Genomic DNA, 56,425 nt, shown 5'->3' on the forward strand with positions numbered 1-56,425 from the left:
GAAGTGCCGCCCCTCGACCAGCACGTCGGTGGAGGCGGCCACGCGCCGGTCCGGCGCCGCCACCACCGCCGCGTCGTCCCCGGGGCCGAGCAGGCAGCTCTCCCCGTACGTCAGCCGGGCGGTGACCCGGTCGATCAGTCCGAACTCTCCGACACTCGCGACCGTCATGCCGTCCCCTCGTCGCGCTCTTCCGCTTCGCAGTCCCACCGACCACGCCCCGACGTGTGCTCGCTCACCGCGTCCCCGCCGGCGACCGATACGGATCAGGGCCGCTCCGTAGGGTAGTTTCACCCTTCGGGCCGCCCCAGGCGGCGACGGACGGAGGTCGAGTCGTGGTACAGGCGTACATCCTCATCCAGACCGAGGTCGGTCGGGCGCGTGACGTGGCCGGGCAGATCGCGGACCTTGCCGGCGTGGTACGGGTCGACGCCGTCACCGGGCCGTACGACGTGGTCGTCCTCACCGAGGCGAACACCGTGGACGAGCTCGGCAAACTCATCGTCAGCAAGGTGCAGCTGGTGCCCGGCATCACCCGCACCCTCACGTGTTCGGTGGTGCGCCTGTAAGTGGACGAGATCACTTCCTCCCCCGATCCCGACCAGACGCCTCCGGCCGAGGCGCCGCGCCGCGACCGGTCGACCCGCAGCGCCGCGCTGTGGGCGACGCTGGTCGCGGTGCCGATCACCGTGGCGGTGGCCGGCTTCACCTTCGCCAAGCTCGCCCCGGACGAGCCGGCCGCCGCGCCGAGCGCCTCGGCGACCGCCGTCCGGCCGCAGTCGACCGCCCCGGTCGAGATGCCCGCGCCGACCCTCGCGGAGCGCCCCGCGACCGTGTGCCGCGCCCTGGTGTCCCAGCTCCCGCCGACCGTGCGGGACCTGACCCAGCGGCCGGTCACCGCCGGCGCCGAGCAGAACGCCGCGTACGGCGACCCGGCGCTGACCGTGGCCTGCGGCGGCACCCCGCCGGTCGTGCAGCCCACCGACGAGGTGTGGTCGGTCAACAAGGTCTGCTGGCACGCCGTGCAGGAGGCCGACGCGACGGTGCTGACCACCGTCGACCGGGAGACGCCCGTCCGGGTCCGGGTCCCCACGGAGTACGCGCAGCCCCTCCAGTGGGTCTCGCCGATCTCCGACGCGGTCGTCGCCGCGGTCCCGTCCGCGAAGACCGCCCCCGCCGGCTGCTCCGCCTGAGCTGTTCCGCCCGCCCCGGGGCCGCGCGGCCCCGGGGCGCCGCCGGGCCGGGTCAGCGGCCAGCGCGGCGCAGGGCGGTCCGGATGAGGCGGTTGACCAGCTTCGGATACTCCAGCCCGCTGGCCGCCCACATCCGGGGGAACATCGAGGTCGGGGTGAAGCCCGGCATGGTGTTGATCTCGTTGAGGTAGACGTCCAGCTCGGGGGTGACGAAGAAGTCGGCCCGGGCCAGGCCGGAGCAGTCCAGCGCGGTGAACGCCCGGGTGGCGTACTCCCGCACCTGGCGGGTGACCTGCTCGGGCAGGTTCGCCGGGATGTCGTACTCGCACGCGTCGTCGATGTACTTGGCCTCGAAGTCGTACCAGTCGTGGCCGGAGATCACCCGCACCTCGGCCAGCACCGACGCCTCGGGCGCGCCGCCGGCCTCGCCCTCCAGCACGCCGCACTCGATCTCGCGACCGACGATCGCGCCCTCGACCAGCACCTTGGTGTCGATCTCCCGCGCGGTGGCCACCGCCGCGTCGAGCTGGGACCAGTCGTCGACCTTGGTGATGCCGAAGGAGGAACCGGCCCGGGACGGCTTGACGAAGACCGGCAGGCCGAGGCGTTCCTTGTCCGCCTCGGTCAGGGTCATCCCGTGGCGCAGCACCACGTACGGGCCGACCGGGATGCCCTCGGCGGCGCAGAGCTTCTTGGTGAACTCCTTGTCCATGGCGGCCGCCGAGGCGAAGACGTTCGCCCCGACGTACGGGATGTCGGCCATCTCCAGCATGCCCTGGATGGTGCCGTCCTCCCCGTACGCGCCGTGCAGCACCGGGAAGACCACGTCCACGTCGGCCAGCGCGCGGGGGCCCTCCGCCGGGTCGAGCACCATCAGGCCGCCCACCGCCGGGTCAGCGCGGAGCACCAGCTCGACGCCCGAACCGGAGGTGATCTCCGGCAGCTTGCGGTCCTGGATCGCCAGCTGGCCCGGGTCGCCGCTGGCCAGCACCCACTGCCCCTGGCGGGTGATGCCGACCGGCACCACCTCGAACTCGTCCGGGTCGAGGGCGCCCAGCACGCTACCGGCGCTGACGCACGAGATGCCGTGCTCGGGGCTGCGGCCGCCGAAGACGATCGCCACACGGGTCTTGCCTGGGGTGGTCACTGAAGTCACCTCATCGTTCGCGACTGCGGCTGGCCGTGCTCGCCGGTGGCGCTCACCCGGTTGACCTTACTGTGCGTGGCGAGCATGGGCAGCCGATACCCGCGACACGCCACATCACCCCGCAACCGGTCAGCAAGACATATACGGACAGTAATCGGGATTACCGTCGAGCATGCCGGTCACTAGGGTGTTGCCCCAGACGACGGAGGTGCGCCACGGACAGCGCAGGAAGCAGCGTCGCCCGGGCCCAGGCCCTGCTCGAGGTGGGCCGCTGGGCCGACGCGGCGGTCCAGTTGACCGCCGCGCTCCGCTCCCGCCCGGATGACGTCAACGCGCTCTGCCTGCTGGCCCGCTGCCAGGACCTGGGCGGCGACGGGCGCCGGATGCTCGACGCCGCGGACCGGGCCCTGGCGGTCGCTGCGGACCACGAGTGGGCGCTGCGGTTGCGCGCCCGAGCGCTGCTCAAGCTGAAGCGCCCTCGGGAGGCCACCGCCGCCGCCCGGACCGCGGTCGCCGTGGCACCCGAAGAGTGGCGAACCCACGCCACGCTGGCCGAGGTGCTGGTCCAGCGGATGGGCGTGTGGTCCTCGGTGCGGGCCCGGATCAGCACGGACACGGTCCTGCGGCTGGCGCCCGAGGAGGCGGGGGCGCACGTGGTCGACGCCCAGGTCCGCCTGCGGGCCGGCGAGTTCGACGCGGCCCGACGCGCCTGCCACCGGGCGCTCGCGCTGGAGCCCGGAAATCAAGCCGCGCTGCACAACCTGGCCGTTGCGGACCTGGCCACCGAGCGGGTGGGCAGCGCGGTCCGGGGCTTCACCGCGGCGCTGGCGGTCGCTCCCGACGACCACCTCACCGGTACGGCGCACGGTCGCGGCGCCCGAGCCGTCCTGTGGCGTCTCTTCGACGTGCTCGCGGTGGCGACCCTGGTCCACACGGTTCTCTTCGAAGCGGCCGGGGATGCCCTGGGACGGTGGCGGCGGGTGGTCGCCCTCGGCACGGCGGCCCTGATCCTGGCCGGCTTCGGCTGGCTCTGCCGGCAGCAGTGGCGCGCCCAACCGGCGGCGGTCCGGTGGCGGTTGCGGGCGGACCGGCGGCAGGCCGCGGTGGTGCTGTGGCCGGTACTGGTCCTCGCGGCCGCGCTCGGGCTCACCATCCGGGCGTACCGCCCGACCCCGGACTCCTTCGGCGACCAGTTCGGGGCGCTCGCGCTCGCGGTCGCCCTCGGCTCGTTCGCGGTCCGCTGCCGCAACCTGCTGGCCCGAGGGGCCCGCAACACCCTGGTGCGGCTGACCCACCGGAGCGCGCTTACCGTCCACCGCGCCTGGCTGCGGGTCCGTGGCCGGCTGCCGGCGGCGGAACCGGCGCCGACCGGGTGTGAGGGTGAGCGCGGCCGGCCGACGGCGCAGTAGGCTGCTCGTCCTATGAGCTCAGATCCCGTCATCGACAGCCTGCGGGCCGCCCTCGACGGCCGCCCGGACGACCTGCCGCTGCGGCTGCACCTGGCCGGGCTGCTGCTCGACGGCGGCCGGGGCGCCGAGGCCATCGCGCACGTCGGGCAGGCGCTCGCCCGGGATCCCGGTAACGCGCAGGCCCAGGCCCTGATGCAGCGGGCGCTCGGGGCACCCCTACCGGAGCCGTCGCCGCCCCCGGCGCAGCGGCCGGCGCCGGCGGGGGGCGATCCGCTGGCCGCGTACGAGCAGGAGCTGGCCGACGTCGTGCCGCCGCGCTTCGCGCGGGCCGGCGACGAGCCGGAGCCGGTCCTCGGCGAAGCCGACCGGGTGTACGACGTGGAGTCCTCGTCGGTACGGCTGGCCGACGTGGGCGGCATGGCGGCCGTGAAGGAGCGCCTCGAGCTGGCCTTCCTCGGCCCGCTGCGCAACCCGGAGCTGCGCCGGATGTACGGCAAGAGCCTGCGCGGCGGCCTGATGCTCTACGGCCCACCCGGCTGCGGCAAGACCTTCCTGGCCCGGGCGGTGGCCGGCGAGATGGGCGCGAAGTTCCTCTCCCTGTCCATCGTGGACGTGCTGGACATGTGGGTGGGCAACTCCGAGCGGAACCTGCACGAGCTCTTCGAGGCGGCCCGGCGCAACGCCCCCTGCGTGCTCTTCCTCGACGAGATCGACGCCCTGGGGCACAAGCGGTCGCAGGTCTCGTCGAGCTCGATGCGGACGCTGGGCAACCAGCTCCTGGCCGAGCTGGACGGGATGGAGGGCAACAACGAGGGGGTCTTCGTGCTGGCCGCGACGAACACCCCGTGGGACGTCGACCCGGCGTTGCGCCGGCCGGGGCGGCTGGACCGGGTGGTGCTGGTGCTGCCGCCGGACGCCGAGGCCCGCGCCGCGATCCTCGAGTACCACCTGCGCGAGCGGCCGATCGCCAACATCGACCTGCGCCGGGTGGTCGCGGCGACCGAGGACTTCTCCGGCGCCGACCTGGCCCACCTCTGCGAGACCGCGGCCGAGTTCGCGATGGCCGACTCGGTACGCACCGGCGAGGTCCGGATGATCGAGCAGCGGGACCTGGAGCGGGCGTTGAAAGAGGTGCGCCCATCGACCCGCCCGTGGCTGTCGACGGCGCGCAACGTCGCCATGTTCGCCAACGAGGGCGGCGTCTACGACGACCTGGTGGCGTACCTGAAGCGGCGCAAGCTGCTGTGAGGCCCGGGCGGCCGGCGGCGGGCGGGTTCAGTCCAGCTGTTCGGCCGCCCGGGAGCGGCGCCCGACGGCGATGACCTTCACGCGCTGCCGCCCCGCGCGGACCATGCCCAGCGCCATGAAGGCGCCGGCGATCCGGTCCGCCGCCTCCCGGCTGCTCGCGCCGACCACCTGGCGGCGACGCTCGGGGCTGGTCCGCTCGTTGCGCGCCAGCCCCTCCGGCGACCGGACGTCGGTGAGGACCACGAGGAAGCGCGTCATCCCCGTCCACCTCCGCCGGGCGGCCGGCGACCGGTCACCGTCATGCGACTCCTCCCCGTCTGCTGGCCGGTGAGTGGCACGCGGCGATCGGGCCGTGGGGGAGCGAAAACCCGATCACCGCGCGCCCCATCCCCTCCGGTCACTCACCACCACCGTCGCCACGACCACCGGCGGTGAGGACGCCGCCACAGATTGACAGGTGGACACGCGTGAATGCAACTCTCATCAAAGTTCTCTCATGCGAATCCTCCTATAAATGTGCGACCATCGATGCATGGCGCCGAAGACCGCCCGGGCCCGACGGCTCGGCATCGCCCTGCGTACCCACCGGGAGGCCGCCGGCCTGACCCTCGAGGCCGCGGCCGACGAGATCAACAGCACCCGGAGCACCCTGTCCCGCTACGAGAACGCGCAGACCCTGGTCAGCCCGGCGACCGTGCGCGCCCTGCTCACCCTCTACGGGGTGAGCCCCGACGAGATCGCCCCGGCGGTGCAGCTCGCCAAGGACGCCCGCAAGCCCGGCTGGTGGGTCTCCTACTCGTACCTGCTCGACCGGCGGACCATCGACTTCATCGCGCTGGAGGCGGAGGCGACGGGCATCGCCAACTTCGAGCCCTCGGTGCTGCCCGGCCTGCTGCAGACCGCCGACTACATCCGCGGCGTCATGCGCGGCGGTCCGCACACCCTCGGCGACGAGCAGGTCGAGCAGCGCGTCCACCTGCGCCTCGACCGGCAGCAGCGACTCACGGGTGACGATCCGCCGATCTTCGACGCCATCATCGACGAGGGCGCCCTGCTGCGCCCGGTCGGCGACCGGTCGGTGATGGAGGCCCAGCTACGACACGTGCTCAAGATGACCGAACTGCCCAACATCACCGTGCAGGTCATCCCACTGGCCGCCGGCTACCACCGGGGCACCCGGGGTTCGCTGCACATCCTGGAGTTCGCCGACCCGGAGGACCCGATCATCGCCTCGGTGGAGACGGTCGCCGGGCAGATGGTCCTGGACCGCCCCGGCGACCTGCGTACCTGCACCAAGATCATGGAGCACCTGCGGACCGTGGCGCTCGGCCCGGCGGCCAGCCGGGACCAGCTCCTCCGCCTGCTCAACGAGAGGTAGACGCGATGAACGGCAACAACGACACCCGCCCGGCCACCGGCTGGCGCAAGAGCAGCCACAGCGGCGACGAGGGCGCGTGCGTCGAGATGGCGCTCCTGCCGGAGGCGGTCGCGGTCCGCGACTCGAAGGACCCGGCCGGGCCGGTGCTGGTCTTCGCCCCGGCCGCCTGGGCGGCCTTCACCGGCGCGCCGCCGCGCCCCTGACACCCGCCGCCGGTCCGGCCCGCGCCGGGTGGCCGGCCCATCGGGAACGACGGGCTCAGCCGGCGACCAGCGGGGCGACGCCGGCCCGGACCGCCTCCAGGGCGGCGATGGCCACCCCGCGCGCCCCGGCCATGTCCCGGTCGGGCACCAGGGCGAAGGTCGCGACCGCGGCCTGCTCGGCCCGGAGCACCGTGTGCTCACGTACGGTCGCCAGGAACCAGTCGCGGAACTGCGGCGCCGCCTCCACCACCCCGCCACCGACGAAGTACGCGTGCGGGTCGGTGAAGTTCGCCGCGATCGTGAAGAGCCGCCCCAGCGCCACCGCCTGCTGGGTGAAGACCTGCCGGGCCAGCCGGTCGCCTCGCTCGCCGTAGCCGCGGACGAGCTTCGCCGCCCGGCCCGGCTCCTCCGCCGCGAGCGGGTGCCCCGGGAACCGGCCCAGCCAGTACGGCAGCAGGTTCCGCTCGATCGCGGTCAGCGAGGCGACGCTCTCGACGTCCCCGGTGAAGCCGCAGGCGCAGGTGGGCGCGGGCTGGCCGGGCGCGAGCAGCCCGTCGAGCGGGATGTGCACGTGCCCGAACTCCCCCGCCATGCCGGCCGCGCCGCCCACCACCCGGCCGGCCTCCACCACCCCGCCGCCCAGGCCGGTGCCGACGATGGCGGCGACCGAGGAGCGGTGCATCGCGTCCGGTCCGAAGTGGACGTGGTGGGCGTAGAGGGCCGCGGCGTTGCCGTCGTTGGCGTAGACCACCGGCAGCCCCAACCGGTGCTCCAGCGCGCCGCGTACGTCGTAACCCCGCCAGGCGGGCTGGGAGAAGTTGGTCGAGCCGCGCGAGGAGATGACCCCGGTGGCGCTGGCCGGGCCGGGCGTGTCCAGCCCGACCGCGCGGACCAGCTCACGGGGCACCCCGGTCAGGGCCAGGATGCCGTCGAACGCCCGCGCGAGCGCCTCGATCGCCGCCTCCGGGCCGACCTTCACCTCGCTCGGAATCTCCACCAGGCCGTCCACCAGGAACCGGCCGTCGACCGTCAGGACGGTGGCGTTGTTGCTGTTCCCGCCGTTGTCCAGCCCTACCACCACCGGCACACCCGCGCTGCCCACGGCCACCGCCCTCCCACCCGAGCCTGACCTGAGGCTAGTTCGGCGCCCGCCGGCCCGCCATGCTCCGGACGGCCACCCGCCACCCGATCCCGGCCCGTGGTCCGAGCTGCCGGGCGGATCCGGCCGTGTCGGTCAGCCGGGCCGGCGGGCGGTGACGGCGGTGGCCTCCAGGTCCTCGTCGTACACCACGGTCGGCGCCAGTCCGGTCGCGGCCAGCACCCCGCGGAGCGCCTCGACCTGGCCAGCGCTGACCTCCACCGCCAGGTGCCCGCCCGGGGCCAGCCACTCGGCCGCGCCGGCCGCCACCCGGCGCAGCACCGCCAGGCCGTCGGCGCCGCCGTCCAGCGCCACCGGCGCCTCGTGCAGCCGCGCCTCCGCCGGCATCAGCGCCACCGCGCCGGTGGGCACGTACGGGGCGTTCGCCACCACCAGGTCCAGCCGTCCCCGCCACTGCACGGGTACGGGCGCGAAGAGGTCGCCTTCGTACACCGGCACGCCGAGCGGGTCGAGGTTGCGCCGCGCGCAGGCCACCGCGGCGTGGTCGATGTCGGCGGCGGCCAGCCAGCGCGGCGCAAGCCGGTCGTGCAGCACCAGCGCGGCGGCGCCGGACCCGCAGCAGAGGTCCAGCACGGCCGGGGTCGGGCCGGCCACCGCGGCCGCGGCGGAGACCAGCAGGGCGGTCCGCCCGCGGGGCACGAAGACCCCGGGGTCGACGGCGACCCGCCGGCCGCAGAACTCGGCCCAGCCGAGCAGGTGCTCCAGCGGTCGGCCGCCGACCCGCCGGTCGACCAGGTCGGTGAGGTCGGCGGCCGAGCCGGCGGCGGCGATCAGCAGTTCGGCCTCGTCCTCGGCATAGACGCAGCCGGCGGCGCGCAGCCGCCGGACGAGGGCGGGACGGTCAGGGTGAAACGATGCCATGGGATTGCCTTTCGGGAACGCTCGTCGGCACTCCCGACGTCGCCTAACCCTGGGGCGACGCGGACTCGGAGGGAGCGCCGGTCCTGCTCTGCTGGATCGGTCTCACCTCCTCGGGTCGGGCCCGCGCGGGCCGTGGCTGCCCGTCACCTTAGCGGAGCCGGCCGTGCCGGCCGGCCCCGGCGTCACTCCGTACTGGCGTCCAGTGCGGCGCTCACATCGGCCACCAGGTCGGCGGTGTCCTCGATGCCGCAGGAGAGCCGGACGAAGCCGGGCGCGGTGTCGTCACCCCACTGGGCGCGCCGGTCGGCCGTGGTGTGCAGCCCGCCGAACGAGGTGGCGGCGGCGACCAGGCGGGCGGCGTCGAGGAACCGGGCCACCCGGGTGGCGTCGCCCAGGTCGAACGAGAGCACCCCGGGCATCCGGCGCAGCTGGACCGAGGCGACCGGGTACGCCGGGTCCGCCGGCAGCCCCGGCCAGCGCAGGCCGGTGATGTCGGACCGGCCGGCGAGCAGCCGGGCGAGCGCCTCGGCGTTGGCCGTCTGCCGGGCCAGCCGCAGGTCCACGGTCGCCAGCGAGCGGTGGGCCAGCCAGCAGTCGAACGGGCCCGGGACTCCGCCGGTGGTGGTCCGCCACGCGGTGACCGGGTCGAGCAGTGCCGCGGAGCGGGTCGCCACATACCCCAGCAGCAGGTCGGAGTGGCCGGTGAGGGCCTTGGTGCCGGAGGCCACCACCACGTCGGCGCCGAGGTCCAGCGGACGCTGGCCGAGCGGGGTGGCGGTGGTGTTGTCCACCGCCAGGAGCGCCCCGGCGGCGTGCGCGGCGGCCGCCAGCGCCGGCAGGTCGGCCACGTCCAGGCCCGGGTTCGCCGGGGTCTCCAGCAGCACCAGCCGCACCCCCTCGAACGACGGGTACGGCCCGGCGGTCGGCACGAAGCCGACGCGTACCCCGACGCCCTCCAGGGTGGCGGTGGCGAACGCGCGCACCGGGAAGTAGCCGTCGGCGGGGAGCAGCACGGTGTCGCCGGGGCGCAGCAGCGCCAGCAGCAGCCCGGTGATGGCCGCCTGGCCGCTGGCGAAGACCCGGCAGTCCCCGCCCTCCAGCTCGCCGATGGCCGCCTCCAGCAGCCGCCGGGTGGGGTTGTCCGGCCGGCCGTACCCGTTCGGGGTCGCGTCCGGCCCGCGCCACGGGTCGAGGTGGTAGGGCGCGGCGAAGACCGGGCCGGGCAGGAAGGGCTGCCCCGGCTCCGGAGCCGGGAGCCCGGCGTGCACGCTGCGGGTGCCGTCACCCCACTCGGTCATCGCCGGCTCACTCGTACGACTCGGGCTTGGCGGTCCGGCTCATCAGGGCGTCCACGGCGAGCCGCGGGTCCATCCCCTCGTGGCAGATCCGCTCGATCTGCTCGGTGATCGGCATCTCCACCCCGTTCGCCCGGGCCAGGTCGCGGATCGACAGGCAGCTCTTCACGCCCTCGGCGGTCTGCCGGGTGGCCGCCTGGGCCTGCTCCAGGGTCTCCCCCCGGCCCAGGTGCTCGCCGAAGGTGCGGTTGCGGGCCAGCGGTGACGAGCAGGAGGCCACCAGGTCACCCATGCCGGCCAGGCCGGCGAAGGTGATCGGGTCGGCGCCGAGCGCCACGCCGAGCCGGGCGGTCTCGGCCAGGCCCCGGGTCATCAGCATGGCCCGGGTGTTGTCGCCGAAGCCCATCGCGGTGGCGATCCCGTACGCCAGGGCGATCACGTTCTTCACCGCCCCGCCCAGCTCGCAGCCGATCACGTCGTCGTTGGTGTAGGGGCGTAAGTACGGCGTCCGGATCGACGACTGGACCAGGGCGGTCCGGCGGCTGTCGGTGCCGGCGACCACGGTCGCGGCGGGCTGTTCGGCGGCGATCTCCGGGGCCAGGTTGGGCCCGGAGACGACCACCACCCGGTCGGCGGTCACCCCGGCGGTCTCCATGATCACCTGGCTCATCCGCTTGGTGGTGCCCAGCTCGATGCCCTTCATCAGGGAGACGAGCGTGGCGTCGGGGTCCAGGTGGGGGGTCCAGTCGGCGAGGTTGCCGCGCAGCGTCTGCGACGGCACGGAGAGGACCACCACCTCGGCCCCGACGATCGCCTCCGCGGCGTCCCCGGTCGCGGTGACCCGATCGGGCAGCCGCACGTCCGGCAGATAGTCCGGATTGTGGCGGCCGGTCCGGATCGCCTCGGCCACCGACGCCCGCCGGGCCAGGATCGTCACGTCCCGGCCGGCGTCGGCGAGGATCTTGGCGAACGCGGTCCCCCAGGATCCGGCCCCCAGCACGGCCACGTGTCCGCTCACTCGGTCACCTCGGGCGTGGGGGTGCGGGCCGGGCGCTCCCAGAGCGGGGGTGGTGTGCCGCCGCGGATCTCGGCGGCCAGGTCACGGATCCGCAGCATGATCGTGTCGGTCATCTCCTCCAGGATCGCCCGGCTCGGCGTGGCGCCGGCCCACCGGCTCAGGTCCACCGGCGGTCCGGCCACCACGGTGACCGGGATGCGCGGGCGCAGCCCGAAGTGTTTCGTCCGCGGGTCGAACAGCTTCTCCGGTCCCCACATGACGACCGGGATCACCGGCGCCCCGGTGGCCAGCGCCAGCCGGGCCGCGCCGGTCTTGCCCTTCATCGGCCAGAGGTCCGGTTCCCGGGTGGTGGTCCCCTCCGGGTAGATCACCACGGCCCCACCCTCGCGCACCGCCTCGACCAGCCGGTCCAGCGACTTGACCGCGTCGACGGTGCCGCGTTCCACCGGGATCTGCCGGCACCGGTGCAGGATCCAGCCGATCACCGGAACCCGGAACACGCTGGCCTTGCCGAGGTACTGCGGCCAGCGCCCGGAGTCGTAGATGAAGTGTGCGGAGACCAGCGGGTCGGCGTGCGAGATGTGGTTGGGCACGATGATGACGCCGCCGTCGCGGCGCAGGTGCTCCATGCCCCGCCAGGTGCGCCGGGTCCAGACGGTCAACACCGGCTTGACCAGCACCACGGCCAGCCGTGGCCAGAATCCCACCTTCCGCCGCGCCACCCTGTCTCCTCCTCGTGCCCGACCGCGCACCGACACCCCGCCGACGGAAATCATGCCTGCTCGCCCCGGGTCCGGCCAGTGAGGGTACCGCCGTCCCACTGGCAGGATGGTCACGTGCCTGAGCCGAGCTGGACCGTGGTGGTGCCGGTGAAGCGCCTCGGGGCGGCGAAGAGCCGCCTGCGGGGCGCGCTGCCGGCCGTACCCCATGAGGAGCTGGCGCTGGCCCTGGCGGCCGACACGGTCCGCGCGGTGCAGGCCTGCCCGGCGGTGGCCGAGGTCCTGGTGGTCACCGACGACCCGCGGGTGGCCGCGGAGGCCACCGCGGCCGGCGCGCGGGTCGCGCCGGACCCGGCGGGCGGGCTGAACGCGGCCTTCCGGCACGGCGCCGCCGTGAGCGACCCGGGTGCCGCGGTGGCCGGCGTCACCGCCGACCTGCCGGCGCTGCGCCCGGCGGAGCTGGCCGCGGCGCTGCGGGCCGCGGGCGGCCCGGGGGTACGCGGGTTCGTGGCCGACGCGCCGGGGACCGGCACGGTGCTGCTCGCCGCCCCGGCCGGGGTGCCGCTGGACCCCCGCTTCGGGGTGGGCTCCGCCGCCGCCCACGCGGCGAGCGGGGCGCTGCCGTTGCCCGGGGACTGGCCCACCCTGCGCCGCGACGTGGACACCGCCGAGGACCTGGCCGCGGCGGCCCGGCTGGGGCTGGGCCCGCGCACCGCCGCGCTGCTCGACACCCGCGCGGCCGCCCCGACCGGCCGGCCCGTCCGGTACGGTGCTGGCATGCAGGGCACGGTGGCCACCTACGACCCGTCGACCCGCAGCGGGGTGCTGCTCCTCGACGACGGCACGGAGCTGGCCTTCCCGGCCCGCGCGTTCGACGCCTCCGGGTTGCGGCTGCTCCGGCTCGGGCAGCGGCTCCGGATCGAGCGGGATGCCGCCGGCGAGGTCGTCCGGGTGACTTTGCCGACGATGGCCTGACGACCTGGCCCGAGTTCATTTTCTGTTCACCGTTATCGGGGAATCATGAGGTGGTGAGCACCCCTCGCGAGCGTCCCGAGAGTCCGCAGCACCTCCTGCACCCGACCGCGCCCCGCAACGGCACCGCCGCCCGCGGCACCGACGGGCGCTTCCGCCGGGTCCGCCCGCCGGAGGAGAGCCTCTCCACCGAGCTGGACGACGCCGCCACCACCGGACTGGAGGAGGCGCTCGACCCGGTCGAGGGGCCGGGCCCGGACGCGGAGCCGCCGGCCGCGCAGCCGCTGCCGGAGGAGCGCTTCCTCAACCGGGAGCTCTCCTGGCTCGACTTCAACGCCCGGGTGCTGGCGCTGGCCGAGGACCCGCGTACGCCGTTGCTGGAGCGGGCGAAGTTCCTGGCCATCTTCGCCAGCAACCTCGACGAGTTCTACATGGTCCGGGTGGCCGGGCTGAAGCGCCGCCTCTCCGCCGGCCTGCCGGTACGCGGCGGCGACCGGATGCCGCTGCGTACCCAGCTGGAGCTGGTCGCGGAGAAGACCGCCGACCTGGTGGCCCGGCACGCCGCCTGCTTCGTCGACGACGTGCTGCCCCGGCTGGCCGACGAGGACATCCGGATCCTGCGCTGGAGCGACCTGGACGACGCCGAGCGGGAGCGGCTGCGCACCTGGTTCCGCGAGCACATCTTCCCGGTGCTCACCCCGCTCGCGGTGGACCCGGCGCACCCGTTCCCGTACATCTCCGGGCGGTCGCTGAACCTGGCCGTCTCGGTGCGCGACCCGGACGGCGGTTCGGAGCTGTTCGCCCGGGTCAAGGTGCCGAACAACGTGCCCCGGTTCGTCCGGGTGGCCCGCGACCAGCCCGGGGTGCGCTTCCTGCCGGTCGAGGACCTCATCTCGGTGCACCTCGGGCAGCTCTTCTCCGGCATGCAGGTGGTCGAGTGCCACCTGTTCCGGGTCACCCGCAACGCCGAGGTGGAGGTCGACGAGGACCGCGACGAGGACTTGCTCCAGGCCCTCGAACGGGAGCTGGCCCGGCGCCGGTTCGGCCCGCCGGTGCGGCTGGAGGTCGCCGCCTCCATCTCCGACCACATGCTGGAGCTGCTCGTCCGCGAGCTGGACATGGACAGCCACGACGTGCTGCGGGTCCGCGGCCTGCTCGACCTCTCCGCGCTCTGGCAGGTGTACGGCGAGGCCGACCGCCCCGACCTGAAGGACCCGCCCTTCGTGCCGGCCACCCATCCCCGGCTCGTCGAGGGTGAGGTGCCGCGCAGCGTCTTCGCCACCCTGCGGGACGGGGACATCCTGGTGCACCACCCGTACCACTCGTTCGCCACCAGCGTGCAGCGCTTCATCGAGCAGGCCGCCGCCGACCCGAACGTGCTGGCCATCAAGCAGACCCTCTACCGCACCAGCGGCGACTCCCCCATCGTGGACGCACTGGTCGACGCGGCCGCCGCCGGCAAGCAGGTGGTGGTGCTGGTGGAGCTGAAGGCGCGCTTCGACGAGGTGGCCAACATCGGCTGGGCCCGCACCCTGGAACGCGCCGGCTGCCACGTCGTCTACGGCCTGGTGGGCCTGAAGACGCACTGCAAGACCGCCCTGGTGGTACGCCAGGAGGGCAACCAGATCCGCCGCTACTGCCACATCGGCACCGGCAACTACCACCCGAAGACCGCCCGGCTCTACGAGGACTTCGGCATGCTCACCGCCGACCCGGAGATCGGCGCCGACCTGACCGACCTGTTCAACGTGCTCACCGGCTACAGCCGGCAGACCGCGTACCGGCGGCTGCTGGTGGCCCCGCAGGGCATCCGCCGCGGGCTGATCGAGCGGATCGAGCGGGAGGTCGAGCACGTCCGGCTCGGCATGCCGGGGCTGGTGCAGTTCAAGGTGAACGCGCTGGTCGACGAGGAGATCACCGATGCGCTCTACCGGGCGTCCCGGGCCGGCGTCCACGTCGACCTGCTGATCCGGGGCATGTGCACGCTGCGGCCGGGGGTGCCGGGGCTGTCGGACAACATCCGCGTCCGCTCGATCCTCGGCCGGTTCCTGGAGCACTCCCGGATCTTCCGGTTCGGCAACAACGGCGACGCGGAGTTCTGGATGGGCTCGGCCGACCTGATGCACCGCAACCTGGACCGCCGGGTGGAGGCGCTGGTGCAGGTGAGCGACCCGGTGGCCCGGGCCGAGCTGGACCAGGTGCTGACCGCCGCGTTCAGCCCGGAGGTGGACGCGTTCGAGCTGGCCGGGGACGGCACCTGGCACCGGCGGCCCGGGACCGACGACGCGCCGCTGACGGACCTGCAGGAGCTGCTCCTGCACCGGGTGGGCGGGACGGCCGGCTGAGCGGCGCCCGGCGCGCCGCGGGCGGGCTTACGGTGAGCGGATGACGGACGACGAACCGGTGCGGATCCGGGCGGCGGGCGGGGTCGTCTGGCGCCCGGGCGCGGCCGGCGTCGAGGTCTGCCTCGTGCACCGCCCCCGGTACGGCGACTGGTCGCTGCCGAAGGGCAAGTTGGACGCGGGGGAACACCCGCTGCGCGCGGCCGTCCGCGAGGTGGCCGAGGAGACCGACGTCCGGGCGGTGCCGCAGGTGCGCCTGCCGACGGTCCGCTACCGCAGCGAGGGTCGGGCGAAGGCGGTCGACTACTGGTCGATGCGGGCCGTCGCGCAGGGCGGTTTCCAGCCGGACACCGAGGTCGACGAGGTCCGCTGGCTCCCCGTCGACGAGGCGCTACGCCTGGTCAGCTACCCGCACGACACCGAGGTGATCGCCGCGTTCGCGGCGCTGCCGCCGGTGACCGGCACGGTGCTGCTGGTCCGGCACGCGCACGCCGGCAAGCGGGGCACCTGGACGGGCCCGGACACCGGCCGGCCGCTGGACGCGGAGGGCTGGGCGCAGGCGCAGGCCCTCGCCCCGCTGGTGGCCCTGATCCGCCCGGCCCGCCTGGTCTCCGCCTCGGCCCGCCGCTGCGTGCAGACCCTGGACCCGGCGGCCGCCCTGCTGGACCTGCCCATCGAGGTGGTCGGCGACCTGGACGAGCCGAAGCCGGGCCAGCAGCCGGAGGAGTGCGCCCTGGCCGGGGCGGCCCGGCTGACCGACCTGGCGGCCGCCGGGGAGCCGGTCGCCGTGTGCAGCCAGGGCAAGGTGATCCCCGGCATGCTGGAACGCCTGACCGGGCGGGCCGACGACTTCACCACCGCGAAGGGCGGCGGCTGGCTGCTTGCCTTCGCCGGCGACCGCCTGCTCGCCGCCGACCGGCTGTAAGGAGGGGCCCCTGCTTAACGCCTCCGGTAGGGCAGGGCCCCCGCCTAACCGCCGGCACCGGGCAACGGAGGGTCCCGCATTCAGCGCGGAGTCAGGGTGACCGCGACGGGTAGGTGGTCGCTGGCCGTGGTGCGCGGCGCCCGCGCGTCCGTCGCGGTGAGGCCGGGTGAGACGAAGACGTGGTCGATCTGCTCGCGCGGATCGTCGGCCGGGCTGGTCGGCAGCGGCCGGGCCGCGGCCAGCGCGTCCACCAGGCCGGCCGTGGTGAACTCGGCGAACGCGGGCTCGCCCGGCTCGGTGTTGAGGTCGCCGGCCAGCACCAGCGGGCGGCCCGCCGCGTACCCGGTGGCGAAGGCGGCGACCTCGCGGGCCTGGGCCACCGGCCCCTGCCCGGGCGGCGGTTGCAGGTGGGTGGCGACCACGGCGAGATCCCGGCCGCCGCCCAGGTCGAGCGTGACGCCGAGGGCCTGTGCCCCGGTCGGCGCGCCGTGCGCGGCCAACGGCCGGGTCCGGGCGGACCGGACCGGGAAGCGGCTGAGCACCGCGTCACCCCAGACCGGATCGGCGGCGGGCGCGAAGACGTACGGCATCCGCAGCCGCTGGGCCAGCCGGGCGAGGGTGTCGTGGCCGCCGTTGAGCAGCCAGCCCCGGTCCACCTCGCTGAGCAGCACCACGTCGGGCCGGCTGCCGGTGACCACCCGGGCCACCGCGTCCAGGTCGAGCCGGCCGTCCAGCCCGAACCCCATCCGGATGTTGTACGCGACGACCCGTACCGCCGGCGGTGGCGCGGCGGCCGGCGGTGGCGCGGTCGCCGGCCGGTGCATCTCGAGCGCCACCCCGGTCAGCAGCACCAGGGCCAGCACGGTCGACCTGCGGGGCCATCCGGTGAGCACCGGGCTGCCCTGCGCCGGCCCGGCGAGGGCGACCACGGCGATCAGGGCGGCCACCGCCACCGGCACCCAGCCGTTGGGATAACCCAGGTCATACGCGGCGTAGTAGGCGACCGCAGCGACGGCGAAGACCAGCATCCCGCCGACGGCGGCGGATCCGCGTCGCGCCGCAGCACGATCGTCCGCCTCGGCCGTGGGCGGGAAGGTGGTGTCGGTGCGGCCGAGGCAGCCGCCCAGGCCGGCGGCGGTGAGCAGGTACGCCGGCACCAGCCAGCCCGGCCGGTCGGCGGCGAAGAGCCCCGCCCCGACCAGCAGCGCGGCCGGCCAGAGCCCGCGCGCCAGCCAGGCCGGCAGCCGGGTGAGGGCGGCCAGCAGGAAGAGCAGGACCGCGTAGCCCGGCAGGACCGAGGGGTGCCCCTCCGGTGGCTGGGCGACGCCGTCGCCGTAGGAGCCCGCGGCGCTCCACAGCGCCGGGGAGAGCGCCACCTGTCCGGCCAGTAGCAGCGCGGGCCCGCACAGCAGCCAGGCCCGGCCGCCCGCCGTAGGCCAGGCGGCCGACCGCCGGCCCGCCGCCGCCGCGCCGGATCCGGCGGTGGGCAACGCGGCGGGCACGCACAGGGCGTCGGCGGGTACCGCCGCACTGGTCGCGTCGTCAGCGGACGCGACCGGCGCCGGCCGCCCGCCGAGGACCGCGGACGTCGCCAGGAACGCCAGCACCAGCAGGCCGCTCACGCCCCACCCGAGCGCACCGCCCCGCCAGACCAGGTCCTCGGTGGCCAGCAGCGCGTGACCGACGGCGGACACCGTCAGGCCGATCGCCAGCCCCGGGACCGGCCGGTCGACCGGCGCGGCGGTCGCGGCGAGCCAGACCAGGCCGGCGAGCAGCCCGGCACAGGCCAGCCAGAGCTGTGCCCGGCCGCCGGGCGCGGCGGTCAGGGTGAGCCGGGCAGCGGCCAGCACCCCGGCCGCCACGAGGCCGACCGGGCGGGGACCGCACCGACGGACGAGGGCCGGAGCGGAAAGCGCGAGCACGAACCAGCTGAGCGCGAACGCGCCGAGCAGTTCGGCCGGCGTCTCGGCCGCCCGGCCGAAGATGGTGATGACCGAGGGGAGCCACACCCGGAGCACGTCCAGCAGGACCACGACGCCGAGAGCGAGCGCGGCGGAATGGAGATGACGGTGGCGCACGGCGCCTCTTCTCGTGACCGACGGGGTGTTCGGCACGAGGATTCTCCGGGGCCGCTCGACGGTGGGTCAACGCGTACCCACGAAGAAGGGCGCCCACCGCGAGCGGTGGGCGCCCTCAGGCCGGTCGGGTCAGCGCCGGGTGGCGGCCTTCTTGGCCGGTGCCTTCTTCGCGGGCGCCTTCTTGGCGGCCGTGGTCTTCTTCGCCGCGGTGGCCTTCGCCGCCGTGGTCTTCTTGGCCGCGGTGGTCTTCTTGGCCGGCGCGGTCTTCTTGGCCGGCGCGGTCTTCTTGGCCGCGGTGGTCTTCTTGGCCGCGGTGGTCTTCTTCGCCGCCGCCGTCTTCTTGGCCGCGGTGGCCTTCGCCGCCGCGGTCTTCTTGGCGGCGCCGGCCGCGGTGGTCTTCCTGGCGGTGGTCGCCTTGGCCCCGGCCGCCTTCGCGCCGGTGGCCTTGGCGGCGGCCGCGGTGGTCTTCTTGGCGGCGGCCGTGTCCTTCGGCACCTTGCCGCTGGCCACCATCTCCTTGAACCCGGCGCCCGGGCGGAACGTCGGGACGGAGGTCTTCTTGACCTTCACCGCCTCGCCGGTCCGCGGGTTGCGCGCTGTTCGGGCGCCTCGGACGCGCTTTTCGAACGCTCCGAAACCGGTGATCGCCACCTTCTCGCCCTTGGTGACCGCCCCCTGAACCTCAGCGAGGACCGCGTCGAGCGCGGCCGTCGCCGTCTTCCGGTCCCCCAGGCGAACGGCGAGCGCCTCAATGAGCTCGGCCTTGTTCACGACTTCCTCCCGATTGTGCAACTGACTCGACGCGAGCCATTCTGCGCGCACGGTATGCCCTGTGCTGCCTGGACACAAACATTCGATGGAAAAAAGCCCTTGTGTCGTAACGGATTCGCCCCCACCGGCCGGGCCGGTGGGGGCGAAAAGCTATCTGTGGTCAGGCGACCGAGGGCAGGAACGACGGCCGGGACCCCTCGAACGCACTGATCTCGGCCTCGTGCCGGAGGGTGAGTCCAATGTCATCCAAGCCCTCCATCAGCCGCCAACGGCTGTGGTCGTCCAGCGGGAAGGCCCAGGTGGCGTCGCCGGCGTGGACCTGGCGGGCGGTGAGGTCGACCGTGATCGCAGTGGTGGGGTCGGATTCCACCAAGTCCCAGAGTTCCTCGACGGCTTTCAATTCCAGCTCCACCGGAAGGAGACCTTCCTTGAGCGCGTTGCCGCGGAAGATGTCGCCGAAGCGGGGAGAGATCACGGCGCGGAAGCCCCAGTCCCGCAGCGCCCAGACGGCGTGCTCGCGGGAGGAGCCGGTGCCGAACTCCGGGCCGGCGATCAGAATCGACGCACCCGAATGAGCGGGATCGTTGAGAACGAATGACGGGTCCTCCCGCCACGCGTTGAAGAGCCCGTCTGCGAAACCGGTCCGGGTCACCCGCTTGAGGTACACGGCGGGGATGATCTGGTCGGTGTCCACGTTGGACCGGCGCAGCGGCACGGCGGTGCCGGTGTGGGTGGTGAACTTGTCCATCTCTCGGCTGCCCTTCTACAGGTCGGCGGGGGCGGCCAGCCGGCCGACCACGGCGGTGGCGGCGGCGACCGGCGGGGACACCAGGTGGGTACGCCCGCCCCGGCCCTGGCGGCCCTCGAAGTTGCGGTTGGAGGTCGAGGCCGAGCGCTGGCCCGGCGACAGGGTGTCCGGGTTCATGCCCAGACACATGGAGCAGCCGGCGAAGCGCCATTCGGCGCCGGCGTCGGTGAAGACCTTGTCCAGCCCCTCCGCCTCGGCCGCCTCGCGGACCGCGGCGGAGCCGGGGACCACCAGCATGCGTACGCCGTCGGCGACCTGGTGTCCGCGCAGCACGTCGGCGGCGGCCCGCAGGTCCTCCAGCCGGCCGTTGGTGCAGGAGCCGACGAAGACCACGTCCACCGCGAGGTCGCGCAGCGCCGTGCCCGGCTTGAGGTCCATGTACTCCAGGGCCCGCCGGGCGGCCGCCCGCTCCGGCTCGGTGACGAACTCCTCCGGGTCCGGCACGGCGGAGCCCAGCGGCGCCCCCTGCCCGGGGTTGGTGCCCCAGGTGACGAACGGGGTGATCCGGCTGGCGTCCAGGGTCACCTCGGCGTCGAACGTCGCCCCCTCGTCGGTGGGCAGGGTCCGCCAGTAGTCCACCGCCGCGTCCCAGTCGGCCCCCTCGGGCGCGTTCGGCCGCCCCTTCAGGTACGCGAACGTGGTCTCGTCCGGCGCGATCATGCCGGCCTTGGCGCCCCACTCGATGGACATGTTGGCGATGGTCATCCGGCCCTCCATGGAGAGGTTCCGGATCGCCTCACCGCGGTATTCCACGATGTGGCCGCGCCCGCCGCCGGTGCCCACCTGGGCGATCAGCGCCAGCACCAGGTCCTTGGCGGTGACGCCGGGGGCGAGCTGGCCGGTGACGTTCACCGCCATGGTCTTCGGGCGGGCCTGCGGCAGCGTCTGGGTGGCCAGCACGTGCTCCACCTCGCTGGTGCCGATGCCGAAGGCGAGCGCGCCGAACGCGCCGTGGGTGGCGGTGTGCGAGTCGCCGCAGACGATCGTCATGCCCGGCTGGGTGAGGCCCAGCTGCGGGCCGATGACGTGCACGATGCCCTGGTTCTCGTCGCCCAGCGGGTGCAGCCGTACGCCGAACTCGGCGCAGTTGCGGCGCAGCGTCTCGATCTGGGTGCGGGAGGTGGGGTCCGCGATCGTGAGCAGGTCGCCGCGACGGGACCGGAACGCCGGGTCGGCGTACCCGGTCGGGGTGTTGTGGTCCTCGGTCGCGATCGTCAGGTCGGTGCGGCGGACCCGGCGGCCGGCGAGACGGAGGCCGTCGAACGCCTGCGGGCTGGTGACCTCGTGGAGCAGGTGCAGGTCGATGAAGAGCAGGTCCGGCTCGCCGTCGGCGGCGCGGACGACGTGCGCGTCCCAGACCTTCTCGGCCAGGGTCCTCGGTTGAGTGACTCCCACCATCTGGACATCCTAAATTCTGGGAGGTAAATTTCGGCTTGTGGGACACAGTATGAGCGGTGTCGGCGTTCTCGACAAGGCGGTGGTCATTCTGGCCGCCTGCGTCGACGGCGCCAGCCTGGCCGAACTCGTTGAACGCACCAAGCTGCCCCGGGCCACCGCGCACCGGCTGGCGCAGGCGCTGGAGATCCACCGGATGCTGGTCCGGGACACGCAGGGACGGTGGCGGCCCGGCCCCCGGCTCGGGGAGCTGGCCAACGCCGCGCCGGACGTGCTGCTGACCGCGGCCGAGCCGCTGCTCGCCGCGCTGCGCGACGCCACCGGGGAGAGCGCCCAGCTCTACCTGCGCCGGGCCGACGAGCGGATCTGCGTGGCCGCCGCCGAGCGGGCCAGCGGCCTGCGCGACACCGTGCCGATCGGCTCGGTGCTCCCGATGACGGCCGGTTCCGCCGCGCAGATCCTGCTGGCCTGGGAGCCGCCGGAGGCGGTGATGCCGCTGCTGCCCCGCTCCAAGTTCACCGGCCGCACCCTGGCCGAGGTACGCCGCCGGGGCTGGGCGCAGAGCGTCGCCGAGCGGGAGGCCGGCGTGGCGAGCGTCTCCGCGCCGATCCGGGACCGGACCGGCCGGGTGATCGCCGCGATCAGCATCTCCGGCCCGATCGAACGCCTCGGCCGCCGCCCCGGCGAACGCCACGCCATGGCCGTGGTCCGCGCCGGCCAACGCCTCTCCGGCCTCTGACCCCCTCCCGGCTGCCGCCCGGTGGCGGAGTCCGGGCCCGGATGCGGAATGGCGAACGGCCCGTCTCGCGGGAGCGAGACGGGCCGTTCGGTGTGGTAGCCCCGACCGGATTCGAACCGGCGCTACCGCCTTGAGAGGGCGGCGTCCTGGGCCGCTAGACGACGGGGCCAGGCACTTTTCCTGCTTCACCACCCTGGCGGGCGGCGCGGCAGTAGTCTAGCGGCACCACGTCCACCCCGGGCCAGGGGGGTCGGCGCCGGCAGCCGCCGTCGGAGACACGAAACAGCCCGCCCCATGAGGTGGGACGGGCTGTCAGCGCTGTAGCCCCGACCGGATTCGAACCGGCGCTACCGCCTTGAGAGGGCGGCGTCCTGGGCCGCTAGACGACGGGGCCAGAACTTTCTGCTCCCCCGCCCGTACCGGGCGAGGAAGCTGCACTCTATCAGAGATCACCTGCCCGCTCCTCGCGCGAGGAGCGGAGCAGAACTCCGCCAGAATCCAGCGTCCGGGATTCTCACGAACCCGCGGCTGCGCTGGGGTACCAGGACTCGAACCTAGACTAACTGAACCAGAATCAGTCGGGCTGCCAATTACCCCATACCCCATTGGCCCCTTGCGGCGCCGGGAATGAACTTTACCCTCCCCGTGCCGGCAGGCCAAATCCAACCCCCCGAACCGCACGTGACCTGCGGAAACGAGACGTCGGACGCATCAGGCGACCGGCACCACCGGGTTGGTGAGCTCGCCGATCCCCTCGATCCGCACGGTGACCGTATCCCCGTCGGTGAGCGGGCTAACCCCCGCCGGAGTGCCGGTCAGCACCACGTCACCGGGGAGCAGCGTCATCACGTGGGAGATGTACGACACCAGGGCCGGCACGTCGAAGACCATGTCCTTGGTCCGGCCGAGCTGGCGTACCTCCATCTCCTCCGGGTTGCGGCCCACCTCACAGCGGACCTCCAGGTCCGAGACGTCCAGGCCGGTGGTGATCCACGGCCCGATCGGGCAGAACGAGTCGAAGCCCTTGGCCCGGGTCCACTGCCCGTCCGAGCGCTGGAGGTCCCGCGCCGTGACGTCGTTGGCGCAGGCGTAGCCGAAGATGGCCCGCTCGGCGGCGGCCCGGTCGGCCCGGCGCGCGCCCGGCGCGCCGATCACCACGGCCAGCTCCGCCTCGTGCTCGACCTGCTTGGAGAAGATCGGCAGGCGGATCGCGTCCCGGGGGCCGATCACCGAGGTGGAGGGCTTGAGGAAGAGCAGCGGCTCCTTCGGCACCTCGCTGCCGTGCTCGGCGGCGTGCTCGGCGTAGTTGCGGCCGACGCAGACCACCTTGCTGGGCAGGATCGGCGAAAGCAGCCGGACGTCGGAGAGCGCCCACCGGGCACCGGAGAACTGGATCTGACCGAACGGGTGGCCCTCGATCTCGGCGATGGTCAGGCCCTGCGGCCCGACCTCCGGCTCGCCCTCGACGACCCCGAACGACATTCCCTTGGCATGAGCAAAACGAGCGATACGCACCCGGCCAATCTATCCCCGCGCCGGGCCGGCTCATGCCCGGCGCGGCCGGCCGGGACGCAATCAACGGCCGATCACCCACCCGCGGTCGGCGCGCCAGCGTACGCCGGGCCGCGCCGGCCGGGGCGGGAATGCCGACTTCGTACCCGCCCGGCGGGTCCCGACCCATAGCTTCGGGTCCGGAGGTTCGTTCGTATGCCTGCATCGAGACGACACCAGAGGGCCCTGGCAGTGTTGGTGAACTGCCTCGGCGTCATCGCCGCCGTACCGGCACTGCCCGCCGCGGCACCCCGGGCGGCGGCCGCACCCGCGCAGCCGGCAGCGGCGGCACCCGCCGCACCGGCGGCACGCGCCACCCCGATACCGACCGGGGCACCGGCGGCACCGCCTGCGGTGGCACCCACCAAGGCGGCGCCGATCCAGATGACGAGCCCGCCGGTCAGCGTGGCGGTGACCGCGGCGAACACCCCGGCGCCCGGGTACCGGATCCAGGTGCGCAACGCCGGGAGCTCGATGGTCGAGACGACGGTGCGCCAGGAGCTGCCGAGCGGTTCGCGGGCCACCACGGTGACCGGCGGCGGCCGGGCCACCAGCGCGGTCGGGTCGGTTGGCGCCAACGAGGTGACCTGGCGGCTGCGGCTGCCGGCGCAGAGCACGACCAACCTGAACACCGCGTTCAGCGTCGCCGCGCCCGGCCGGGCGGTCACCGCGCCCGCCTGCGTCTACGGCACCGACGGCACGCGGGCGTACGACTGCGCCACGGCGACCTGGACGGGGCCGGCGGTGGTCCCGGCGGCGAAGGTGACGGCGGCGCCCACGTGGCGACGGCCGCCGGTGCTGCTGGGCGCGCTGGCCGCGCTCCTGGTGATCACCGGCGGTGCGCTCTGGTGGTGGTGGCAGCGCCGCCGGCGGCGTTCCGGGGTGGCGCCGGACGGTCCGGCAGCGGTGCGCGCCGGCGGCCCGGCCGTCGCCGGTGGGGCGGGCGGCCCGGCGGCCGGGGCGGTCTACCCGCGGGCGGCCATGCCGGCCGTGGCGGGCCGCCGCCGTACCCCACCGCTGTGGCTGGTGGTCGGCGTGGCGGCGGCGGTGCTGGCCGGGGTGGTCGGGGCCGCGGGGTGGACGGCCACCAAGCAGGTCTCCGGGATCAACACCGCCAAGCAGCCCACCAGCGGCGCGTGGATGGGCAGGAGCGTCACCGGGGCGGTCGGCGTGCCGCTCCGCGAGGCGGCCTTCGAGTTCACCGTCTACCGGGTGGCGTGCGGCCTCGGGAGCCTGCCCTCGGCGCAGAAGGGCGGCCGGCAGTGCCTGGCCACGGTCGGGGTGCGCAATCTCACCCCGGGCGAGCAGACCTGGCACGGGCAACTCCAGCGCGCGTACCTGCCGGGCGGCAACTGGGTGGCCGCTGACGAGGACGCCACCCGGGTGGCGAACCTCGGCCAGGACGTGTTCGCCAGACCGGTCGCCGCGGGCAGCCGGGTGCTCCTGCCGCTGGTCTTCACCCTGCACGGCGCCGATCCGCCGAAGCAGCTGGAGCTGCGCAGCGGGGTGTTCTCCGCCGGGGTCCGGGTGGACGTGGCCTGACCGGGGGGCGGGCGGCGGTCGTACCCTGGGGTCCGTGACCGCCGCCCTCGCCCCCGCCACCGCCCTCGACGCGGCCGACTGGCAGGCCCGGCGGCGCGCCCACGAGGAGCGGATCGACGCCTGGCTGGCGCCGCACCTGGCCCGCCGGCGCTCCGGGGTGAAGCACCCGGTGGAGGACTTCCTCTTCACCTACTACTCGCACCGCCCCGCCCAGTTGCGCCGCTGGCATCCGGGCACCGGGGTGGTACTGCGCGACGCGGACCCGGCCGAGTTCGGCCCGGACTACCGGGCCACCGCCGCCGGGATCACCCTCGACACCGACCGGGTACGCGCCCGGCGCGCGGAGTCGATCTCCTGGATCCGGACGCTGCTCGCGACGACCGCCGGCCGCCCGGCCCAGTTCGGCTGCTTCGGCATGCACGAGTGGGCGATGGTCTACCGGCAGACCCAGGACGAGGTGCGGCACAACGCCTGGCCGCTGCGGCTCAGCCCGGAGGCGACCGCCGCGGTGGTCGAGGAGCGGGGCGTGCGGTGCAGCCACTTCGACGCCTTCCGGTTCTTCACCGCGCCGGCCCGGCCGCTGAACCTGCTCACCCCGACCCGGGAGAGCCAGCACGCGCTGGAGCAGCCGGGCTGCCTGCACGCCAACATGGATCTCTACAAGTGGGCGTACAAGCTCTCCCCGCTGGTGCCCGCGGAGCTGGTGGCGGAGTGCTTCGCGCTGGCCCGGGAGATCCGCACGCTCGACATGCGGGCCAGCCCGTACGACCTGGCCGACCTCGGGTACCCGCCGGTGCGGGTGGAGACCCCGGACGGCCGGGCGGAGTACGCCGCCGCCCAGCGCGGCTTCGCCGAGCGGGCCGCCGGGCTGCGCGCGCGGCTGCTCACCGCGCTCGACTGACCCGGCCCCGGCGCCGGACTCAGCCCTCCGGGTGGCCCCGGTGGCGCGCCCACTCCGGGGCGAGGATCGACATGACGGTGGCGTCCCCCCAGCCGTCGCCGTCCCGGAGCACCTGCCGCAGCGTGCCCTCGACGACGAAGCCGATCTTCTCGTACACCCGGCGGGCGCGCGGGTTGAACGCAAACACCTCCAGCGAGATCCGGTGCAGGCCGAGCTGCCCGAAGCCGTACCCGACGATCAGCCGGACGGCCTCCGTGCCGAGTCCCCGGTCACGCCCGGCCGGGCCGATCAGGGTGCGGAAGTTGCAGCCGGCGTTGTGCCGGTCCCACTCGTTGAGGACCACCTCGCCGACGCAGGCCCCGGTCTCCCGGTCCACCACGGCCAGGTCGAGCCGGTCGGTCTGGCTGTTGCGGCTGCCGTACCAGGCCCGCAGCCGGCCCGCGTCGAGCACGTCGTCCGGCGGGCTGCCGGTGAGCCGACCCACCTCGGGGTCGCTGAGGATGGCCGCGAAGGCGGTGGCGTCGTCGTCGACGAACGGGCGCAGCAGCACCTGATCGCCGGTGAGCATGGGCTTGACGGAGAAGTCGGTGGGCACCCGGCGGATTCTGGGTGGCGCCCCGACCCGGCCTCAAACCCTTTTCCGGTACGCCGCGGTCAGTCGCCGTCCACCCGGCGGTCGCGCTTGCGCTGGGACTGGCGCTTCTTCTCGGCCAGCCGCCGCTCCTTCGCGGCGCGGGACGGGCGGGTCGCGCGGCGCGGCTTCGGGGGCGGCGCGACCGCCTCGCGCAGCAGGGCGGTCATCCGCTCGCGGGCCGCCTCCCGGTTGGAGATCTGCGCGCGGTGTTCGCTGGCGGTCACGGTCAGCACGCCGTCGACGAGCCGCCCGGCGAGCCGGTCCAGGGCCCGGGTGCGCAGCGGCTCCGGCACGCTGGGCGAGCCGGCCAGGTCGAAACTCAGTTCCACCCGGGAGTCGGTGGTGTTGACCCCCTGCCCGCCCGGCCCGGAGGAGCGGGAGAAGCGTTCCCGCAGCTCGGTGCCGGGGACCACGAGCCGGTCGGTCACCCGCAGTCCATCGTCCACGCCCCGAGGCTAGCGCCCCGACCGTGGGGTCGGGGTGGGGGTAGGGGTCACGGTCGTGGTGGGCGCCGGGTCCGCCCGTTCGTGGTCCGACCCGGCCGCCGCGTACGCGGCCGCGCCGACCAGCAGCAGCGCGATCACGCCGATCTTGGTGACCACGGCCCGGATCGCCAGCCACGCGGTGCGGCGGGCGCCCGGGACGGTGGTCCGGATGGTCTGGTAGTCCTTCCAGCCCCGCTTCGCACGGGCGTAGGACGCGCCGACGCCGGCGCCGATGATCAGGCCCACCAGGAGGAGGGCCGCGATGACAGCTTGCTCCACCCACGCCAGTATCCATACTCAGCGTAATATTTCCATGGCCCGATGGTCCCGGGCCGGATATCCGACAGTACGGCGAGCTTGCGCAGGTCGCGGCCGCGCGGGCGGTCAGCCGCCCCGGCCGATGATGGTGTCGGCGGTCTGCTGCACCTGGTCGATCGGGATGGCGAAGCCGATGCCGATCGAGCCGTTGCCGTCGATGGTGGCGATGGCCGTGTTCACCCCGACCACCTCGCCCCGGGCGTTGACCAGCGGACCACCGGAGTTCCCCGGGTTGATCGAGGCGTCGGTCTGCACCGCGCTGTGCCGGCCGTTGCCGATGCGCACCTGCCGGTTGAGCGCGCTGACGATGCCCGCGGTGACGGTGCCGGCCAGGCCGAGCGGCGAACCGATCGCCAGCACCGGCTCCCCCACCCGGGTGCTGTTCGGCTTGGCCAGCGGCAGCGGCGTCAGCCCGGCCGACGCCGGCACCCGGAGCACCGCCAGGTCGCTGCTCGGCTCCCGCCCCACCACCTCGGCGGTGAACCGGCGGCCGTCCGAGGTCTCCACGGTCACCGGACCGGAGCCGCCCCGGGCCAGAATGTGGTCGTTGGTCACGATGTGCTGCTCGTGGTCGATGGCGAAGCCGGACCCGCTCGCCGAGGCGCCGGATCCGCCGCCGACCATCACCGAGACCACCCCGGGCACGGTCTTCTCGGCGGCGGTGACCAGTTCGGCCGGCACCGGCGCCGCGGAGGCCGCGGCCGGTCCCGGCGCGTCCCGGTCGGCCACCCAACTGCCAGCCGCCGCGCCCGAGACGGTGGAGAGCGCCACCACCGCCAGCGCGCTCAGCAGCCGGCTGCGCCAGCCCCGCCGCCCCGGGCCCCGCTCGGAGCCGGGTACGTCCCAGCGCCCCCGCCCGTCCGGGTCCAGCTCCGGCGAGACGAACCACGGGCCGCGCGGCTCGCCGAGTCCGGTCTGCACTGCCATACCTGGCTCCTCACGTGTCGTGCCGTGCTGCCGTCAGGTGGTGCGGATCAGGGCAGGCGGGAGAACCACCGCAGCGATCCCGCGGCCGCGCCCATCGCGAAGACCAGGCCCAGCCCGATGAACCGCGCGGAGATGTCCTGCCGTTCGGTGCGGTAGCCGACCGAGGTGCCGATGTCCTCGTAGACGGCGCGCAACTCGGCGACGGAGGACGCCTCGTGGAAGCGGCCCCCGGTCTGCTCGGCGACCGCCTTCAGGGTCTGCCCGTCGACCGGCACCTGGATCGCCCGCCCACCCCGGTCGACGAAGCCGGACGCCGTGCCGAACGAGATGGTGTGCACCGGAACCTTGGCGGCGACCGCCTGGGTGGCGGCCTCCATCGGGTCCATCCCGGAGGTGTTCGCCCCGTCCGAGAGGATGATGATCCGGGCCGGCGGTGGATCCTTGGCGGCCTTGGCGTCCAGGCTCTTCACCGCGCCCAGCGAGGTGCTGATCGCCTCCCCGATGGCGGTGCCCTGGACGCCGGTGATCCCCTCCGCCAGCCGTTCGATCCCCTCGTGCAGCGCGTCCCGGTCGGTGCTCGGCGGCACCAGCACCGCCGCGCTGCCGGCGAAGGCGACCAGCCCGACGTTGAACTCGTCCGGCAGGCCGTCGACGAACCGGCTGGCGGCCTCCTTGGCGGCGGTCAGCCGGTCCGGATCGACGTCGCCGGCGAGCATCGAGGTGGAGACGTCCACCGCCACCATCACGGTGGCCCGTTCCCGGGGCACGCGTACCTCGGCGCTGGGTCGGGCGAAGCCGACCACCAGCAACGCGAGCATGGCGAGGAAGAGACCCGCCGGCACGTGCCGGCGCCAGGCCGGCCGTTGCGGCGCGACCCGGTCCAGCAGCCGCAGGTTGGTGAAGCGGACCGCGTACCGGCTCTGCCGGCGCTGGATCATCAGGTAACCGACGACCAGGGCGGCGACGCCGAGCAGGAGCCAGAGCCGGGCGGGTGACTGCCAGTTCATGCGGCTCCTCCCCGGGACGCGGCCGGGGCGGCGGCCAGCCGCCGCTGGACGTGCACGTGCCGGACGATGTCGGCGCTCCAGTCCCGGTCGGTCCGCAGCGCCAGGTGGGTCGCGCCGGACCGGCGCAGCGCCTGGCCCAGCTGGTCGCGCTGGGCGGCGGCGGCCTGCGCGTAGCGCTCCCGCAGGGTCCGGTCCCCGGTCCACACCTCGCGCCGCCGGCCGGTCTCGGGGTCGACCAGGGTGATCAGGCCGACGTCCGGCAGTTCCAGCTCTCGCGGGTCGGTCACCTCGACAGCGAGCACCTGGTGCCGGACGGCCAACCGGCGCAGCGCCGCCTCCCAGGACGGGGCGGCGTCCGGGTCGTCGGGCAGCCCGTCGAGGAAGTCGGAGATGACCACCACCAGGCCGCGCCGGGTGGCCATCCGCTGGATCCCGGCCAGCCCGTCGGCCAGCGTCGGCGGCGCGTCGCCGGGTCTTCGCGCGCCCTCGGAGGCGAGCGGCCGACGGCCGTCCACGTCGGACCCGCCGGCCGCCGGGCTCGGGCCGGGGCGCGGCGTCCGCGGCGCCGAGCCGGAGCCGTCGGCACGCGGCGCGGCCAGCAGGGCGCGCAGCAGTCCGAGCAGGTGGGTTCGCCCGCCCCGGGCCGGGAACCGGCGTACGCCGTCCGGCGCGAGCACCTGCGCGCCGAGGCGGTTGCCGACGCCGGCGGTGAGGAAGCCGACCGCCGCCACGGCGGCCACCGCCAGTTCCCGCTTGTCCAGCGTGGCGGTGCCGTACTCCATGCTCGGGCTGGCGTCGACCAGCAGCCAGGTGCTCAGTTCCCGGTCGGCGTCGACCTCGCGGACGTGCGGGACGGTGGTGCGGGCGGTGACGGCCCAGTCCATCCGGCGCACCTCGTCCTCGCCGGGGCGGTACTCGCGGCTGCCGGCCACCTCGCTGCCCGGGCCGGGCAGCAGGCCGCGGTACTGGCCGTGCAGCAGTCCGTCGAGCCGGCGGGTGACGGTCAGTTCCAGCCGCCGCAGCCGCTGGTCGGGCGTGAGGTCCGCCAGGCCGGGCTCGGGCAGGGTCGGGGCGTCCCGGCGCCTCATGCCGCCGCCAGGTCGGGCGCCGCCTCCGCTTGGCCGGCGACGACCCGGGGCGGTGGCACCGCCTCGATCAGCCGGTGGACCAGCGCCTCGGCGGAGACCCCGTCGGCCACCGCGTCGAAGGAGAGCACCAGCCGGTGGGCGAGCACGTCGACGGCCAGGTCCCGGACGTCCTCCGGGAGGACGTACTCGCGGCCCCGGATCAGCGCCTGGGCGCGGGCGGCGGCGACCAGGCCCAGGGTGGCCCGGGGGCTCGCCCCGTACGCGAGCAGCGGCGCGATCTCGGGCAGCCCGAACCGGCCCGGGTCCCGGGTGGCGAGGATGAGCCGGACCACGTACTCGGCGAGGGCATGGTGGACGAAGACCTCGCCGGCCCGGCGCTGGAGTTCCCGCAACCGGGCCGGGTCGAGGACCTGCCGGGCTGTCGGCCGGTCGGTGCTCATCCGGTAGAGGATGGCCAGTTCGTCGGCGTCGCTCGGATAGTCGACGACGACCTTCATGAGGAACCGGTCGCGTTGTGCCTCGGGGAGCTGGTAGACGCCCTCCGACTCGATCGGGTTCTGGGTGGCGAGCACCAGGAACGGGTCGGGGACCGGCCAGCTGCGGCCCCCGATGGAGACCTGCCGTTCAGCCATCGCCTCCAGCAGCGCCGACTGCACCTTGGCGGGGGCCCGGTTGATCTCGTCGGCCAGCACCAGGTTCGCCATGACCGGGCCCAACTCGACGTCGAAGCGCTCGCTGGACGCCCGGTAGATGCGGGTACCGACGATGTCCGAGGGGACCAGGTCCGGGGTGAACTGCACCCGGGAGAAGGTGCCGCCGACGACGGTGGCGAGGGTCTGCGCCGCGAGCGTCTTGGCCACGCCCGGCACGCCCTCCAGCAGGCAGTGGCCGTCGGCGACCAGGGCGGTGAGCAGGCGTTCGACGAGCCGATCCTGCCCGACGATCACGCGTTTGACCTCGAAGAGGGTCTGTTCCAGCTCGACGCCGCTCGCGTCGGCATCGACCGGGCTGGGCACGCTGGCCAGGGTGTCCGAGATGTCCGTCACGGTGCTTGCTTCCCGGGCTGGCGGTGGGACAAACGTCGGATTATCGGCCCCTCGGCACCCCTTCCCAGGCCGGACCGGGACGAGTCCCCTCGGCCGGGCCGCAACGGCGCGACCGGGGCCGGGCGGCGCAACCGGGGACAGATCTGCCGGGCATCGCGAGCGGCCGTCGGCCGGTACGGTGACGCCCGTGACGACGCTGCTGCAGGCGGGGCGGGCGGGGCGGCTCGTGGCGCCGGCCTGCTGGCTCGCCGTCGCGCCCACGGCTGTGTGGGCGGTGCTCCGGCTGGCCGGTGGGGAGCGCGGGCCACTGGTGCAGGCGATCGCCTTCACGCCGTACGTCGCGGCCGGATCGCTGGTGCCGCTGGTGCTGGCGCTCGCCCTGCGCCGGGTCGCCCCGGCGGCGGTGGCGGCGGCCGCCGCGCTGGCGCTGATCGGGGCGGTGGCACCCCGCGCGGTCGGCTCCGGTCAGCCGGCGGTGCACGGCCCCACGGTGCGCCTGCTCACCGCGAACCTGTTGAAGGGCGGCGCCGATCCGGCCGCGCTGGTCGACCTGGTCCGAACGCAGCGGGTCGACGTGCTGACCGTGCAGGAGTTCACCCCGCCGATCGCCGCCGAGCTGGACGGGCTCGGGCTGGCCGCCCTGCTGCCGTACCGGGAGCTCAACCCCGAGGTCGGCACCACCGGCTCCGGGCTGTACGCGCGCTACCCGCTCAGTGAGGTCGGCTTCCGCCGCAACCAGGGTTTCTCCTTCACCCAGGCGTACGGGACGCTGGCCGTGCCGGGCGCGCCACCCCTGCGGGTGGAGTCGGCGCACCCGGCCGCGCCGTACGCCGTCGAGGTGGTCCCGGACTGGTGGACCGACCTGCGCGGACAGCCGCACGCCACCCCCCGGGGGCGGTTGAGCGTGCTGGCCGGGGACTTCAACGCCACCCTCGACCACGCGCCGTTGCGCGACCTGATCGCCACGGGCTACGTCGACGCGGCGGACCAGGCCGGCGCGGGGCTCGCCGGCACCTGGGGCCCGTACGACGGCGACCCGATCCCGCCGGTCACCATCGACCACGTGCTGGCCGACCGGCGCATCGCGGTCCGTTCGGTCGACGTGCACCCCCTCCCCGGCAGTGACCACCGCGCCGTCCTGGCCGAGCTGCGGCTGCCCGCCGCGTGAGCCGGCTCAGACGCGGGCCCGGTCCAGGCCGTAGGTGAGCGCGTCGACCAGCGCGTGCCAGCTCGCCTCGACCACGTTGGGGTGCACGCCGACGGTGGTCCAGTCGCGGCCCGCGCCGGCGGTCTCCACCAGCACCCGGGTCACCGCCCCGGTGCCGTGGCTGCCCTCCAGGATGCGCACCTTGTAGTCGGCCAGCTCGAAGTCGCGCAGCTCCGGGTAGTGCCGGGCCAGCGCCGTCCGCAGCGCCTCGTCCAGGGCGTTGACCGGGCCGTTCCCCTCCGCGGTGGCGATCACCCGCTCACCGCGTACCCGGATCTTCACGGTGGCCTCGGAGACCACCGCGCCGTCCTCGCGGTGCTCGACCAGCACCCGGTACGACTCCAGGGCGAACGGGCGCGGCGCGGCCCGACCCGGCAGCTCGGATCGGACCAGCAGCTCGAACGAGGCGTCCGCGGCCTCGAACGACCAGCCGCCGGCCTCCAGCTCCTTGACCCGCTTGGTGACCGTGGCGAGCGCCTCCGGATGGCCGGCCAGGTCCAGCCCCAGCTCACGGCTCTTGAGCTCGATGCTGGCCCGGCCGGCCATCTCGGTCACCAGGATCCGCATGTCGTTGCCCACCACCGACGGATCGACGTGGTTGTAGAGCAACGGGTCGACCTTGATCGCGCTCGCGTGCAGCCCCGCCTTGTGGGCGAAGGCGGCGGCCCCGACGTACGCCTGGTGGGTGTCGGGGGCGATGTTGGCGATCTCGGCGATGGCGTGCGAGACCCGCACCATCTGTTCCAGGCAGCCCTCCGGCAGGACGGGCAGCCCGAGCTTGAGCTGGAGGTTGGCGACGACCGCGAAGATGTCCGCGTTGCCGGGGCGCTCGCCGTACCCGTTGGCGGTGCCCTGGAAGTGCCGGACGCCGGCCTCGACGGCGGCGATGGTGTTGGCGACCGCGCAGGCGGTGTCGTTCTGGCAGTGGATGCCGAGCAGCTCCGGCGCGACGCCGGTACGCGCGGTGACGTCGGCGATGGCGGCGGTGACCTGGGAGGGCAGCATCCCGCCGTTGGTGTCGCAGAGCACGAACCGCTCGGCCCCGGCGGCGAGCGCCGTCTCCAGCACCGCGGCGGTGTACGCCGGGTCGTGCCGGTAGCCGTCGAAGAAATGCTCCCCGTCGACGAAGACCCGTCGCCCCTGCCCGACCAGGTAGGTCACCGTGTCGCGGATCATCGCCAGGTTCTCCCCGGCGGTGGTGCGCAGCGCCCGCTCGACGTGCCGCAGGTCCGCCTTGGCGACCAGCGCCACGGCCGGGGTGTCGGCGTCGAGGAGGCCACGCACCTGCGGGTCGGCGTCGACGGCCACCCCGGCCTTGCGGGTGGCGCCGAAGGCGACCAGGATCGCGTGCTTCAGGTCCAGCTCGGTGCGGGCGCGCCGGAAGAACTCGGTGTCCTTGGGGACGGCGCCCGGCCAGCCGCCCTCGATGAAGCCGACCCCGAGGTCGTCGAGCAGGCGGGCCACCGCCAGCTTGTCGACCACCGAGTAGCTGAGCCCCTCGCGCTGCGCGCCGTCGCGCAGCGTCGTGTCGTACACCTGGAAGGTCATGGGAGTCCTCGTCTCGAACCTGCGGGGAGCAACAAAAAGACCCCCCGCGGATGCGGGAGGTCTGCGCGCTCGGCGAGAGGGAAGCCGGCGCGCTAGCTGTCAATAATCAGGACGGAGCTGGTCACGGTCCGTACTCTGCCACTTCGCTCCCGGTTCTGGGAGGCAAAACCCACATGTCGAGACAGTGACGGAGGGTGGTGTTCACCCGTCCGCCGGACGGAACCGGGGCGGAACGCCGCACCGGTGATCGACTTCACAAGGTCCCCGGCCGCTGTGCGGCGGAAACGCGGCTGCGGGAAGTATCTGGAACCGATCCAGTTACCGGCCGCTGGCCGGTGAATTGCCGCTGTCAAGGAGGACCTGTGCTCACCGTCGGTGACCGCTTCCCCGAGTACGAACTCACCGCCTGCGTGTCGCTGGACGCCGAGAAGGCGTTCGACACGATCGACCACAAGTCCCACCAGGGCAAGTGGCGGGTGGTGTTCTTCTGGCCGAAGGACTTCACCTTCATCTGCCCGACGGAGATCGCCGAGTTCGGCCGGCTCAACGGCGAGTTCGCCGACCGGGACGCGCAGGTCCTCGGCGTGTCCGTCGACAACGAGTTCGTCCACTACGCCTGGCGCAAGGACCACCCGGACCTGCGCGAGCTGCCCTTCCCGATGCTCAGCGACATCAAGCGCGAGCTGACCACCGCCTGCGGCGTGCTCGGCGAGGACGGCGTGGCCCAGCGGGCCACCTTCATCGTCGACCCGGACAACGAGATCCAGTTCGCCATGGTGACCGCCGGCTCGGTCGGCCGGAACGTCTCCGAGGTGCTGCGGGTGCTGGACGCCCTGCAGACCGACGAGCTCTGCCCGTGCAACTGGAACAAGGGCGGCGCCACCCTGGACGCCAACGCGCTGCTCGCGGGCGCCGGGGCCTGACCGTGGGTCTGGACGCGGTCAAGGCGGCTCTGCCCGAGTACGCCAAGGACATCAAGCTCAACCTCGGCTCGACCGTCAGCACCTCGACGCTGCCGCCCGGGCAGGCCTGGGGCACCGCCCTGGCCTGCGCCGTCGCCGCGCGCAACCCGGTGGTGCTGCGGGAGATCGTCGCCGAGGCGGCCGACCACCTCACGCCGGAGGCGATCGAGGCCGCCAAGGGCGCGGCCACGATCATGGCGATGAACAACGTCTACTACCGGGCCAAGCACCTCATCGGGGACGAGCAGTACGCCTCGATGCCGGCCCGGCTGCGGATGCAGATCATCGCCCGGCCGGGCGTGGACAAGGGCGACTTCGAGCTCTGGTGCCTCGCCGTCTCGGCGATCACCGGCTGCGGCGTCTGCCTGGAGTCGCACGAGAAGACCCTGCGCGCCGCCGGGTTCACCCGGGAGCAGGTGCACGAGGGGCTGCGCATCGCCGCCGTCGTGCACGCCGCCGCGGTGGCCCTGGACGCGGAGGCCGCGCTGGCGTGATTCCGGGTGTATCGATCTTCGCATCCGGGTAGGAAGGGATCCGACAGGCACATCCCCCAAAAGTCGAGAAAGGGAGTGTTGACGCCATGGAGCGGCTCGACCCTCGAACGACCCACGGGACGCCGGATCCGCTGACCCAGGGTGGTCAGGGCGCCTTCGCGGGCGGCGCGCCCGCCGGGCGTTTCGATCCGTGGAGCTACCGGGACGACGCCGGGGTGACCGGCGTGGACCTGGTCGGCTACAAGGTGGAGGCGAGCGACGGCGGTATCGGCAAGGTGGACCGGGCCAGCCACGAGGTGAACTCCAGTTTCCTCGTGGTCGACACCGGGCCGTGGATCTTCGGCAAGAAGGTCATGCTGCCGGCCGGCACCGTCAACCACGTCGACCACGACGAGCGGAAGGTCTACGTCGACCGGAGCAAGGACCAGATCAAGGCCGCGCCCGAGTTCGACGAGGCCACCGACACGGACCCGGCGTACCGGGACAAGCTCGGCGGTTACTACGACGACACCTACTCGTCGATCCCGCCGGGTACCGCCCGGTAAACGGAGACACCTGCACAGGCGGCCGGCGGGGCAGCTCGATGCCCCGCCGGCCGTTACCGTGTCAGGGGTGGACGCTCTGGACACCCCGCACCGGAACCCCTTCCCCGCCCTGTTCAACTTCCGCGACGTCGGTGGGCTGACCGGCCACGACCGGCGTACGGTCCGCCGTGGGCGGCTCTACCGCTCCGACTCGCTGCACCGGATCGACGAGACCGACCAGGCGGCGTTCACCGCCCTCGGCATCCGCACCGTCGTCGACCTGCGCAGGCCGACCGAGGTCGCGCGGGACGGCCGGGTGCCGGCCTACGACGGGCTCGCCTACCGGCACATCCACCCCGAGCACCAGGACTGGGCCGAGCAGAGGTACGAGCCTGGTACCAGCCTGGCCCGCTACCTCGCCGACCGGTACGCCGACCTGGCCCGTACCGGCACCGCCGGGCTCGCCGAGGCGGTCGGCCTCATCGCCGACAGCGCCAACGCACCGGTGGTGGTGCACTGCGTCGCCGGCAAGGACCGCACCGGCATCGTCTGCGGGCTCACCCTGGCCGTGCTCGGGGTGGCCGACGTGGACATCGCCGCCGACTACGCGCTGAGCACCGAGGCGTCCGAGCGGTTCAGCGCCTGGGTGCGGGCCACCACGCCGGAGGCCGAGGAACTGCCGCCGCCCTTCCTCGCCTCCCCCGCCGAGGCGATGATGCTCTTCCTCACCGAACTGCGCGCGGGGTACGGCTCGGTCGAGGGCTACCTGCGCCACGCCGGGGTGACCGAGGCTCAGCTCGACGCCCTCCGCGACCACCTGCTGGACTGACCCCGCCGGCTCGGGCGCGCCGCTCCGCCGCGTCCGGCCCTCGGCGGTCCGGACCGGCCGGCGGCCGGAACGCGCGACGGCCGGCACCGCGCGGTGCCGGCCGTCAACGCGAAGACCCGGTCAGAGCACGCGCCGCACCCAGCCGTGCCGGTCCGCCGCGCGGCCGCGCTGGATGTCGCCCAGCTGCTGCCGCAGGGCCATGGTGGAGCGGCCCGGCTCACCGCCGCCGACGAGGAACTCGCCGTCCGGGAAGCGCACCCCGCCGATCGGGGTGATCACCGCGGCGGTGCCGCAGGCGAAGACCTCACGAAGCCGGCCGCTGGCCGCGTCCGCCTGCCAGTCGGCGAAGCTGACCGGCCGCTCCTCGACCCGATGCCCCGACTCGGCGGCCAGGGTGAGGATGGCGTCCCGGGTGATGCCCGGCAGGATGGTGCCGGTCAACGGCGGGGTGACCAGAGTGTTGTCGTCATAGACGAAGAAGACGTTCATGCCGCCCAGCTCGTCGACGAAGCGCCGCTCCACCGCGTCCAGGAAGACCACCTGGTCGCAGCCCGCCTCGATGGCCTCCGCCTGCGCCACCAGCGAGGCGGCGTAGTTGCCGCCGCACTTCGCCGCGCCGGTGCCGCCCGGCGCCGCCCGGGTGTAGTCCGGGGAGACCCAGACGGTGATCGGCTTGACCCCGCCGGGGAAGTACGCCCCGGCCGGCGAGGCGATGACACAGTAGAGGTACTCGTTGGCCGGGCGCACGCCGAGGAAGACCTCGCTGGCGAACATGAACGGGCGCAGGTAGAGGCTCGCGTCCTCCTGCTCGGGGATCCAGTCCTGGTCGATCTCCACCAGCCGGCGCAGCGACTCGACGAAGGTCTCCTGCGGCAGCTCCGGCATCGCCAGCCGCTGCGCGGAGGCGGCGAAGCGGGCCGCGTTCGCCTCCGGCCGGAACATGGTCACCGCGCCGTCCGCACCCCGGTACGCCTTGAGCCCCTCGAAGATCTCCTGGGCGTAGTGCAGGACCGCGGCGGCCGGATCCATCGGGATCGGCGCGCGGGCCTCCACCCGGGCGTCGTACCAGCCCTTGCCCTCGGCGTACCGGATCGTCACCATGTGGTCGGTGAACACCCGGCCGAAGCCCGGGTTCGCCAGCAGGGCGGCCCGGTCGGCGGCGGATACCGGCGCGGTATTCGGACGGATCTCGAAATCGAGCTTGTCACCACCGCTCATCGCGCTGACCTCCCTGCGGGTCCACGGCATGCGTGATCGCACGCCGACGTCACTGGTGCCAGAAACTTACCCCGAACGGTCGTTCAGCGGATAGCTCCGCCCCGGCACATCGAGCGCACCGGATGGCGGCGCGCCGGGCGACCGGACGGAGTGGGCCCGGGTACGGGTCTGGCGGCCCGGATCCGGGCCGAGGTGACGGCCCGGTCAGGCTACGGCGTACCCGGCGAGCCGGTCGCCGACCTCCTCGGTGCGCAGCGGCGCCCCGGGCGTGCGGTTGGCCAGCTCGATGCCGACCGCGGCGGTGACCCGCGCGGCGGCGTCGGCGTGCCCGAGCTGGTCGAGCAGGAGCGCGGCGGAGAGCACCGCGGCGACCGGGTCGGCGACCCCGCGGCCGGCGATGTCCGGCGCGGAGCCGTGCACCGGCTCGAACATCGACGGGTAGCGCCCCTCCGGGTTGATGCAGCCGCTGGCCGCCAGCCCGATGCCGCCGGTCACCGCGGCCGCGATGTCGGTGAGGATGTCGCCGAAGAGGTTGTCGGTGACCACGACGTCGTAGCGCTGCGGGTTGGTCACCAGGAACATCGCGGCGGCGTCGACGTGCTGGTACTCGGTGGTCACGTCGGGGTGCTCGGCGGCGACGGCCTCGAAGGCCCGCGCCCAGAGCGAGCCGGCGTGGGTGAGCACGTTGGTCTTGTGCACCAGGGTCACCCTGCGCCGCTCGCGACGGCGGGCCCGCGCGAAGGCGTCCCGGATCACCCGCTCCACGCCGTGCCGGGTGTTCAGGCTCTCCTCGGTGGCCACCTCGGCCGGGGTGTCCCGGTGCAGCGAGCCGCCGGCGCCGGCGTACAGGCCCTCGGTCCCCTCGCGGACCACCACCAGGTCGACCTCGCCCGGCTTCACCGCGGCCAGCGGCCCGGGCACGCCCGGCCAGAGCCGGGAGGGGCGGAGGTTGACGTACTGGTCGAAGGCGAAGCGGAGCTTGAGCAGCAGACCGCGCTCCAGCACGCCCGGCGGCACGGTCGGGTCGCCGACCGCGCCGAGCAGGATGGCGTCGTGCCCGGCCAGCTCGTCGAGGACCGAGTCGGGCAGCACCTCACCGGTGCGGTGGTAGCGGTCGGCGCCGAGGTCGTACTCGGTGGCCGCCACCCCGGGGAGCACGGCGTCGATGACCTTCCGGGCCTGACCGACCACCTCGGGTCCGATCCCGTCCCCGGCCACCACCGCGATCCGTGCCACCTGGCGCTCCTCACCTCGTCGTTCAGCGCAACGGTACGTCGCCGTCCCGGTTCCCGGTACGCGTCTTCCAACATTCGGGAAACGCAGATGCTCAGCAGGTTCCCAGGCGGCATTCATGGAGCGGTCAACTCCGCATCCTAGGGTCGGGGGGAGCGGGTCGACGGGGGCCCGGGACCGGCTTCGCCGCGGCGCTGCGGCGCCGCCAGCGAGGGAGCAGGTGCCATGCGGATCGACGAGCAGCGGCGGGCCCGCTGGACCGACGAGCAGCCACGGACCCGATGGATCGACCAGGCGGCCTTCCTCAGCCGCCGCCCCGACCTGCGCCTCGGCGCCCGTAGCCACCGGGTCGACCGGGCCGGCGGCGGCGCCGGCGACCGGATCAGCGTGCAGCACACCGTCCGCACCTCCACCGCCGAGTACACCCTGCTGCTCAACGCGCCGGAGTGGCTGGGCCGCCGCGGTGTCGGCGAGGCGCTGCGGGACGCGGTCGCCGAACTGCGGGCCATCGACCTCACGTACGGGCCGAACCAGCCGGACAGCCTGGTGTCGAGGCTGCGGCGGGACGAGATCAGCCCGGAGTCGTACCCCCCGCTGGCCGACCTGGTGGACCGCTGCGCCGCCATGCGGGCGGCGACCGACGGATGGTTCGACGCCTGGGCGGTGCCGGGCGGCTTCGACCCGGGCGGCCTGCTCGGCGGCTGGGCGGTGGAGCGGGCCGCGGCCCGGCTGCGCGCCGCCGGCGTCCACGACTACGCCGTGCTCAGCGGCGCCGACCTCACCGTCCGTGGCCACGCCGCGCACGGCGGCCCGTGGCGGGTGGCCGTGCACCACCCGACGGACGCCCACCGGGCGCCGCTGGTCCTGGAGATGACGACCGGCGCGGTGGGCACCTCCGGGGTGAGCGGGCGCCGAGGGCATGTGGTGGACCCGCACACCGGCGAGCCGGTCGACCAACTGGTCGCCGCGACGGTGGTGGGACCGGACCTCGCGGTGGCCGACGCCTACGCCACCGCCCTCTACGCCGCCGGGCCGGCCGGCCTGGCCTGGTTCCGCAACGGCTCGGACTACCAGGCGCTCTTCGCGCACCGCCGGCGCTGACCGCCGTCGCCCCGCGCTTCGCACCCGGGACGCGGCCCGCGATCGGCCCCCACGGTCTCGGCAACGACCGTGGGGGCCGGTCAGCGACGAGTGCGCGTGGCTCGCGCAATCGAGGGGTGCGGGCCGGTGGGCCGAACGTCCGACCACGCCACCCGAAGACGGGCCGGACTCTCAACTCAGCCAGTAACCGCACGGGTACGCTAGCGAATCGACGCAACTCGACGCAAGAGTCTCCACAGCGGACCGTCGCGGGGCCGAAATCGGGCCGCACCCCCTGGCCTGCCACGGGGCAGGGGTGACGCCGCGCAGCCGGGATGGCACGCTGTCCGCCGTGAGTTTCGATCTGAGCGTGTGGGCCCTGCCCCCCGGAGCCACGCCCGACGACGTACGGGCAGCGGTGCGGCGGTGCCGCGAGGGACGGCACGGCGACCAGTACCCCGACCCCCGGGTGGTCGGCTTCTACCGGGCGATCACCGCCGCGTATCCGGACCGCCCGGCCGGTCCGGGCACCCCGTGGGAGGTCACCCCGCTGCACGCGGCCAGCGACCACGTGGAGCTGAACCTCTTCCCCACCTGCGCGGACCAGGTGCTGCTCGACATCGAGCGGCTGGCCGGCGAGCACGACCTGATGCTCTTCGACGCCCAGGACGGTTCGGTCTACCCACCGCCGGCCCGCGTCACCCCCTGACCGACCGACACGACGAGGGGCCCGGCCGAGCGGCCGGGCCCCCGATCCGTCCTGTCCGGACCTACTCGTCGCGCAGGTCGGCGGCGCTCGCCGCGACCGCGCCGATCGAGTCGGCGGCCGAGCTGAGCAGGTCCGCGCCGAGCGCCTGGTCGACGGTGAGCGTCATCAGCGTCTCGCCACCGGCCTCCCGGCGCGCCACCTGCATGGCGGCGATGTTGACGCCGGCCTCGCCGAGCAGGGTGCCGACCGTGCCGACCACGCCCGGCCGGTCGACATAGCGCAGGAAGACCAGAATGCCCTCCGCGCCGATCTCCACGTCGAACCCGTCCACCTCGGTCAGCTTGAGGACGTCCCGGGCACCGGCCTGGGTGACCGTGCCGGAGACGCTGACCGTCCGGCCGTCCGGCAGCGCGCCGCGTACGGTCACCAGGTTGGCGTGGTCGATCGTCTCGGCCTGCGTGGCCAGGGTGACCTCGACGCCACGCTCGGCGGCCAGGTGCGGCGCGTTGACGTAGGTGACCTGCTCCTCCACCACCGAGCTGAACAGCCCCTTGGTGGCGGCGAGCTTGAGCACCGAGACGTCGTGATTGACGATCTCGCCGCGCACCTCGACGGTGACGCTGGCGGCGATCCCACCGGCCACCGCGGTGAAGGCCCGGCCGAGCTTCTCGGCCAGCGGCAGCAGCGGCCGGACGTCCTCGGCGACCACGCCACCGGCCTGCACGTTCACCGCGTCCGGCACGAACTCGCCCTGGAGCGCCAGCTTGACGCTCTTCGCCACGGCCAGGCCGGCCTTGTCCTGCGCCTCGTGGGTGGAGGCGCCCAGGTGCGGGGTGGCCACCACGTTGTCGAAGGCGAACAGCGGCGAGGAGGTGCACGGCTCCTTCGCGTACACATCGATGCCGGCGCCGGCGACCCGGCCCTCGGCGATCGCGTCGGCCAGCGCCTGCTCGTCGACCAGGCCGCCCCGGGCGGCGTTGACGATCCGGACGCCGGGCTTGACGATCCCCAGCTCCTTCTCGCCGATCAGACCCACGGTCTCCGGGGTCTTGGGCAGGTGGATCGAGATGAAGTCGCTCTCCCGCAGCAGCTCCTCCAGCCCGACCAGGCGGACGCCGAGCTGGGCGGCGCGGGCCGGCTGGATGTACGGGTCGTACGCGATCAGCCGGGTGCCGAAGGCAGCGATGCGCTGCGCGAACAGCACGCCGATCCGGCCGAGGCCGACCACGCCCACGGTCTTGCCCTGGAGCTCGACGCCGGTGTACTTGGACCGCTTCCACTCGCCCGCCTTCAGCGCGGCGCTGGCGCTGGCGGTGTTGCGGGCCACGGCGAGCAGCAGCGCGACGGCCTGCTCGGCGGCGGAGACGATGTTGGAGGTGGGGGCGTTGACGACCATGACGCCCCGCGCCGTGGCGGCCGGCACCTCGACGTTGTCCAGACCGACGCCCGCCCGGGCGACCACCTTCAGGCGCGGCGCGGCGGCGATCGCCTCGGCGTCGATCTGGGTGGCGCTGCGTACGATCACCGCGTCCGCCTCGGAGAGCGCGGAGAGCAGGGCCGGACGGTCGGTGCCGTCGACGTGGCGCACGTCGAAGTCGTGCGCGAGCACGTCGATGGCGGCGGGAGCGAGTTCTTCGGCGATCAGTACGACAGGATTCATCGGTCCTCGTAGACGCTCGTGTGCGGTCGGCCCGGGGCGTCGGGACGCCGCGATGCGCCCTGCGCTGCTCCGGGCCATGGCCGTCAGGTGCCGGCTGAAGCACCTGTAAGGGATCGTAAGGGGCGGTCCGGACGGCGTGTCCCGGACCGCGGGGTGAGGGCCCTCACACAGGGTGGTCGCCCGCCTGTCATCGGCCGTTCACCCCGCCCGCCCGGGCCGAGGCGTCCGTCACCCGGTCCCACCAGGTGGGCCCGAACCGGGTCGCGGCAGCTCACCGCCCGGCGGGGGCGCGGGCGCAACGGCCGCCGGCGGACGGGCGAGGGTGACGCGGCCCGTGGCGCGACGCCGGGGAGAGCGTCGCGCCACGGGCCGCGTCGGTTCGGCCCGACCCGGGGTCAGGCGGTCTCGGTGATGGGCCGGTCCACCCAGCTCATCATGGCGCGCAGCTTCTGCCCGGTCTCCTCGATCGGGTGCGCCGCGCCCTCGGCCCGCCACTTGGCGAAGTTCGGCCGGCCGGCCTCGTCCTCGGCGACCCACTCGCGGGCGAACTCGCCGGACTGGATCTCACCGAGGATCTTGCGCATCTCCTCCTTGACCCGGGAGTCGATGACCCGGGGGCCGCGGGAGAGGTCGCCGTACTCGGCGGTGTCGGAGATGCTGTAACGCATCCGGGCGATGCCGCCCTCGTACATCAGGTCGACGATGAGCTTCAGCTCGTGCAGGCACTCGAAGTAGGCCACCTCGGGCGCGTACCCGGCCTCGGTGAGCACCTCGAAGCCGGTCTGCACCAGCGCCGCCGCGCCGCCGCAGAGCACCGCCTGCTCGCCGAAGAGGTCGGTCTCGGTCTCCTCGGTGAAGGTGGTCTTGATCGCGCCGGCCCGGGTGCCGCCGATCGCCTTGGCGTACGCCAGGGCCAGGCCGAAGGCGTTACCGCTGGCGTCCTGCTCGACGGCGACCAGGCAGGGCACGCCCTTGCCGTCGACGTACTGGCGGCGGACCAGGTGACCCGGGCCCTTGGGGGCGACCATCGCCACGTCCACGTCGGCCGGGGGCTGGATCAGGCCGTACCGGATGTTGAAGCCGTGGCCGAAGAAGATCGCCTTGCCGGGGGCCAGGTTGGGGGCGATCGAGTCGGCGTACAGGCCGCGCTGGGCGGTGTCCGGCGCCAGGATCATGATCACGTCGGCCTCGGCCGCCGCCTCGGCCGGCGTGAGCACCCGCAGGCCCTGCTCCTCGGCCTTCGGCCGGCTCTTCGAGCCGGCCGGCAGGCCGATCACCACGTCGACGCCGGAGTCACGCAGCGACAGCGCGTGGGCGTGGCCCTGGCTGCCGTACCCGATCACCGCGACCTTGCGGCCCTGGATCAGGCCCAGGTCGGCGTCGTCGTCGTAGTACACCTCAACGCTCATTGACTTCCCTTTCCTACGGCGGCCCGCTTCGGCCCGTCGTGAATCTGTGCGGTGCGGGTCCGGCCAGCGCGGCACCGCGCCGACCGGGTGGTGCTCAGGCGGCGCGCAGCGCCGGACCGGCGGTGATGGAGCGCGAGCCGCGCCCGATCGCCACGGTGCCGGACTGGACCATCTCCTTGATGCCGAACGGCTCCAGGTCGCGCAGCAGCGCGTCGAGCTTGTCGGGGGTGCCGGTGGCCTCGATGGTCAGCGTGTCCGGGGCGACGTCGACCACCCGGGCCCGGAACAGGTTCACCGTCTCCAGCACCTGGCCGCGGGCGTTGCGGTCCGCGCGGACCTTGACCAGGAGCAGCTCCCGGGCCACCGAGACCTGCGGATCCAGCTCCACGATCTTGAGCACGTTGACCAGCTTGTTGAGCTGCTTGGTGACCTGCTCCAGTGGGGACGACTCGGCGTTGACCACGATGGTGATCCGGGAGACGTCCGGGTTCTCGGTCTCGCCGACGGCCAGGCTGTCGATGTTGAAGCCACGCCGGGAGAAGAGCCCGGAGACCCGGGCCAGGACACCCGGCTTGTTCTCCACCAGGACGGACAGCGTGTGCATCGTCATCAGAGCTCGTCCTCGTCGAAGGCGGGGCGGACGCCCCGGGCGAACATGATCTCGTCGTTGCTGGTGCCGGCGGCCACCATCGGCCAGACCATGGCGTCCTTGCCGACCACGAAGTCGATGACCACGGGGGCGTCGTTGATCGCCATGGCCGCCTCGATGGTCTTGTCCACGTCGGCGGCGTTCTCGCAGCGCAGGCCGACGCAGCCGAGCGCTTCGGCCAGCTTCACGAAGTCCGGGATGCGGTGCTTGTGGGTGCCCAGCTCGGTGTTGGAGTAGCGCTCCCCGTAGAAGAGGGTCTGCCACTGCCGGACCATGCCCAGGTTGCCGTTGTTGATCACGGCGACCTTGATCGGGATGCCCTCCAGCGCGCAGGTGGCCAGCTCCTGGTTGGTCATCTGGAAGCAGCCGTCGCCGTCCACCGCCCAGACCGTGGTGTCCGGCTTGCCGACCTTGGCGCCCATCGCCGCCGGGACGGCGTAGCCCATGGTGCCGAGGCCGCCGGAGTTGAGCCAGGTGTACGGCTTCTCGTACGAGATGAACTGGCTGGCCCACATCTGGTGCTGGCCGACGCCCGCCACGTAGACGGTGTCCGGGCCGGCGATCTCGCCCAGCCGCTTGATCACGTACTGCGGGGAGAGGGTGCCGTCGGCCGGCTCCTCGTATCCCAGTGGGTAGCGCCGGCGCAGGTCGTCGAGCTGGTTCCACCAGTCGCCGAGGTCGGCGGCCAGCCGGGCCGACCGCTCGCTGGTGACCGCGGCGATCAGCTCCTCGATCACGTGCTGGGCGTCGCCCACGATCGGCACGTCCGCGTGCCGGTTCTTGCCGATCTCGGCCGGGTCGATGTCGGCGTGCACGACGGTGGCGTCCGGGGCGAACGAGTCCAGCCTGCCCGTCACCCGGTCGTCGAAGCGGGCCCCGAGCGCCACGATCAGGTCGGCCTTCTGCAGGCCGTAGACCGCGGCGACCGTGCCGTGCATGCCGGGCATGCCCAGGTGCTGCCGGTGCGAGTCGGGGAACGCGCCGAGCGCCATCAGGGTGGTGACCACCGGGATGCCGGTCAGCTCGGCGAGCCGGCGCAGCCCGTCGGTGGCCCCGGCCTTGAGCACGCCACCGCCCACATAGAGCACCGGGCGGCGGGCGCTGCTCATCAGCCGGGCCGCCTCGCGGATCTGCTTGCCGTGCGGGTGCAGGGTCGGCCGGTAGCCGGGCAGGTCCAGGGTGGGCGGCCAGGTGAAGGTGGTCGGCGCCTGGAGCACGTCCTTGGGGATGTCCACCAGAACCGGGCCGGGCCGGCCGGTCGAGGCCAGGTGGAACGCCTCGGCCAGGACCTGCGGGATCTCGTCGGCGGTCTGCACCAGGAAGTTGTGCTTGGTGATCGGCAGCGTGATGCCCTGGATGTCCGCCTCCTGGAAGGCGTCCGTGCCGATCGACGGGCGGGCGACCTGGCCGGTGATCGCCACCAGCGGCACCGAGTCCATGTAGGCGTCGGCGATCGGGGTGACCAGGTTGGTCGCCCCCGGACCGGAGGTGGCCATGCAGACGCCCACCTTGCCGGTGGCCTGGGCGTAGCCGGTGGCGGCGTGCCCGGCGCCCTGCTCGTGGCGGACCAGGATGTGCCGGACGGTGGAGTCGTAGAGCGGGTCGTACGCCGGCAGGATCGCGCCGCCCGGGATGCCGAAGACGACGTCGACGCCGAGCGCCTCGAGCGACCGCACCAGCGAGCCGGCGCCGGAGACCTGCGCCGAGGCGGGCTGCCCTACGGCCGGGGCGGCCGGGACGGAGCCGTTGCGGGGGGCGGGGGCGTGGTCGGTGTCACCCGCCGGCTCGGCGGCCGGGCGGGATCGCCGGACGGAGTTGGCGAGGGTCTCTGGCGTGGGTCTCGTCATGGCGGTTCAAAGCCTTCGGCTGGAGTGGGTGATGCGCTTCTCAGGGTGGAACGCGGGCGTCCCGGCGATGGTCCGACGGCAACAAAAACGGCCCACGTGCAGATGCACGGGGCCAGCGCACTCTCGCTCAGGGAGAGTGCGCTCAGGTAAGTACTCGCAGCGACCGGTTCGACGACATGTGGCTAAGCCTGACGCATCTCACGCGATGAGTCAACTGATCCCACATTTTGGTTCACGGACGTGGGCGTGTCGGCCCCCGACGCGCCCTCGGCGGCCCTCGCCACCTGCGAAGATCCCTCGTTCGAGGGACGCGGCGCGGGCACCGACGCGGGTGGATTCGACCGCAGCCGCGGCAGCAGCGGTGACGGGCCGGGGCGCACCGGCGGGGGTGGTGGGGCCGGCGGCAGCGGGGCCGGCCGCGCGCCGGGCGAGGTGGCCGCCTCCAGCATCGCCTCCAGGTGCTCGGCCGGCACCCCCCAGCCGAAGAGCGCGCCCTGCCCGAACCGGCAGCCGGCGGCGACCACCGCGGCGAGTTCGGTGGGATTGGTCACGCCCTCGGCGATCACCTCGAGGCCGAAGTGGTGCCCGAGGCGCATCACGATGTCGACCATCGGGGCGAACGCTGGGCCGTCCCGGCCGACCGGCCGGACCGGCTCGTGCTCGGCGACCAGGCCATGGTCGATCTTGAGGATGTCGATCGGCAGCCGGCGGAGCTGCCCGAGCGAGGAGTAGCCGGCGCCGAAGTCGTCCAGCGCGATCCGCACCCCGGTGAGGCGCAGCGCGCTCAGCCGGCGGATCAGCTCGTCCAGGTCGGTGGCGACGGCGTGCTCGGTGACCTCCAGCACCAGCCGCTGCGGCGGTACGTGGTGGGCGCGCAGCGCGTCGGCGACCTGGACCACGTACTCCGGGGCGTGCAGCTCGCGCGGCGAGACGTTCACCGACACCCAGACGTCGTGCCCGTCGGCCAGCCACCGGGAGAGCTGGTAGCAGGCCTGGTGCAGCACCCAGGCGCCCAGCTTGGAGATCATCCCGCACTCCTCGGCGAGCGGGATGAACTCGTCCGGGCGGACGTTGCCGAGCTCCGGGTGGTGCCAGCGGAGCAGCGCCTCCGCGCCCACCGGGCGGACCGACGGCAGCGACGCCACCGGCTGGAAGGCCAGCCGCAGCTCGTCGCGCTCGATCGCGCCGCGCAGCTCGTGCTCCAGCGTGGTGCGCCGGCGCAGCAGCCGGTCGTACGTGGCGTCGTAGCGCTCGATCCGGTTCTTGCCGCGCTGCTTGGCGTAGCGCAGCGCCAGGTCGGCGTTGCGCAGCAGCAGCTCGACGTCCGTGTCCCCGCAGTCGGCGGCCACCCCGATGCTGACCGAGAGGAAGACCGGCGCGTCGGCCTCCCCGTACGGGCGGCCGAGCACCCCGAGCAGCCGCTCGGCGACCGGGCCCGGGTCGCTCCCGCCGTGCATGAGCACCGCGAACTCGTCCCCGCCGAGCCGGGCGGCCAGGTCGCCGGGACGCAGATTGCCGCGCAGCCGCCGGCCCACCTCGGCCAGCACCGCGTCCCCCACGTCGTGCCCGCGCATGTCGTTGACGTTCTTGAAGCCGTCCAGGTCCAGCCCGAGCAGCACGCACGGGACGCCCGCCTCGGCGCAGCGCTGGAGCGCCCGCAGCAGCCCGCGCCGGTTGGCCAGGCCGGTGAGCGGGTCGGTGTGCGCCAGCTCACGGAAGTGGGCCTCCCGCTCGGCCAGCCGGCCGGCGTACCCCCGGACGTCGTTGAGGGCCAGATATTGCCGGGCCACCAGGGCGAAGCCCTCGACGCTGCCGGCGACGATGCCGAACGCGTCGAACCGCCCACCCTCCACGAGGTGGTACATCGCCGAGGCGGCCATCGCGAACATCGGCACGAAGGCGTACTCGCCGTCGCGGCGGATCAGGTCGACGTGCACCTGGCCGGGCAGGTCGACCCGGTGCACCGCCAGCGCGGTGGCCAGCAGCCCGGCGGCGAGCAGCCCCGCGCCGGTGAGGGCCATGTCCGGGCCGGCCTGGCAGAGGCCGGCCGACAGGCCGAGCCCGCCGGCGGTCACCCCGGTCACCCCGGCCCCGAGCAGGGCGAGCCGGCCGCGCGGCGGCGCGGCCCGGAGCACCATGATCAGGGTGAGCCCGGCGGTGAGCGCGGCGCTCATCGTGGTCAACACGATGGGCACGCAGGCGATCGGGGTGGCCGCGCCGAGCAGCCGGGTCGGCTCGGTGAAGACCACCCAGCCGACGAACCACAGCGCACCCCCCATGATCACGCCGTCGAGCAGCAGCCGGGCGGTGGCGGCCCGGGTGGCCGCGGCGTCGGGCAGCCGGAGCAGGGCGGCGGCGAGGGCGAGCCCGCTGAGCGTGCTGCCTACGGAGATCAGGGTGGCCCAGCCGGTCCGCTGCCCCTGGTGGTGCGCCCAGTGGTCGGCGGCGAGCAGCACGGCGGTGACCCCGACGAGCAGGCTGAGCAGGGCGACCCCGGCGGCCGCGACGAGCAGCAGGTGCGCCTGGCGGTGCGACCCGACCCGGCGGCGGGCCGACCCGGCCAGCAGCGCGGTGGGGCCGGCGGCGACGAGCGCGCTCAGCACCGCGGCAGCGACCATGCCCGGGGGGAAGTGCACGACCTCAACTGTGCCGGATGCGCGCCCTCTGTGGGGCACCGGGTGCGCATCTGTTGGGACACGGCGCGCGCGCCGGGGGGCCGTCGCCAAGGTGGTGCCAGACTGGTAGTCATGCCTGAGCTGCGGTCGAGGACCTCCACCCACGGTCGGACGATGGCCGGCGCCCGGGCCCTGTGGCGGGCCACCGGGATGACCGACGACGACTTCGGCAAGCCGATCGTCGCCATCGCCAACAGTTTCACCCAGTTCGTCCCCGGTCACGTACATCTCAAGGACCTCGGCGGTCTGGTCGCCGACGCGGTGGCCGAGGCCGGCGGGGTCGGCCGGGAGTTCAACACCATCGCCGTGGACGACGGCATCGCCATGGGGCACGGCGGCATGCTCTACTCGCTGCCCAGCCGCGAGCTGATCGCCGACGCGGTGGAATACATGGTCAACGCGCACTGCGCGGACGCCCTGGTCTGCATCTCCAACTGCGACAAGATCACGCCGGGCATGCTGCTGGCCGCGCTGCGGCTCAACATCCCGACGGTGTTCGTCTCCGGCGGGCCGATGGAGGCCGGCAAGACGGTGGCGATCGAGGGCGTGGTCCACTCCAAGATCGACCTGATCGACGCGATGATCGCCGCGTCGAACGAGGCGGTCACCGACGACCAGCTCGGCCAGATCGAGCGCTCCGCCTGCCCGACCTGTGGCTCCTGCTCCGGCATGTTCACCGCCAACTCGATGAACTGCCTCACCGAGGCGATCGGCCTCGCGCTGCCGGGCAACGGGTCGACCCTGGCCACCCACGCCGCGCGCCGGTCGCTCTTCGTCGAGGCCGGCCGCACCGCCGTGGAGATCGCCAAGCGCTGGTACGACGGCGACGACGCGTCGGTGCTGCCCCGCTCGATCGCCAACCGGGCCGCCTTCGACAACGCGGTCGCCCTGGACGTGGCGATGGGCGGCTCGACCAACACCGTGCTGCACCTGCTCGCCGCCGCCCGCGAGGCGGAGCTGGACTTCGGCGTGGCCGACATCGACGAGATCTCCCGCCGGGTGCCGTGCCTGGCCAAGGTCGCGCCGAACTCGCCGCAGTACCACATGGAGGACGTGCACCGGGCCGGCGGCATCCCGGCCATCCTCGGCGAACTGGACCGCGCCGGCCTGCTCAACCGGGAGGTGCACGCCGTGCACTCCCCCAGCCTGAGCCAGTGGCTGGCCGACTGGGACGTGCGGGGCGGCTCGGCCACCCCCACGGCGGTGGAGCTGTTCCACGCCGCCCCGGGCGGGGTGCGCACCACCGAGCCGTTCTCCACCACCAACCGCTGGTCGTCCCTGGACACCGACGCGGCCGGCGGCTGCATCCGGGACCGGGAGCACGCGTACAGCGCGGACGGCGGGCTGGCCATCCTGCACGGCAACCTGGCGCCGGACGGCTGCGTGGTGAAGACCGCCGGGGTGCCCGAGGAGTGCCTGACCTTCCGCGGACCGGCCAAGGTCTACGAATCGCAGGACGACGCGGTGTCGGCGATCCTGGCCAAGGAGGTCGTCCCCGGGGACGTGGTGGTGATCCGGTACGAGGGCCCGAAGGGCGGCCCCGGCATGCAGGAGATGCTCTACCCCACCTCGTTCCTCAAGGGCCGCGGGCTGGGCCGCTCCTGCGCGCTGCTCACCGACGGCCGGTTCTCCGGCGGCACCTCGGGCCTGTCCATCGGGCACGTCTCCCCGGAGGCGGCCTCGGGCGGCCTGATCGCGCTGGTGCGGGAGGGCGACGAGATCGTCATCGACATCCCGGCCCGGTCGATCCAGCTCAACGTGCCGGACGACGTGCTCCAGGCCCGCCGGGTCGCCGAGGAGAAGCGGGACCGCCCCTACACCCCGGCCGACCGGCAGCGGCCGGTGTCGGCGGCGCTGCGCGCGTACGCCTCGATGGCCACCTCGGCCAGCGACGGCGCGTACCGGCGGGTGCCGGAGTAGGTGCCCCCACGACGCTCCACGCCGCCGGTAGGGTCCGGCGGCGTGGAGACGACGGTGAGCTACGCGCGACTGATCCGACCGGTCATCGACCGGGTGTACGTGGGTGCCCGCTGGGCGGCCCGGGCCCGGATGGAGGCGTTCTACGCCGAGCGGGGCGTGGACCTCGGGTACGAGAACAGCTTCTTCTCCGGGGTGCTGGCCCGGCCGATGCCGGCCGACGCCCTCGCCGACGGGCTGGTCTACACCGACGGGAGCATGGACCGGGAGCTGGCCCAGGGGGTGACCAAGGTGGACGCCGAGGGCACCTGGCACCTCACCGAGCTGGGGCGGGAGCTGGCGCTCTTCGCGCAGCGGGCGACCGCCGAGGCCGCCGCGGAGCTGTGGTCCGACAAGCCGGGCCTGCTGCCCGGCCTGGCCTCGGTGCCCCGGCTGAACGAGCTGGTCGGCCGGGTGCTGGAGCACGGGCTGGCCACCGGCGGCCCGGCGTTCCGCGCGATGACCCCGCCGTACGAGCCGGCGGACGCGTCGCCGGCGATGCTGCTGGTCACCCGGCTCGGGTCGCTGCGCCACCACCGCGCCGACGCGCACCGGGCGGCGTGGCGGGCCGCCGGGCTGACCGCCGACGGAATCCGGGCGCTGCCCGACGGGCCGGCACGGGCGGCCATCGAGGCCGAGACCGACCGCCGCGACGAGGCCGCGTACGCGGCGCTCAGCGAGGCGGAGCGGTGGGAGCTGCTGGCCGGGCTGGGCGCGCTGCCGGGCTAGGCGGCCGACTCACGGAGGGCGACCATCCGGGCGTGGCGGATGGCGGCCGGGGTGTCCGGGAAGACGAGGCCCTCGCGGCGCAGTTCGTCGGCGACGCCGAGCGCGCTGAGCACCTGGTCGTGGCCAGGGGTGACGCCGGAGAGCAGCACGGTGATCCCCCGGCCGCGCAGCCGGTCGATCGCGTCGCCGAGCACCTGGGCGCCGGTGGCGTCGATGGTGGACACCCGGGACATCCGCAGGATCACCACCCGGACGTCGGCCACCTCGGCCAGTTCCAGCAGGAAGGTGTGCGCGGCGGCGAAGAAGAGCGGCCCGTCCAGCCGGTACGCGACGATGTGCTCGGCCAGCAGCGCGTGTTCCTCGGCGCTGTGCTCACCCGGGTCGAGGGGCACCTGTTCCAGCCGGGCGCTGCGGGCCACCGCGCGCAGGGCGAGGACGACGGCCACCGCCAGCCCGACCGCCACCGCGGTGACCAGATCCCAGATCACGGTGACGGCGAAGGTCAGCACCAGCACCACCGCGTCGGCCCGGGTGGCGCGCAGGAGCGCCCGGAGCGAGCCGGCCTCGACCATCCGCACGGTGGTGGCGAGCAGCACCCCGGCCAGCGCGGCGAGGGGGACGCGGCCGACCAGCGGGGCGGCGGCCAGCACGATCACCGCGAGGGCGACGGCGTGGGTGAGCGCGGCCAGCTTGGAGGATGCTCCGGCCCGGACGTTCACAGCGGTACGGGCGATCGCGGCGGTGGCGGGAATGCCACCGAAGAGCGGGACGGCCAGGTTGGCCACGCCCTGGCCGAAGAGTTCGCGGTCCGGGTCGTGCCGTTGGCCGACGGTCATCCCGTCCGCCACGGTCGCCGAGAGCAGGCTCTCCAGCGCGGCCAGGGCCGCCACGGCGAGCGCGCTGGGCAGCAGCACCCCGAGCGCGCCGAGGTCGAGGAAGTCCAGCGAGGGCGCGGGCAGCCCCTGCGGCAGGGCGCCGATGCGGACCAGGTCGACCGGGGCCAGTTCGGCGAGGAGCGTCGCCGCGGCGACCCCGAGCAGCGAGAACGGCAGCCGGGGCCGCCAGCGGGCGCCGAGCAGCATCAGCGCCGCCACCCCGAGCGCCACCGCGAGGGCGGCGGGCCGGGGGTGTACGACGAACCGGGCGAGCGCGTCGCCGGCCACCGCCCAGACCTTCTCCCCGCGCGCGTCGGTGACGCCGAGCGCCGCCGGCACCTGTTGCAGGGCGATGACCACCGCGATGCCGGCGGTGAAGCCCTCGATCACCGGGGTCGGCAGGTAGCGGACGTATCGGCCGAGGCGGGCCAGGGCGAGGGCGATCAGCAGCAGCCCGGCCATCGCGCCGACCATCAGCACGCCGGTGGCACCGAAGCGCTGCACCACCGGCACCAGGACCACGGTCATCGCCCCGGTGGGACCGGAGACCTGGAGGTTGGAGCCGCCGAAGACCGCCGCGACGGCGCCGGCGATCACGGCGGTGACCAGGCCGGCCTCGGCGCCGAGCCCGGAGGTGACGCCGAAGGCCAGGGCGAGGGGCAGCGCCACCACGGCCACGGTGAGCCCGGCCAGCAGGTCCCGCCGGGGCGAGCGGCGCACCGCCGCCCAGTCGGCCCGGCCGGGCAGCAGCCCGACGATCCGCTCGCCGACCGCGGCGATTACCGGCCGGCCCGTGCGCGAAGCGGGGCGGAGGGTGTCGCTGCTCACCGGTCGGTCCCGGAGGCGCGCAGCTCGTCGAGGAGGGCGTCCCGGTCGGTGAGGACCGCGCCGAGGATGCGCCGGCCGGCGGCCAGCAGGTCGGCCACGTCGGGGGTGCTGAGCGAGTACATGACCAGGGGCCCGTCCCGGTACGAGGTGACCATGCCGGCGCGACGCAGCACGGCGAGCTGCTGGGAGAGGTTGGACGCCTCGACGTCGATGGCGGCGAGCAGGTCGCGGACCGGCTTCGGCCCGTCCTGGAGCAGTTCGAGCACCCGGATGCGGACCGGATGCCCCAGGGTGCGGAACAGCTCCGCCTTGGCCTGGTACAGCGGCACCGACATGAACATCCCTCCCCGAAGCCCTGAAGACTTTAGCACTTGCGGAATTCTTCAAATCGAGGGGACGCCCGCCGCACTCAGCACCGCCGCGCTGCACGACCAGCTCAGCGGAGGGTCGAGGGAAACTCCTCGAACCACGCCTCGACCCGCTCGGCGGTGGCCGGGCGGGCGAGGGCGAAGCCCTGCCCGTAACTGCAGCCGGCCTGGCGCGCCCCGGCCACCTGCGCGTCCGCCTCCAGCCCCTCGACCACCACCTCCACGCCCAGCCGGACTCCCAGGTTGGCCACCACCTCGATCAGCGGGCGCTGCCCGTCGGGGGCCGGCTCGACCAGGTGCGGGCCGACCTTCAACAGGTCGATCGGCAGCCGGCGGAGCTGGGCCAGCGAGGCGTGCTCGGCGCGGAAGTCGTCCAGCGCGGTGCGCACCCCGAGCGAGCGGAGGCCGGCGAACCGGGCCACCACGGTGGGCAGCTCCGCGGCGACCGCCGGCTCGGCCACCTCCACCACCAGGCGCTCCGGCGACACGTCGTACGCGGCCAGGGCGGTGGCGGTGCGGGCGACGAAGTCCGGCGCGGCCAGCTCGCGGGGCGTGACGTTGACCGCCATCCACAGCTCGCGGCCGCTCCCCGACCAGTCGGCGAGCTGCCGGCAGGCCCGGTCCAGCGCCCACCGCCCCACCTCGCCGAGGAGGTCCAGGTCCGCCGCCACCGGCAGCAGCTCGTCCGGCAGCACGGTGCCCAGCACCGGGCTGCGCCACCGTAGGAGCGCCTCGGTGCCCACCGGCAGCCGGTCAGCGAGGGCCAGCACCGGTTGGTAGACCAGGTCCAGCTCGCCGCGGGCGACCGCACCGGGCAGCTCCCGCTCCAGGTCGAGCCGGCGGACGAGCTGCTCCTCCAGGTACGCGTCGTACCACTCGATCCGGTCCCGGCCGAGCTGCACCGCGCGCCGCCGGGCCAGCTCCGCCTGGCGCAGCACGTCCTCCGGCTCGCCGCCGGTGGTCTCGGCCAGCCCGATGCTGACCCGGAGCCGGGTCGGCCCGCCGGGCCCCGGACAGGGCTCGGCCAGCGCGGCCAGCAGCCGGGTGCCCAGCCCGTACGCGAGCACCGGCCCGACGTCGGTGAGCACGGCGAACTCGGTGCCGGCGAGGCGCGCCACCAGGTCTTCCGGGCCCCGCCCGGCCTGGAGCCGACGGGCGACCTCGACGAGCACCGGAACCGCCATGCCTACCCCGTCGTCAGCCCCGTGCAGGTCGACCACGAGCAGCGCGCCGCCCTCCCGGCCGCCCAGCCGGTGCAGCAGCTCGCGCCGGCCGGCCAGGACGGTGAGCGGGTCGGCGGCCGGCGGCGGCCCGGCCGGAGCCGGGTCGTCGCCGACGAGCGCGCGCAGCCGCGCCTCGCGGGCGGCCAGCCGCTCGGCACGCCGCCGCTGGTCGGCGGCGGCGAGCAGCTCCCGGAGCACCATCGGCGGGATCACCGCCAGCCCGAGCGCCATCTCGGGGGCGGTGAACACGCCCACCGTCCACAGGTGGTGGCCGGCGGCCAGCGCGGCGATGCCGGCCGGGCCGGTCAGCCCGGGCCAGGCGGCGGGGGACGCGCCGGCCACGGGCCGCTCGCCGGCCCCGGTCCGCCGGGCACCGGCGGCGGTGAGCAGGGCGCCGAGCAGCAGCGGCGGCGCGACGACGAGCGTGGCCCGGTCCGGGGCGTGGCAGGCGAGCAGCACCACGAGGAGGGCCAGCCCGGTCAGCGTGGCCGCCGCGCCGCCGAGGCAGCGGGCCGCGCCCGGCCGGCGCCGCCGCTCCGCCAGCGCGGCCACCAGCAGCACCGCCAGCCCGAGCGCGCCTCCGACCGTGACGGCCCGGGCGACCGGGGGCGCCCCGCCGGGCGGCAGCAGCACCGAGCCGGCGAAGACCAGGCTGATCCCGAGGCCGAGGACGTCGACGGTCCGGCGGAGCCGCGCGGCGGCGGAGAGCCGGGAGCGGCCGCGGAGCCGGAGCAGGGCCACGGCATACAGCGCGATGCTGGCGACGAGGCCGGCCAGGGCGACCGGCAGCCGGTGTGGCGGGTCGGCCAGCGGCAGCACCGCGACGGTGAGCCCGGCGGCCAGCACGGCCACGTCGAGGAGCGCCGCGACGCGCCGGGAGTTGCTGGCCGGCCGGGCGAGCCGGACGCAGGCCAGGGCGCAGCCGGCGGCGACGGCGAGCGCCACGGCGGAGCGGGCCGGGACGAGGCCGACGGCTCCGGCCAGGACGAGAAGCGCGCCGGTGAGGGAGACGACGAGGTCGGGCAGCGGCGGTCGGCGACGGTGGTCGCCGGAGGGGTGGATGGCGGGCACGGCGGTCGCCTTCGTGAGGGGGCACGGGCGGTGCTGTTGCGGAGCGGCGTGCGGGGTCAAGGGTCGGGGCGGTGGACAGCGGCGACGCCGGGCGGGGATCCGGCACGGCCACGCCTACAAACGACCCTGGATGCGAGGGGTTACGCGACAGGGCAGTGACGCCCGTCACACCTAT

52 protein-coding genes, 3 tRNA genes and 1 pseudogene (2 of these 56 running past the window's edge) are annotated in these 56,425 nt (G+C 74.3%); 22 read left to right on the forward strand and 34 right to left on the reverse strand.

Annotated elements, in window-relative coordinates; all coding sequences use genetic code 11:
- Positions 1-168 carry the 5' end (the start) of a thiamine-phosphate kinase gene (locus Q2K19_RS03955; RefSeq protein ID WP_302767786.1) on the reverse strand. It extends 780 nt beyond the left edge of the window, so only the first 168 of its 948 coding nucleotides appear in the window; it begins with the start codon at positions 166-168; the stop codon falls past the left edge of the window.
- 164 nt (positions 169-332) lie between these two features.
- Between Q2K19_RS03955 and Q2K19_RS03960 the strand changes: the two genes are divergently transcribed.
- Together Q2K19_RS03960 and Q2K19_RS03965 are read left to right on the forward strand one after the other, a co-directional pair.
- Positions 333-566 (forward strand): Lrp/AsnC ligand binding domain-containing protein, encoded by a 234-nt coding sequence (locus tag Q2K19_RS03960; RefSeq protein WP_091268792.1) that lies wholly within the window; start codon positions 333-335, stop codon positions 564-566.
- The gene (locus Q2K19_RS03965; RefSeq protein ID WP_302767790.1) at positions 567-1,190 is read left to right on the forward strand and encodes a DUF3515 family protein; all 624 of its coding nucleotides are present in this window, start codon (positions 567-569) and stop codon (positions 1,188-1,190) included.
- Between the two features lie 52 nt (positions 1,191-1,242).
- Here Q2K19_RS03965 and Q2K19_RS03970 read toward each other — a convergent pair whose 3' ends face one another.
- Positions 1,243-2,337 carry a D-alanine--D-alanine ligase family protein gene (locus tag Q2K19_RS03970; RefSeq protein ID WP_302767791.1) on the reverse strand — a complete coding sequence of 365 codons (1,095 nt, stop codon included), beginning with the start codon at positions 2,335-2,337 and terminating at the stop codon, positions 1,243-1,245.
- 263 nt (positions 2,338-2,600) lie between these two features.
- Between Q2K19_RS03970 and Q2K19_RS03975 the strand changes: the two genes are divergently transcribed.
- Both Q2K19_RS03975 and Q2K19_RS03980 read left to right on the forward strand, forming a co-directional pair.
- Positions 2,601-3,746 (forward strand): tetratricopeptide repeat protein, encoded by a 1,146-nt coding sequence (locus Q2K19_RS03975; RefSeq protein ID WP_302767792.1) that lies wholly within the window; start codon positions 2,601-2,603, stop codon positions 3,744-3,746.
- A 12-nt stretch (positions 3,747-3,758) separates the two neighbouring features.
- Positions 3,759-4,994: an ATP-binding protein gene (locus Q2K19_RS03980; protein ID WP_302767794.1), complete on the forward strand. Its 1,236-nt coding sequence runs from the start codon at positions 3,759-3,761 to the stop codon at positions 4,992-4,994.
- 27 nt (positions 4,995-5,021) lie between these two features.
- On the opposite strand, the gene Q2K19_RS03985 is transcribed toward Q2K19_RS03980, so the two are convergent.
- Entirely contained in the window at positions 5,022-5,252 is a 231-nt protein-coding gene (locus Q2K19_RS03985) for a hypothetical protein (RefSeq protein WP_302767795.1), read from the reverse strand.
- Between the two features lie 274 nt (positions 5,253-5,526).
- Between Q2K19_RS03985 and Q2K19_RS03990 the strand changes: the two genes are divergently transcribed.
- Together Q2K19_RS03990 and Q2K19_RS03995 are read left to right on the forward strand one after the other, a co-directional pair.
- Positions 5,527-6,372, forward strand: a complete 846-nt coding sequence (locus Q2K19_RS03990; protein ID WP_302767797.1) for a helix-turn-helix domain-containing protein — start codon at positions 5,527-5,529, stop codon at positions 6,370-6,372.
- A gap of 5 nt (positions 6,373-6,377) precedes the next feature.
- Positions 6,378-6,575 (forward strand): DUF397 domain-containing protein, encoded by a 198-nt coding sequence (locus tag Q2K19_RS03995; protein WP_302767799.1) that lies wholly within the window; start codon positions 6,378-6,380, stop codon positions 6,573-6,575.
- 55 nt (positions 6,576-6,630) lie between these two features.
- Here Q2K19_RS03995 and Q2K19_RS04000 read toward each other — a convergent pair whose 3' ends face one another.
- From Q2K19_RS04000 to Q2K19_RS04020, 5 genes are all read right to left on the reverse strand, one after another.
- Complete coding sequence (locus Q2K19_RS04000; RefSeq protein WP_302772260.1) at positions 6,631-7,677, reverse strand: ROK family protein; 1,047 nt, start codon at positions 7,675-7,677, stop codon at positions 6,631-6,633.
- Between the two features lie 132 nt (positions 7,678-7,809).
- On the reverse strand, positions 7,810-8,595 hold the full coding sequence (locus tag Q2K19_RS04005; protein ID WP_302767801.1) for a putative protein N(5)-glutamine methyltransferase: 786 nt from the start codon (positions 8,593-8,595) through the stop codon (positions 7,810-7,812).
- Positions 8,596-8,777: 182 nt separating this feature from the next.
- Positions 8,778-9,893 carry a cystathionine gamma-lyase gene (locus Q2K19_RS04010; RefSeq protein WP_302767803.1) on the reverse strand — a complete coding sequence of 372 codons (1,116 nt, stop codon included), beginning with the start codon at positions 9,891-9,893 and terminating at the stop codon, positions 8,778-8,780.
- Positions 9,894-9,900: 7 nt separating this feature from the next.
- The gene (locus Q2K19_RS04015) at positions 9,901-10,908 is read right to left on the reverse strand and encodes an NAD(P)H-dependent glycerol-3-phosphate dehydrogenase (protein WP_302767805.1); all 1,008 of its coding nucleotides are present in this window, start codon (positions 10,906-10,908) and stop codon (positions 9,901-9,903) included.
- Positions 10,905-11,630: a lysophospholipid acyltransferase family protein gene (locus Q2K19_RS04020; RefSeq protein ID WP_302767807.1), complete on the reverse strand. Its 726-nt coding sequence runs from the start codon at positions 11,628-11,630 to the stop codon at positions 10,905-10,907. The genes Q2K19_RS04015 and Q2K19_RS04020 overlap by 4 nt, the downstream gene beginning before the upstream one ends.
- A 114-nt stretch (positions 11,631-11,744) precedes the next feature.
- On the opposite strand from Q2K19_RS04020, the pseudogene cofC reads away from it, so the two are divergent.
- From cofC to Q2K19_RS04040, 3 genes and pseudogenes are all read left to right on the forward strand, one after another.
- Positions 11,745-12,389 (forward strand): annotated as a pseudogene (gene cofC / locus Q2K19_RS04025) (2-phospho-L-lactate guanylyltransferase); the annotation flags it as partial.
- 266 nt (positions 12,390-12,655) lie between these two features.
- The gene (locus tag Q2K19_RS04035) at positions 12,656-14,944 is read left to right on the forward strand and encodes an RNA degradosome polyphosphate kinase (RefSeq protein WP_302767809.1); all 2,289 of its coding nucleotides are present in this window, start codon (positions 12,656-12,658) and stop codon (positions 14,942-14,944) included.
- A gap of 40 nt (positions 14,945-14,984) precedes the next feature.
- Positions 14,985-15,866 carry an NUDIX hydrolase gene (locus Q2K19_RS04040; protein ID WP_302767810.1) on the forward strand — a complete coding sequence of 294 codons (882 nt, stop codon included), beginning with the start codon at positions 14,985-14,987 and terminating at the stop codon, positions 15,864-15,866.
- Between the two features lie 80 nt (positions 15,867-15,946).
- Here Q2K19_RS04040 and Q2K19_RS04045 read toward each other — a convergent pair whose 3' ends face one another.
- The 4 genes from Q2K19_RS04045 to leuC all read right to left on the reverse strand — a co-directional run bounded on the left by Q2K19_RS04045 (position 15,947) and on the right by leuC (position 20,921).
- Positions 15,947-17,944 (reverse strand): endonuclease/exonuclease/phosphatase family protein, encoded by a 1,998-nt coding sequence (locus tag Q2K19_RS04045; protein WP_302767811.1) that lies wholly within the window; start codon positions 17,942-17,944, stop codon positions 15,947-15,949.
- Between the two features lie 129 nt (positions 17,945-18,073).
- Positions 18,074-18,715: an HU family DNA-binding protein gene (locus Q2K19_RS04050; RefSeq protein ID WP_368046125.1), complete on the reverse strand. Its 642-nt coding sequence runs from the start codon at positions 18,713-18,715 to the stop codon at positions 18,074-18,076.
- Between the two features lie 160 nt (positions 18,716-18,875).
- Entirely contained in the window at positions 18,876-19,463 is a 588-nt protein-coding gene (gene leuD / locus Q2K19_RS04055; protein ID WP_302767815.1) for a 3-isopropylmalate dehydratase small subunit, read from the reverse strand.
- A gap of 15 nt (positions 19,464-19,478) precedes the next feature.
- A complete protein-coding gene (gene leuC, locus Q2K19_RS04060) occupies positions 19,479-20,921 on the reverse strand; it encodes a 3-isopropylmalate dehydratase large subunit (RefSeq protein ID WP_302767817.1) in 1,443 nt (480 codons plus the stop codon).
- A gap of 49 nt (positions 20,922-20,970) precedes the next feature.
- On the opposite strand from leuC, the gene Q2K19_RS04065 reads away from it, so the two are divergent.
- A complete protein-coding gene (locus Q2K19_RS04065) occupies positions 20,971-21,657 on the forward strand; it encodes an IclR family transcriptional regulator (RefSeq protein WP_265008051.1) in 687 nt (228 codons plus the stop codon).
- 93 nt (positions 21,658-21,750) lie between these two features.
- On the opposite strand, the gene Q2K19_RS04070 is transcribed toward Q2K19_RS04065, so the two are convergent.
- From Q2K19_RS04070 to Q2K19_RS04085, 4 genes are all read right to left on the reverse strand, one after another.
- Positions 21,751-21,826 (reverse strand) — tRNA-Glu (locus Q2K19_RS04070).
- 152 nt (positions 21,827-21,978) lie between these two features.
- A tRNA-Glu gene (locus Q2K19_RS04075) sits at positions 21,979-22,051 on the reverse strand.
- A gap of 139 nt (positions 22,052-22,190) precedes the next feature.
- A tRNA-Gln gene (locus Q2K19_RS04080) sits at positions 22,191-22,262 on the reverse strand.
- 106 nt (positions 22,263-22,368) lie between these two features.
- Entirely contained in the window at positions 22,369-23,172 is an 804-nt protein-coding gene (locus tag Q2K19_RS04085) for a fumarylacetoacetate hydrolase family protein (protein ID WP_302767820.1), read from the reverse strand.
- A 192-nt stretch (positions 23,173-23,364) separates the two neighbouring features.
- Between Q2K19_RS04085 and Q2K19_RS04090 the strand changes: the two genes are divergently transcribed.
- Complete coding sequence (locus Q2K19_RS04090; RefSeq protein ID WP_302767822.1) at positions 23,365-24,750, forward strand: hypothetical protein; 1,386 nt, start codon at positions 23,365-23,367, stop codon at positions 24,748-24,750.
- Positions 24,751-24,784: 34 nt separating this feature from the next.
- The gene (locus Q2K19_RS04095; RefSeq protein WP_302767823.1) at positions 24,785-25,651 is read left to right on the forward strand and encodes a 3-methyladenine DNA glycosylase; all 867 of its coding nucleotides are present in this window, start codon (positions 24,785-24,787) and stop codon (positions 25,649-25,651) included.
- Positions 25,652-25,670: 19 nt separating this feature from the next.
- On the opposite strand, the gene Q2K19_RS04100 is transcribed toward Q2K19_RS04095, so the two are convergent.
- The 7 genes from Q2K19_RS04100 to Q2K19_RS04130 form a co-directional block, all read right to left on the reverse strand.
- Entirely contained in the window at positions 25,671-26,219 is a 549-nt protein-coding gene (locus Q2K19_RS04100) for a GNAT family N-acetyltransferase (protein WP_302772263.1), read from the reverse strand.
- Positions 26,220-26,305: 86 nt separating this feature from the next.
- Positions 26,306-26,731 carry an alternative ribosome rescue aminoacyl-tRNA hydrolase ArfB gene (gene arfB, locus Q2K19_RS04105; protein WP_302767824.1) on the reverse strand — a complete coding sequence of 142 codons (426 nt, stop codon included), beginning with the start codon at positions 26,729-26,731 and terminating at the stop codon, positions 26,306-26,308.
- Between the two features lie 9 nt (positions 26,732-26,740).
- Positions 26,741-27,049, reverse strand: a complete 309-nt coding sequence (locus tag Q2K19_RS04110) for a hypothetical protein (RefSeq protein WP_302767825.1) — start codon at positions 27,047-27,049, stop codon at positions 26,741-26,743.
- Between the two features lie 105 nt (positions 27,050-27,154).
- Positions 27,155-28,015 carry a S1C family serine protease gene (locus tag Q2K19_RS04115; protein WP_302767827.1) on the reverse strand — a complete coding sequence of 287 codons (861 nt, stop codon included), beginning with the start codon at positions 28,013-28,015 and terminating at the stop codon, positions 27,155-27,157.
- A 47-nt stretch (positions 28,016-28,062) separates the two neighbouring features.
- A complete protein-coding gene (locus Q2K19_RS04120; RefSeq protein WP_302767829.1) occupies positions 28,063-29,022 on the reverse strand; it encodes a VWA domain-containing protein in 960 nt (319 codons plus the stop codon).
- Entirely contained in the window at positions 29,019-30,110 is a 1,092-nt protein-coding gene (locus Q2K19_RS04125) for a DUF58 domain-containing protein (RefSeq protein WP_302767831.1), read from the reverse strand. Before Q2K19_RS04125 ends, Q2K19_RS04120 begins: the two co-directional genes overlap by 4 nt.
- A complete protein-coding gene (locus tag Q2K19_RS04130; protein ID WP_302767833.1) occupies positions 30,107-31,156 on the reverse strand; it encodes an AAA family ATPase in 1,050 nt (349 codons plus the stop codon). The genes Q2K19_RS04125 and Q2K19_RS04130 overlap by 4 nt, the downstream gene beginning before the upstream one ends.
- Before the next feature lie 196 nt (positions 31,157-31,352).
- Here Q2K19_RS04130 and Q2K19_RS04135 point away from each other — a divergent pair, with 196 nt between their 5' ends.
- Positions 31,353-32,324, forward strand: a complete 972-nt coding sequence (locus Q2K19_RS04135; protein ID WP_446839769.1) for an endonuclease/exonuclease/phosphatase family protein — start codon at positions 31,353-31,355, stop codon at positions 32,322-32,324.
- A gap of 6 nt (positions 32,325-32,330) precedes the next feature.
- On the opposite strand, the gene cimA is transcribed toward Q2K19_RS04135, so the two are convergent.
- Complete coding sequence (gene cimA, locus Q2K19_RS04140) at positions 32,331-33,911, reverse strand: citramalate synthase (protein WP_302767836.1); 1,581 nt, start codon at positions 33,909-33,911, stop codon at positions 32,331-32,333.
- Positions 33,912-34,273: 362 nt separating this feature from the next.
- On the opposite strand from cimA, the gene Q2K19_RS04145 reads away from it, so the two are divergent.
- The 4 genes from Q2K19_RS04145 to Q2K19_RS04160 all read left to right on the forward strand — a co-directional run bounded on the left by Q2K19_RS04145 (position 34,274) and on the right by Q2K19_RS04160 (position 36,720).
- The gene (locus tag Q2K19_RS04145; RefSeq protein ID WP_302767837.1) at positions 34,274-34,834 is read left to right on the forward strand and encodes a peroxiredoxin; all 561 of its coding nucleotides are present in this window, start codon (positions 34,274-34,276) and stop codon (positions 34,832-34,834) included.
- A gap of 2 nt (positions 34,835-34,836) precedes the next feature.
- Positions 34,837-35,367, forward strand: a complete 531-nt coding sequence (locus Q2K19_RS04150) for a carboxymuconolactone decarboxylase family protein (protein ID WP_302767839.1) — start codon at positions 34,837-34,839, stop codon at positions 35,365-35,367.
- A gap of 86 nt (positions 35,368-35,453) precedes the next feature.
- Positions 35,454-35,912: a PRC-barrel domain-containing protein gene (locus Q2K19_RS04155; protein WP_302767841.1), complete on the forward strand. Its 459-nt coding sequence runs from the start codon at positions 35,454-35,456 to the stop codon at positions 35,910-35,912.
- Positions 35,913-35,970: 58 nt separating this feature from the next.
- Positions 35,971-36,720, forward strand: coding sequence for a tyrosine-protein phosphatase (locus tag Q2K19_RS04160; protein ID WP_446839693.1), 750 nt, complete (start codon positions 35,971-35,973; stop codon positions 36,718-36,720).
- Between the two features lie 120 nt (positions 36,721-36,840).
- Here Q2K19_RS04160 and Q2K19_RS04165 read toward each other — a convergent pair whose 3' ends face one another.
- On the reverse strand, positions 36,841-37,938 hold the full coding sequence (locus Q2K19_RS04165) for a branched-chain amino acid aminotransferase (RefSeq protein WP_302767843.1): 1,098 nt from the start codon (positions 37,936-37,938) through the stop codon (positions 36,841-36,843).
- A 204-nt stretch (positions 37,939-38,142) separates the two neighbouring features.
- The gene (locus Q2K19_RS04170) at positions 38,143-39,174 is read right to left on the reverse strand and encodes a 3-isopropylmalate dehydrogenase (protein ID WP_302767845.1); all 1,032 of its coding nucleotides are present in this window, start codon (positions 39,172-39,174) and stop codon (positions 38,143-38,145) included.
- 222 nt (positions 39,175-39,396) lie between these two features.
- Between Q2K19_RS04170 and Q2K19_RS04175 the strand changes: the two genes are divergently transcribed.
- Together Q2K19_RS04175 and Q2K19_RS04180 are read left to right on the forward strand one after the other, a co-directional pair.
- On the forward strand, positions 39,397-40,272 hold the full coding sequence (locus Q2K19_RS04175; protein WP_302767847.1) for an FAD:protein FMN transferase: 876 nt from the start codon (positions 39,397-39,399) through the stop codon (positions 40,270-40,272).
- A 331-nt stretch (positions 40,273-40,603) separates the two neighbouring features.
- Entirely contained in the window at positions 40,604-40,960 is a 357-nt protein-coding gene (locus Q2K19_RS04180) for a hypothetical protein (protein WP_302767849.1), read from the forward strand.
- A 61-nt stretch (positions 40,961-41,021) separates the two neighbouring features.
- On the opposite strand, the gene serA is transcribed toward Q2K19_RS04180, so the two are convergent.
- From serA to Q2K19_RS04205, 5 genes are all read right to left on the reverse strand, one after another.
- The gene (gene serA / locus Q2K19_RS04185) at positions 41,022-42,620 is read right to left on the reverse strand and encodes a phosphoglycerate dehydrogenase (protein ID WP_302767850.1); all 1,599 of its coding nucleotides are present in this window, start codon (positions 42,618-42,620) and stop codon (positions 41,022-41,024) included.
- A 395-nt stretch (positions 42,621-43,015) separates the two neighbouring features.
- Positions 43,016-44,029 (reverse strand): ketol-acid reductoisomerase, encoded by a 1,014-nt coding sequence (ilvC, locus tag Q2K19_RS04190; protein WP_302767852.1) that lies wholly within the window; start codon positions 44,027-44,029, stop codon positions 43,016-43,018.
- Positions 44,030-44,123: 94 nt separating this feature from the next.
- Positions 44,124-44,639 (reverse strand): acetolactate synthase small subunit, encoded by a 516-nt coding sequence (gene ilvN, locus Q2K19_RS04195; RefSeq protein ID WP_073832451.1) that lies wholly within the window; start codon positions 44,637-44,639, stop codon positions 44,124-44,126.
- Positions 44,639-46,525: an acetolactate synthase large subunit gene (locus tag Q2K19_RS04200; RefSeq protein WP_302767855.1), complete on the reverse strand. Its 1,887-nt coding sequence runs from the start codon at positions 46,523-46,525 to the stop codon at positions 44,639-44,641. The genes ilvN and Q2K19_RS04200 overlap by 1 nt, the downstream gene beginning before the upstream one ends.
- Before the next feature lie 182 nt (positions 46,526-46,707).
- A complete protein-coding gene (locus Q2K19_RS04205; protein WP_446839768.1) occupies positions 46,708-49,143 on the reverse strand; it encodes a putative bifunctional diguanylate cyclase/phosphodiesterase in 2,436 nt (811 codons plus the stop codon).
- Positions 49,144-49,272: 129 nt separating this feature from the next.
- Here Q2K19_RS04205 and ilvD point away from each other — a divergent pair, with 129 nt between their 5' ends.
- Positions 49,273-51,120: a dihydroxy-acid dehydratase gene (ilvD, locus tag Q2K19_RS04210; RefSeq protein ID WP_302767857.1), complete on the forward strand. Its 1,848-nt coding sequence runs from the start codon at positions 49,273-49,275 to the stop codon at positions 51,118-51,120.
- Between the two features lie 42 nt (positions 51,121-51,162).
- Positions 51,163-51,885 carry a hypothetical protein gene (locus Q2K19_RS04215; protein ID WP_302767858.1) on the forward strand — a complete coding sequence of 241 codons (723 nt, stop codon included), beginning with the start codon at positions 51,163-51,165 and terminating at the stop codon, positions 51,883-51,885.
- On the opposite strand, the gene Q2K19_RS04220 is transcribed toward Q2K19_RS04215, so the two are convergent.
- From Q2K19_RS04220 to Q2K19_RS04230, 3 genes are all read right to left on the reverse strand, one after another.
- The gene (locus tag Q2K19_RS04220; RefSeq protein WP_302772269.1) at positions 51,882-53,540 is read right to left on the reverse strand and encodes a SulP family inorganic anion transporter; all 1,659 of its coding nucleotides are present in this window, start codon (positions 53,538-53,540) and stop codon (positions 51,882-51,884) included. The genes Q2K19_RS04215 and Q2K19_RS04220 overlap by 4 nt on opposite strands.
- A gap of 44 nt (positions 53,541-53,584) precedes the next feature.
- Positions 53,585-53,923 carry an ArsR/SmtB family transcription factor gene (locus tag Q2K19_RS04225; protein WP_302767859.1) on the reverse strand — a complete coding sequence of 113 codons (339 nt, stop codon included), beginning with the start codon at positions 53,921-53,923 and terminating at the stop codon, positions 53,585-53,587.
- Positions 53,924-54,024: 101 nt separating this feature from the next.
- Positions 54,025-56,250 carry a putative bifunctional diguanylate cyclase/phosphodiesterase gene (locus Q2K19_RS04230; RefSeq protein ID WP_302767860.1) on the reverse strand — a complete coding sequence of 742 codons (2,226 nt, stop codon included), beginning with the start codon at positions 56,248-56,250 and terminating at the stop codon, positions 54,025-54,027.
- Positions 56,251-56,423: 173 nt separating this feature from the next.
- Between Q2K19_RS04230 and Q2K19_RS04235 the strand changes: the two genes are divergently transcribed.
- Positions 56,424-56,425, forward strand: partial view of a PH domain-containing protein gene (locus Q2K19_RS04235; RefSeq protein ID WP_302767861.1) — a 2-nt sliver only. The gene runs 445 nt beyond the window's last position; a 2-nt sliver of its 447-nt coding sequence is all that appears in the window; its start codon straddles the right edge of the window (only 2 of its three bases are visible, at positions 56,424-56,425); the stop codon falls past the right edge of the window.

Source organism: Micromonospora sp. NBRC 110009 (genome assembly GCF_030518795.1).
GTDB lineage: Bacteria > Actinomycetota > Actinomycetes > Mycobacteriales > Micromonosporaceae > Micromonospora.

What these genes read in the sequence shown, in the direction of transcription:
- Q2K19_RS03980 (WP_302767794.1), top strand. Translation starts at nt 3,759, where the DNA reads ATGAGCTCAGATCCCGTCATCGACAGCCTGCGGGCCGCCCTCGACGGC.
- Q2K19_RS03985 (WP_302767795.1), bottom strand. Translation starts at nt 5,252, where the DNA reads ATGACGCGCTTCCTCGTGGTCCTCACCGACGTCCGGTCGCCGGAGGGG.
- Q2K19_RS03990 (WP_302767797.1), top strand. Translation starts at nt 5,527, where the DNA reads ATGGCGCCGAAGACCGCCCGGGCCCGACGGCTCGGCATCGCCCTGCGT.
- Q2K19_RS03995 (WP_302767799.1), top strand. Translation starts at nt 6,378, where the DNA reads ATGAACGGCAACAACGACACCCGCCCGGCCACCGGCTGGCGCAAGAGC.
- Q2K19_RS04005 (WP_302767801.1), bottom strand. Translation starts at nt 8,595, where the DNA reads ATGGCATCGTTTCACCCTGACCGTCCCGCCCTCGTCCGGCGGCTGCGC.
- Q2K19_RS04010 (WP_302767803.1), bottom strand. Translation starts at nt 9,893, where the DNA reads ATGACCGAGTGGGGTGACGGCACCCGCAGCGTGCACGCCGGGCTCCCG.
- Q2K19_RS04040 (WP_302767810.1), top strand. Translation starts at nt 14,985, where the DNA reads ATGACGGACGACGAACCGGTGCGGATCCGGGCGGCGGGCGGGGTCGTC.
- leuD (WP_302767815.1), bottom strand. Translation starts at nt 19,463, where the DNA reads ATGGACAAGTTCACCACCCACACCGGCACCGCCGTGCCGCTGCGCCGG.
- leuC (WP_302767817.1), bottom strand. Translation starts at nt 20,921, where the DNA reads ATGGTGGGAGTCACTCAACCGAGGACCCTGGCCGAGAAGGTCTGGGAC.
- Q2K19_RS04065 (WP_265008051.1), top strand. Translation starts at nt 20,971, where the DNA reads ATGAGCGGTGTCGGCGTTCTCGACAAGGCGGTGGTCATTCTGGCCGCC.
- Q2K19_RS04090 (WP_302767822.1), top strand. Translation starts at nt 23,365, where the DNA reads ATGCCTGCATCGAGACGACACCAGAGGGCCCTGGCAGTGTTGGTGAAC.
- Q2K19_RS04100 (WP_302772263.1), bottom strand. Translation starts at nt 26,219, where the DNA reads ATGCTCACCGGCGATCAGGTGCTGCTGCGCCCGTTCGTCGACGACGAC.
- Q2K19_RS04115 (WP_302767827.1), bottom strand. Translation starts at nt 28,015, where the DNA reads ATGGCAGTGCAGACCGGACTCGGCGAGCCGCGCGGCCCGTGGTTCGTC.
- Q2K19_RS04120 (WP_302767829.1), bottom strand. Translation starts at nt 29,022, where the DNA reads ATGAACTGGCAGTCACCCGCCCGGCTCTGGCTCCTGCTCGGCGTCGCC.
- Q2K19_RS04125 (WP_302767831.1), bottom strand. Translation starts at nt 30,110, where the DNA reads ATGAGGCGCCGGGACGCCCCGACCCTGCCCGAGCCCGGCCTGGCGGAC.
- cimA (WP_302767836.1), bottom strand. Translation starts at nt 33,911, where the DNA reads ATGACCTTCCAGGTGTACGACACGACGCTGCGCGACGGCGCGCAGCGC.
- Q2K19_RS04155 (WP_302767841.1), top strand. Translation starts at nt 35,454, where the DNA reads ATGGAGCGGCTCGACCCTCGAACGACCCACGGGACGCCGGATCCGCTG.
- Q2K19_RS04165 (WP_302767843.1), bottom strand. Translation starts at nt 37,938, where the DNA reads ATGAGCGGTGGTGACAAGCTCGATTTCGAGATCCGTCCGAATACCGCG.
- Q2K19_RS04175 (WP_302767847.1), top strand. Translation starts at nt 39,397, where the DNA reads ATGCGGATCGACGAGCAGCGGCGGGCCCGCTGGACCGACGAGCAGCCA.
- serA (WP_302767850.1), bottom strand. Translation starts at nt 42,620, where the DNA reads ATGAATCCTGTCGTACTGATCGCCGAAGAACTCGCTCCCGCCGCCATC.
- ilvC (WP_302767852.1), bottom strand. Translation starts at nt 44,029, where the DNA reads ATGAGCGTTGAGGTGTACTACGACGACGACGCCGACCTGGGCCTGATC.
- ilvN (WP_073832451.1), bottom strand. Translation starts at nt 44,639, where the DNA reads ATGACGATGCACACGCTGTCCGTCCTGGTGGAGAACAAGCCGGGTGTC.
- Q2K19_RS04200 (WP_302767855.1), bottom strand. Translation starts at nt 46,525, where the DNA reads ATGACGAGACCCACGCCAGAGACCCTCGCCAACTCCGTCCGGCGATCC.
- Q2K19_RS04205 (WP_446839768.1), bottom strand. Translation starts at nt 49,143, where the DNA reads ATGGTCGCTGCCGCGGTGCTGAGCGCGCTCGTCGCCGCCGGCCCCACC.
- ilvD (WP_302767857.1), top strand. Translation starts at nt 49,273, where the DNA reads ATGCCTGAGCTGCGGTCGAGGACCTCCACCCACGGTCGGACGATGGCC.
- Q2K19_RS04225 (WP_302767859.1), bottom strand. Translation starts at nt 53,923, where the DNA reads ATGTCGGTGCCGCTGTACCAGGCCAAGGCGGAGCTGTTCCGCACCCTG.